The organism is Georgenia satyanarayanai (assembly GCF_009193135.1).
In the GTDB taxonomy this organism is placed as follows: Bacteria; Actinomycetota; Actinomycetes; order Actinomycetales; family Actinomycetaceae; genus Oceanitalea; species Oceanitalea satyanarayanai.
The window spans coordinates 1-56,084 of the sequence record NZ_VUKC01000009.1 but is presented as its reverse complement, the minus strand read 5'-3'; the positions used below and the strand labels follow the sequence as shown (position 1 = coordinate 56,084).

At 73.7% G+C, this 56,084-nt stretch carries 56 protein-coding genes (1 of these 56 running past the window's edge); 45 read left to right on the top strand and 11 right to left on the bottom strand.

All coding sequences use genetic code 11. From position 1 onward, the window contains the following. From ftsZ to dnaE, 10 genes are all read left to right on the top strand, one after another. Positions 1 to 1,044, top strand: the 3' portion of a protein-coding gene (ftsZ, locus tag GD632_RS10990; protein ID WP_152192187.1) for a cell division protein FtsZ. Its footprint begins 162 nt before the window's first position; 1,044 of the gene's 1,206 nt are visible here — the last part of the coding sequence; the start codon falls outside the window, past its left edge; the stop codon is at positions 1,042 to 1,044. A gap of 6 nt (positions 1,045 to 1,050) precedes the next feature. Further along, positions 1,051 to 1,803 carry a peptidoglycan editing factor PgeF gene (pgeF, locus tag GD632_RS10985; RefSeq protein ID WP_152192057.1) on the top strand — a complete coding sequence of 251 codons (753 nt, stop codon included), beginning with the start codon at positions 1,051 to 1,053 and terminating at the stop codon, positions 1,801 to 1,803. Between the two features lie 124 nt (positions 1,804 to 1,927). Continuing rightward, the gene (locus tag GD632_RS10980) at positions 1,928 to 2,401 is read left to right on the top strand and encodes a cell division protein SepF (protein WP_152192185.1); all 474 of its coding nucleotides are present in this window, start codon (positions 1,928 to 1,930) and stop codon (positions 2,399 to 2,401) included. 3 nt (positions 2,402 to 2,404) lie between these two features. Further along, on the top strand, positions 2,405 to 2,698 hold the full coding sequence (locus GD632_RS10975) for a YggT family protein (protein WP_152192055.1): 294 nt from the start codon (positions 2,405 to 2,407) through the stop codon (positions 2,696 to 2,698). Positions 2,699 to 2,805: 107 nt separating this feature from the next. Beyond that, a complete protein-coding gene (locus GD632_RS10970; RefSeq protein ID WP_152192053.1) occupies positions 2,806 to 3,507 on the top strand; it encodes a DivIVA domain-containing protein in 702 nt (233 codons plus the stop codon). Positions 3,508 to 3,571: 64 nt separating this feature from the next. Continuing rightward, entirely contained in the window at positions 3,572 to 4,438 is an 867-nt protein-coding gene (lspA, locus tag GD632_RS10965; RefSeq protein ID WP_152192051.1) for a signal peptidase II, read from the top strand. Then, positions 4,431 to 5,357 (top strand): RluA family pseudouridine synthase, encoded by a 927-nt coding sequence (locus GD632_RS10960; RefSeq protein WP_152192049.1) that lies wholly within the window; start codon positions 4,431 to 4,433, stop codon positions 5,355 to 5,357. The genes lspA and GD632_RS10960 overlap by 8 nt, the downstream gene beginning before the upstream one ends. Beyond that, positions 5,354 to 5,824 (top strand): GNAT family N-acetyltransferase, encoded by a 471-nt coding sequence (locus GD632_RS10955; protein ID WP_152192047.1) that lies wholly within the window; start codon positions 5,354 to 5,356, stop codon positions 5,822 to 5,824. Before GD632_RS10960 ends, GD632_RS10955 begins: the two co-directional genes overlap by 4 nt. A 27-nt stretch (positions 5,825 to 5,851) precedes the next feature. After that, positions 5,852 to 7,027 carry an FAD-dependent monooxygenase gene (locus GD632_RS10950; protein ID WP_152192045.1) on the top strand — a complete coding sequence of 392 codons (1,176 nt, stop codon included), beginning with the start codon at positions 5,852 to 5,854 and terminating at the stop codon, positions 7,025 to 7,027. Positions 7,028 to 7,116: 89 nt separating this feature from the next. Next, positions 7,117 to 10,683, top strand: coding sequence for a DNA polymerase III subunit alpha (gene dnaE / locus GD632_RS10945; protein WP_152192043.1), 3,567 nt, complete (start codon positions 7,117 to 7,119; stop codon positions 10,681 to 10,683). 57 nt (positions 10,684 to 10,740) lie between these two features. On the opposite strand, the gene GD632_RS10940 is transcribed toward dnaE, so the two are convergent. The 4 genes from GD632_RS10940 to GD632_RS10925 form a co-directional block, all read right to left on the bottom strand. Next, positions 10,741 to 11,601, bottom strand: coding sequence for an amino acid-binding protein (locus tag GD632_RS10940; RefSeq protein WP_152192041.1), 861 nt, complete (start codon positions 11,599 to 11,601; stop codon positions 10,741 to 10,743). Between the two features lie 36 nt (positions 11,602 to 11,637). After that, the gene (locus GD632_RS10935; protein ID WP_152192039.1) at positions 11,638 to 12,324 is read right to left on the bottom strand and encodes a hypothetical protein; all 687 of its coding nucleotides are present in this window, start codon (positions 12,322 to 12,324) and stop codon (positions 11,638 to 11,640) included. 24 nt (positions 12,325 to 12,348) lie between these two features. Continuing rightward, positions 12,349 to 12,918 (bottom strand): biotin transporter BioY, encoded by a 570-nt coding sequence (locus tag GD632_RS10930; protein WP_152192037.1) that lies wholly within the window; start codon positions 12,916 to 12,918, stop codon positions 12,349 to 12,351. A 99-nt stretch (positions 12,919 to 13,017) separates the two neighbouring features. Further along, complete coding sequence (locus tag GD632_RS10925) at positions 13,018 to 13,242, bottom strand: RNA-binding S4 domain-containing protein (RefSeq protein WP_152192034.1); 225 nt, start codon at positions 13,240 to 13,242, stop codon at positions 13,018 to 13,020. A gap of 72 nt (positions 13,243 to 13,314) precedes the next feature. Between GD632_RS10925 and hisD the strand changes: the two genes are divergently transcribed. After that, complete coding sequence (gene hisD, locus GD632_RS10920; protein WP_152192031.1) at positions 13,315 to 14,643, top strand: histidinol dehydrogenase; 1,329 nt, start codon at positions 13,315 to 13,317, stop codon at positions 14,641 to 14,643. A gap of 160 nt (positions 14,644 to 14,803) precedes the next feature. Further along, complete coding sequence (locus tag GD632_RS10915) at positions 14,804 to 15,550, top strand: SurA N-terminal domain-containing protein (protein WP_152192029.1); 747 nt, start codon at positions 14,804 to 14,806, stop codon at positions 15,548 to 15,550. A gap of 4 nt (positions 15,551 to 15,554) precedes the next feature. Here the strand turns inward: GD632_RS10915 and GD632_RS10910 are convergent, their stop codons facing one another. Beyond that, positions 15,555 to 17,024 carry a gluconokinase gene (locus GD632_RS10910; protein ID WP_152192027.1) on the bottom strand — a complete coding sequence of 490 codons (1,470 nt, stop codon included), beginning with the start codon at positions 17,022 to 17,024 and terminating at the stop codon, positions 15,555 to 15,557. 44 nt (positions 17,025 to 17,068) lie between these two features. After that, a complete protein-coding gene (locus tag GD632_RS10905; RefSeq protein WP_152192025.1) occupies positions 17,069 to 19,255 on the bottom strand; it encodes a RecQ family ATP-dependent DNA helicase in 2,187 nt (728 codons plus the stop codon). Positions 19,256 to 19,582: 327 nt separating this feature from the next. Between GD632_RS10905 and GD632_RS10900 the strand changes: the two genes are divergently transcribed. From GD632_RS10900 to GD632_RS10855, 10 genes are all read left to right on the top strand, one after another. Continuing rightward, on the top strand, positions 19,583 to 20,587 hold the full coding sequence (locus GD632_RS10900) for a siderophore ABC transporter substrate-binding protein (protein WP_152192022.1): 1,005 nt from the start codon (positions 19,583 to 19,585) through the stop codon (positions 20,585 to 20,587). Positions 20,588 to 20,611: 24 nt separating this feature from the next. Then, complete coding sequence (locus GD632_RS10895) at positions 20,612 to 21,598, top strand: ABC transporter permease (protein WP_152192020.1); 987 nt, start codon at positions 20,612 to 20,614, stop codon at positions 21,596 to 21,598. A 34-nt stretch (positions 21,599 to 21,632) separates the two neighbouring features. Beyond that, positions 21,633 to 22,658, top strand: coding sequence for an iron chelate uptake ABC transporter family permease subunit (locus GD632_RS10890; protein WP_152192183.1), 1,026 nt, complete (start codon positions 21,633 to 21,635; stop codon positions 22,656 to 22,658). Further along, positions 22,655 to 23,410, top strand: a complete 756-nt coding sequence (locus GD632_RS10885) for an iron ABC transporter ATP-binding protein (RefSeq protein WP_152192017.1) — start codon at positions 22,655 to 22,657, stop codon at positions 23,408 to 23,410. Before GD632_RS10890 ends, GD632_RS10885 begins: the two co-directional genes overlap by 4 nt. Positions 23,411 to 23,472: 62 nt before the next feature. After that, the gene (locus tag GD632_RS10880) at positions 23,473 to 24,603 is read left to right on the top strand and encodes a histidinol-phosphate transaminase (protein WP_152192015.1); all 1,131 of its coding nucleotides are present in this window, start codon (positions 23,473 to 23,475) and stop codon (positions 24,601 to 24,603) included. Next, positions 24,600 to 25,205: an imidazoleglycerol-phosphate dehydratase HisB gene (gene hisB, locus GD632_RS10875; RefSeq protein WP_152192012.1), complete on the top strand. Its 606-nt coding sequence runs from the start codon at positions 24,600 to 24,602 to the stop codon at positions 25,203 to 25,205. Before GD632_RS10880 ends, hisB begins: the two co-directional genes overlap by 4 nt. Next, a complete protein-coding gene (locus GD632_RS10870) occupies positions 25,202 to 25,738 on the top strand; it encodes a hypothetical protein (protein ID WP_152192010.1) in 537 nt (178 codons plus the stop codon). The genes hisB and GD632_RS10870 overlap by 4 nt, the downstream gene beginning before the upstream one ends. Positions 25,739 to 25,755: 17 nt before the next feature. Continuing rightward, on the top strand, positions 25,756 to 26,403 hold the full coding sequence (gene hisH, locus GD632_RS10865; RefSeq protein WP_152192008.1) for an imidazole glycerol phosphate synthase subunit HisH: 648 nt from the start codon (positions 25,756 to 25,758) through the stop codon (positions 26,401 to 26,403). A gap of 35 nt (positions 26,404 to 26,438) precedes the next feature. Then, positions 26,439 to 27,170: a bifunctional 1-(5-phosphoribosyl)-5-((5-phosphoribosylamino)methylideneamino)imidazole-4-carboxamide isomerase/phosphoribosylanthranilate isomerase PriA gene (gene priA / locus GD632_RS10860; protein WP_152192005.1), complete on the top strand. Its 732-nt coding sequence runs from the start codon at positions 26,439 to 26,441 to the stop codon at positions 27,168 to 27,170. Further along, positions 27,167 to 27,967 carry an SseB family protein gene (locus GD632_RS10855; protein ID WP_152192003.1) on the top strand — a complete coding sequence of 267 codons (801 nt, stop codon included), beginning with the start codon at positions 27,167 to 27,169 and terminating at the stop codon, positions 27,965 to 27,967. Before priA ends, GD632_RS10855 begins: the two co-directional genes overlap by 4 nt. 81 nt (positions 27,968 to 28,048) lie before the next feature. Here the strand turns inward: GD632_RS10855 and GD632_RS10850 are convergent, their stop codons facing one another. Continuing rightward, the gene (locus GD632_RS10850) at positions 28,049 to 28,786 is read right to left on the bottom strand and encodes a S1 family peptidase (RefSeq protein WP_226924806.1); all 738 of its coding nucleotides are present in this window, start codon (positions 28,784 to 28,786) and stop codon (positions 28,049 to 28,051) included. Then, positions 28,783 to 29,466 carry a hypothetical protein gene (locus GD632_RS10845; protein ID WP_152192000.1) on the bottom strand — a complete coding sequence of 228 codons (684 nt, stop codon included), beginning with the start codon at positions 29,464 to 29,466 and terminating at the stop codon, positions 28,783 to 28,785. The genes GD632_RS10850 and GD632_RS10845 overlap by 4 nt, the downstream gene beginning before the upstream one ends. A 235-nt stretch (positions 29,467 to 29,701) precedes the next feature. On the opposite strand from GD632_RS10845, the gene infC reads away from it, so the two are divergent. The 4 genes from infC (at position 29,702) to GD632_RS10825 (ending at position 31,903) form a co-directional block, all read left to right on the top strand. Beyond that, entirely contained in the window at positions 29,702 to 30,325 is a 624-nt protein-coding gene (gene infC, locus GD632_RS10840; protein ID WP_193311452.1) for a translation initiation factor IF-3, read from the top strand. 81 nt (positions 30,326 to 30,406) lie between these two features. Further along, positions 30,407 to 30,601, top strand: coding sequence for a 50S ribosomal protein L35 (gene rpmI, locus GD632_RS10835; RefSeq protein ID WP_110852242.1), 195 nt, complete (start codon positions 30,407 to 30,409; stop codon positions 30,599 to 30,601). A 24-nt stretch (positions 30,602 to 30,625) separates the two neighbouring features. Continuing rightward, on the top strand, positions 30,626 to 31,006 hold the full coding sequence (gene rplT, locus GD632_RS10830; RefSeq protein WP_110852241.1) for a 50S ribosomal protein L20: 381 nt from the start codon (positions 30,626 to 30,628) through the stop codon (positions 31,004 to 31,006). Between the two features lie 6 nt (positions 31,007 to 31,012). Continuing rightward, the gene (locus tag GD632_RS10825; RefSeq protein WP_152191996.1) at positions 31,013 to 31,903 is read left to right on the top strand and encodes a TrmH family RNA methyltransferase; all 891 of its coding nucleotides are present in this window, start codon (positions 31,013 to 31,015) and stop codon (positions 31,901 to 31,903) included. Between the two features lie 175 nt (positions 31,904 to 32,078). Here GD632_RS10825 and GD632_RS10820 read toward each other — a convergent pair whose 3' ends face one another. After that, positions 32,079 to 32,525 (bottom strand): hypothetical protein, encoded by a 447-nt coding sequence (locus GD632_RS10820; protein WP_152191994.1) that lies wholly within the window; start codon positions 32,523 to 32,525, stop codon positions 32,079 to 32,081. A gap of 175 nt (positions 32,526 to 32,700) precedes the next feature. On the opposite strand from GD632_RS10820, the gene thpR reads away from it, so the two are divergent. From thpR to GD632_RS10800, 4 genes are all read left to right on the top strand, one after another. Beyond that, positions 32,701 to 33,336 (top strand): RNA 2',3'-cyclic phosphodiesterase, encoded by a 636-nt coding sequence (thpR, locus tag GD632_RS10815; RefSeq protein WP_152191991.1) that lies wholly within the window; start codon positions 32,701 to 32,703, stop codon positions 33,334 to 33,336. A gap of 171 nt (positions 33,337 to 33,507) precedes the next feature. Further along, positions 33,508 to 34,575 carry a phenylalanine--tRNA ligase subunit alpha gene (gene pheS, locus GD632_RS10810; RefSeq protein WP_152191989.1) on the top strand — a complete coding sequence of 356 codons (1,068 nt, stop codon included), beginning with the start codon at positions 33,508 to 33,510 and terminating at the stop codon, positions 34,573 to 34,575. A 1-nt stretch (position 34,576) separates the two neighbouring features. Further along, the gene (gene pheT, locus GD632_RS10805; protein ID WP_152191987.1) at positions 34,577 to 37,162 is read left to right on the top strand and encodes a phenylalanine--tRNA ligase subunit beta; all 2,586 of its coding nucleotides are present in this window, start codon (positions 34,577 to 34,579) and stop codon (positions 37,160 to 37,162) included. Next, complete coding sequence (locus GD632_RS10800; RefSeq protein WP_152191985.1) at positions 37,155 to 37,940, top strand: SDR family NAD(P)-dependent oxidoreductase; 786 nt, start codon at positions 37,155 to 37,157, stop codon at positions 37,938 to 37,940. The genes pheT and GD632_RS10800 overlap by 8 nt, the downstream gene beginning before the upstream one ends. Before the next feature lie 56 nt (positions 37,941 to 37,996). Here the strand turns inward: GD632_RS10800 and GD632_RS10795 are convergent, their stop codons facing one another. Beyond that, positions 37,997 to 38,452 (bottom strand): hypothetical protein, encoded by a 456-nt coding sequence (locus GD632_RS10795; protein ID WP_152191982.1) that lies wholly within the window; start codon positions 38,450 to 38,452, stop codon positions 37,997 to 37,999. Between the two features lie 253 nt (positions 38,453 to 38,705). On the opposite strand from GD632_RS10795, the gene GD632_RS10790 reads away from it, so the two are divergent. The 4 genes from GD632_RS10790 to GD632_RS10775 are packed head-to-tail and all read left to right on the top strand — an operon-like array spanning position 38,706 to position 42,287. Further along, positions 38,706 to 39,968: a sensor histidine kinase gene (locus GD632_RS10790; protein ID WP_193311445.1), complete on the top strand. Its 1,263-nt coding sequence runs from the start codon at positions 38,706 to 38,708 to the stop codon at positions 39,966 to 39,968. 10 nt (positions 39,969 to 39,978) lie between these two features. Beyond that, positions 39,979 to 40,632 carry a response regulator transcription factor gene (locus GD632_RS10785; protein WP_152191977.1) on the top strand — a complete coding sequence of 218 codons (654 nt, stop codon included), beginning with the start codon at positions 39,979 to 39,981 and terminating at the stop codon, positions 40,630 to 40,632. Between the two features lie 25 nt (positions 40,633 to 40,657). Continuing rightward, entirely contained in the window at positions 40,658 to 41,734 is a 1,077-nt protein-coding gene (locus GD632_RS10780; RefSeq protein WP_152191974.1) for a winged helix DNA-binding domain-containing protein, read from the top strand. Positions 41,735 to 41,786: 52 nt separating this feature from the next. Then, positions 41,787 to 42,287 (top strand): flavodoxin domain-containing protein, encoded by a 501-nt coding sequence (locus tag GD632_RS10775; protein ID WP_152191972.1) that lies wholly within the window; start codon positions 41,787 to 41,789, stop codon positions 42,285 to 42,287. Between the two features lie 159 nt (positions 42,288 to 42,446). Here the strand turns inward: GD632_RS10775 and GD632_RS10770 are convergent, their stop codons facing one another. Further along, positions 42,447 to 43,178: a class I SAM-dependent methyltransferase gene (locus GD632_RS10770; RefSeq protein WP_152191970.1), complete on the bottom strand. Its 732-nt coding sequence runs from the start codon at positions 43,176 to 43,178 to the stop codon at positions 42,447 to 42,449. 200 nt (positions 43,179 to 43,378) lie between these two features. Between GD632_RS10770 and GD632_RS10765 the strand changes: the two genes are divergently transcribed. The 11 genes from GD632_RS10765 (at position 43,379) to tyrS (ending at position 55,323) form a co-directional block, all read left to right on the top strand. Beyond that, positions 43,379 to 44,638, top strand: coding sequence for an FUSC family protein (locus GD632_RS10765; protein WP_193311444.1), 1,260 nt, complete (start codon positions 43,379 to 43,381; stop codon positions 44,636 to 44,638). A gap of 124 nt (positions 44,639 to 44,762) precedes the next feature. Continuing rightward, positions 44,763 to 45,839, top strand: a complete 1,077-nt coding sequence (argC, locus tag GD632_RS10760) for an N-acetyl-gamma-glutamyl-phosphate reductase (RefSeq protein ID WP_193311443.1) — start codon at positions 44,763 to 44,765, stop codon at positions 45,837 to 45,839. Further along, positions 45,836 to 47,002: a bifunctional glutamate N-acetyltransferase/amino-acid acetyltransferase ArgJ gene (gene argJ, locus GD632_RS10755; protein WP_152191964.1), complete on the top strand. Its 1,167-nt coding sequence runs from the start codon at positions 45,836 to 45,838 to the stop codon at positions 47,000 to 47,002. Before argC ends, argJ begins: the two co-directional genes overlap by 4 nt. Next, a complete protein-coding gene (gene argB, locus GD632_RS10750; RefSeq protein WP_226924805.1) occupies positions 46,999 to 47,925 on the top strand; it encodes an acetylglutamate kinase in 927 nt (308 codons plus the stop codon). The genes argJ and argB overlap by 4 nt, the downstream gene beginning before the upstream one ends. Beyond that, positions 47,922 to 49,169: an acetylornithine transaminase gene (locus GD632_RS10745; protein ID WP_405002534.1), complete on the top strand. Its 1,248-nt coding sequence runs from the start codon at positions 47,922 to 47,924 to the stop codon at positions 49,167 to 49,169. The genes argB and GD632_RS10745 overlap by 4 nt, the downstream gene beginning before the upstream one ends. Further along, positions 49,166 to 50,107: an ornithine carbamoyltransferase gene (gene argF, locus GD632_RS10740; protein WP_152191959.1), complete on the top strand. Its 942-nt coding sequence runs from the start codon at positions 49,166 to 49,168 to the stop codon at positions 50,105 to 50,107. The genes GD632_RS10745 and argF overlap by 4 nt, the downstream gene beginning before the upstream one ends. 2 nt (positions 50,108 to 50,109) lie before the next feature. Next, positions 50,110 to 50,676, top strand: coding sequence for an arginine repressor (gene argR, locus GD632_RS10735; protein WP_152191957.1), 567 nt, complete (start codon positions 50,110 to 50,112; stop codon positions 50,674 to 50,676). Further along, on the top strand, positions 50,673 to 51,956 hold the full coding sequence (locus GD632_RS10730; protein ID WP_152191954.1) for an argininosuccinate synthase: 1,284 nt from the start codon (positions 50,673 to 50,675) through the stop codon (positions 51,954 to 51,956). Before argR ends, GD632_RS10730 begins: the two co-directional genes overlap by 4 nt. Next, complete coding sequence (gene argH / locus GD632_RS10725) at positions 51,949 to 53,361, top strand: argininosuccinate lyase (RefSeq protein WP_152191952.1); 1,413 nt, start codon at positions 51,949 to 51,951, stop codon at positions 53,359 to 53,361. The genes GD632_RS10730 and argH overlap by 8 nt, the downstream gene beginning before the upstream one ends. Then, entirely contained in the window at positions 53,361 to 53,990 is a 630-nt protein-coding gene (locus GD632_RS10720) for a DNA-3-methyladenine glycosylase (protein WP_152191950.1), read from the top strand. The genes argH and GD632_RS10720 overlap by 1 nt, the downstream gene beginning before the upstream one ends. A gap of 64 nt (positions 53,991 to 54,054) precedes the next feature. Continuing rightward, positions 54,055 to 55,323, top strand: coding sequence for a tyrosine--tRNA ligase (gene tyrS, locus GD632_RS10715; RefSeq protein WP_152191948.1), 1,269 nt, complete (start codon positions 54,055 to 54,057; stop codon positions 55,321 to 55,323). Positions 55,324 to 56,084 lie beyond the last annotated feature (761 nt).

Here is a 56,084-nt window from a genome sequence, read left to right as displayed (position 1 = left end):
AAGCTCGACGTCGGCCGTGAGCTCACGCGTGGGCTCGGCGCGGGCGCGGACCCCGAGGTCGGCAAGAAGGCCGCCGAGGACCACGCCGAGGAGATCGAGGAGGTGCTGCGCGGGGCGGACATGGTGTTCGTCACCGCCGGCGAGGGTGGTGGCACCGGCACCGGTGGCGCTCCCGTCGTCGCGCGGATCGCACGCTCGCTCGGCGCCCTGACCATCGGCGTCGTCACGCGTCCCTTCACCTTCGAGGGGCGTCGTCGCTCCACCCAGGCCGAGGCCGGGATCGAGGCGCTGCGCGCCGAGGTCGACACGCTCATCGTCATCCCCAACGACCGCCTGCTGTCGATCTCCGACCGCAACGTGTCGGTGCTGGACGCCTTCAAGAGCGCCGACCAGGTCCTCCTGTCCGGTGTCCAGGGCATCACCGACCTCATCACCACCCCGGGTCTCATCAACCTCGACTTCGCCGACGTGAAGTCCGTCATGCAGGGCGCCGGCAGCGCGCTCATGGGTATCGGCTCGGCGCGCGGTGAGGACCGGGCGGTCCAGGCCGCCGAGCTGGCGATCTCCTCCCCGCTCCTCGAGGCGAGCATCGACGGCGCCTACGGCGTCCTGCTCTCGATCCAGGGTGGCAGCGACCTCGGGCTCTTCGAGATCCACGAGGCCGCCCGCCTCGTCCAGGAGGCCGCCCACCCCGAGGCGAACATCATCTTCGGCAACGTCATCGACGACGCCCTCGGCGACGAGGTGCGCGTCACGGTCATCGCGGCGGGCTTCGACGACCCCGCCACGAAGGCGCCGGCCCCGGTCGCCCCGCCGCGCCGCGCCGCGGCTCCGGTCACGCTCCCGAGCGCGCCCAGCGCCCCGGAGCCGCCCGTCGCCGCGAGCCCGGAGCCGGTCCGCCAGGAGCAGCCCGCCGAGCCGGTGCCCGCCTACGCGGGCAGCGAGGGTGAGCGTCGCGGTCTGGAGGTGCCCCGGGTCTTCGACGAGGAGCCCGTGCGCGCCCGCCGCGAGGAGGACCTCGACATCCCCGACTTCCTGCGCTGACGAGCGGTGCTCGAGCCCGCCCCCGTCCCCCCCGGCGGGGGGGGGGCATCCCCCCCGCGCGCGGGTGGCGTCTCCGGGGGCCGCTCCGCGGCCGCCGACGGCAGCGGGGGTCTCAACCTCGGTCTGCACGTCCAGGACGACGAGGACCGGGTCCTGGTCAACCGCGAGCTCCTGGGCCGGCAGCTCGGCTCCCGGGTCGCGTGGATGGACCAGCGGCACACCGCCCGCGTGCAGGTCGTCACCCGGGAGCCGGGCGACGGCCGGACCGCCGAGGGGGAGTGCGACGCCCTCGTCGGGCGGCGCAGCGGCCCCCGGACCCCGGCGATCGCCGTCATGGTCGCCGACTGCGTCCCGCTGCTGCTCGCCACCCTCGACGGTGGCCTCGTCGCCGCCGTCCACGTCGGTCGCCAGGGCCTGGCCGACGGCGTCGTCCCCGCCACCCTCGCCACGCTCGCCCGCGAGGGGGCCGCGGTGCCCGACCTCTACGCCGCCCTCGGACCGAGCATCTGCGGCCGCTGCTACGAGGTGCCGGCCGACCTGCGGGCGGAGGTGGCCGCCGTCGTCCCCGCCGCGTCCGGCACGACGGCGTGGGGCACCCCGGCCCTCGACATCCCCGCCGGCGTGGTCGCCCAGCTCACCGCCGCGGGTGTGCGCCGCGTGCAGCGCACGGCCGCGTGCACCCGCGAGGACGAACGGTTCTACTCCTTCCGGCGCGACGGCGTGACCGGCCGCTTCGTCGGTGTCGTCCGCCCCGCCTGAGGACGCGGGAGAACCCGGGGACGACACGCCGCACGTCGGTGCGCGGAGTGGGCACGCGCCTGGTCTAGCGTCACGACAAGGAGCGGCACGAGGTGTGATCGCAGAACTCGAGACGGGAGCAGTCATGGCCGGAGCACTGCGCAAGACGATGGCGTACCTCGGACTGTCCGAGGACGAGAGGGACTACGTCGACGAGCTCGACGTCCCCCGCCACGAGGAGCCGGCGGCCGCCGAGGCCCGCCCCGAGCGCGAGGAGCCGCGGGCCCAGGTCACGCCGATGCGCGTGGTGCCCGCCCCGGAGCCGGTCGAGCACGACCTGCGCCGCATCAGCACGGTGCACCCCGCCACCTACAACGAGGCCCGGGTCATCGGCGAGGCGTTCCGCGACGGCACCCCCGTCATCATGAACCTCACCGGTATGAGCGAGACCGAGGCCAAGCGCATGGTCGACTTCTCCGCCGGTCTCGTCTTCGGCCTGCACGGCTCGATCGAGCGGGTCACCAACCGGGTGTTCCTGCTGTCCCCGGCCAGCGTCGAGGTGGCCACCGACTTGGGGCAGCCCGAGACCGGCCCCGGCCGCCTGTTCAACCAGAGCTGAGACGTGCAGCTCGTCTTCTCGATCGTCTACCTGCTCCTCCTGCTCTACCTCGTCGTCCTCATCGGGCGGCTGGTCCTGGACTGGGTGCAGGTGTTCTCCCGTGACTGGCGGCCGCGAGGTGTGCTCCTCGTCCTCGCCGAGCTCGTGTACACGCTCACCGACCCGCCCCTGAACTGGTTGCGCCGCTACATCCCGCCGCTCCGACTGGGACCCGTGGCGCTCGACCTGGGGTTCATCATCCTGTTCCTCGGCGTGAGCATCGCGATGCGCGTGGCCGCTTCCTGGTCACTCGCGTGACGCATGTGAACCCCGTGACGTGCTGGCTCTAGTAACGTTCCGCTAACGTGGACCCGTGAGACGCGCGACGCTCACGACCGAACGACTGACTTACTGAGGTGACGACTATGGCGCTGCTCACAGCAGACGACGTGCTGAACAAGAAGTTTCAGCCGACGAAGTTCCGGGAGGGCTACGACCAGGATGAGGTCGACGACTTTCTGGACGAGGTCGTCAACACGCTGAGCACGCTCAGCAACGAGAACGAGGAGCTCAAGGCGAAGCTCGCGGCCGCCGAGCGCCGCGTCGCCGAGCTGAGCAGCGGCGAGCAGCCCACGGCCGTCGCCGCGGCACCGGAGCCGCAGCCCGAGCCGGAGCCCGAGCCCCAGCCGGAGCCCGAGCCCGAGCCCGAGCCAGAGCCGCAGCCCTCCTTCGCGCCGCCGGCCGCGGCCGCGGCCCCGACGCCAGCCGAGAGCGTCACCGAGAACGCCGACGAGCCGACGTCGGCCACCGGCATGCTCGCCCTCGCCCAGCGCGTGCACGACGAGTACGTCAACAACGGCAAGCAGGAGGGTGAGCGCATCCTCCACGAGGCCCGCACCGAGGCGGACCGCATCGTCCGCGAGGCCGAGGACACGCACAACCGCACCCTGGCCCAGCTCGAGCAGGAGCGTTCGCTCCTCGAGCGCAAGATCGACGAGCTGCGCGTCTTCGAGCGCGACTACCGCACGCGCCTGAAGAGCTACCTCGAGTCGCTCCTGTCGGACGTCGAGGGGCGCGGCAACGTCTCCGGGCGTGGTGACTCCGGCTCGGCACAGTTCGGTCGCTGAGCGTGACACGACGGCGGCGGCCCAGCGGGCCGCCGCCGTCGTCGCATGTCAAGGAAGGGAACGCATGACCCAGCAGCAGCGGGGCAGACGCGGGATGGTCATCGTCCTCGTCGCCCTGGCCCTCGGCATCGCCGGCATCGACCAGGCGACGAAGTACCTCGCCGAGGAGCGGCTGACGCAGGGGGTGTACGTCCCGCTCGTCAGCGATCTTCTCGGCTGGCAGCTCATCTACAACCCGGGCGCCGCCTTCTCCTTCGCCACCGGCATGACGTGGATCTTCACGATCATCACGCTCGTCGTGGTCGTCGTCGTCCTCCGGGTCGCGCGGCGCCTGCGCTCGGCCGCGTGGGCGCTGGCCCTGGGGATGCTGCTCGGCGGCGCCCTCGGCAACCTCTACGACCGGCTGCTGCGGGAGCCCGGCTTCGCCCGCGGCCACGTCGTCGACTTCATCAACTACAACGGCTGGTTCGTCGGCAACGTCGCCGACATCGCCATCGTCCTCGCCGCCGGCCTCATCGCCGTCCTCGCGCTGCTCGGCATCGAGGTGGACGGCACCCGCGTCGTCACCCGCCGCGAGGACGACGACCCCGCGGCGGCCGCCGACGACGACGCCGAGCCGGTGAGCGAGGAGCCGCTGGTCGACGAGAGGGACTTCTCCCCGGAGGTGCCACGCGCCACCGACGACGACGGCGTGGACGTCGCCACCTGGGTGAGCGGCGCGGGCTCCGCGTCCGTCACCCCCACGCCGGCCGGTGAGGCACCGTCCTCCGCTCCGATCACCCCCGCGTGGACCGCGGTGCGGCCGGCCGAGGAGACGGCCGCTGGCGAAGGCGCGACGTCCGGCGAGGGCACCGAGCCCACCGAGGCGCCCCGGCGGCACCCGCGCAGCCGGCGCGAGATCCGGCTGACGACCTCCGACGACGATGCCTGAGACCCGCTCCCTGCCGGTCCCCGACGGCCTCGCCGGGGAGCGTGTCGACGCCGCCCTGGCGCGGCTCCTGGGCCTGTCCCGCACCCGCGCCGCCGAGCTGGCCGCCGAGGGCGGGGTCGTGCTCGACGGCCGCACCCTCGCCAAGTCCGACCGTCTCGTCGCCGGCGGGTGGCTCGAGGTCACCCTCCCCGACGCCCCGTCGGCGCCGCCGCCCGAGCCCGTGGCCGGCCTGGTGGTCGTCCACGAGGACGACGACGTCGTCGTCGTCGACAAGCCCGTCGGGGTGGCCGCCCACGCCAGCCCGGGCTGGCAGGGCCCCACCGTCGTCGGGAGCCTCCACGCCGCCGGCTACCGGGTGTCGACGTCCGGGGCGGCCGAGCGGCAGGGCATCGTCCACCGGCTCGACGTCGGCACCTCCGGGCTCATGGTCGTGGCCAAGTCCGAGCTCGCCTACACCGTCCTCAAGCGCGCCTTCAAGGAGCGCACGGTCGAGAAGGTCTACCACGCCCTCGTCCAGGGCCACATGGACCCCTTCGCCGGGACCATCGACGCCCCGGTGGGACGCGACCCGCGGCACGACTACCGCTTCGCCGTCGTCGCCGACGGCAAGCCCGCCGTCACGCACTACGAGACGCTCGAGGCGATGTCCGGGGCGTCCCTCCTCGAGATCCACCTCGAGACCGGCCGCACCCACCAGATCCGGGTGCACACCTCCGCCGTGCGCCACCCCTGCCTCGGGGACACGACGTACGGCGCCGACCCGGTCCTCGCCCAGCGGCTGGGGCTCACCCGGCAGTGGCTGCACGCGGTGCGCCTCGGCTTCGCCCACCCGCGCGACGGCAGGCAGCTCGTCGTGACGAGCGAGTACCCGCAGGACCTCGCCGCCGCGCTCGAGATGGTGCGGGAGGGACGCCGGTGAGCGTGGTCGTGCGCACCGTGACCACCCGTGAGGAGCTCGAGGCCGCCTGGCGGGTGCGCTTCGCCGTCTTCGTCGACGAGCAGGGCGTGCCCGCGGACATCGAGGTGGACGAGCTCGACGAGGACCCGACCACCACCCACGTGCTCGCCGTCGACGAGGCCACCGGGGAGGTGCTCGGCACCGGGCGGCTGCTGCTCGACGCGCCGGGCCACGTCCACCTCGGGCGGCTGGCCGTCCACGCGGTGGCCCGGGGCCGCGGCGTCGGAGCCCGGCTCGTCACCGCGCTGGCGGACATCGCCCTCGAGCGGCACGCCGCGGGCGAGCCGCCCGCCGTCGAGGTCGTGCTCAGCGCCCAGGAGTCGGCAATGGGCTTCTACGAGCGGCTCGGCTTCTCCGTCGTGTCCGGCGAGCGGTACCTCGACGCCGCGATCTGGCACCAGGACATGGCCCGCACCCTCACCGGTTGAGCGAGCCGAGGACCGAGAGGAGTCGTCGTGGTCGCACGCACCGGGGTCGTCGTCGGTGGCGGCATCGGCGGGCTCGCCGCAGCGATCGCGCTGCGGCGCGCGGGCTGGGACGTGACCGTGCTGGAACGCTCCGCCGAGGGCGGGGAGATCGGCGCGGGCCTCACCATCATGGCGAACGGGCAGCGGGCGCTGCGCGAGCTCGGCCTCGCCGCGGCCGTCGGCGCCTCAGCCGTGCCCCAGGGCGGTGGCGGGGTCCGTGACCGCTCAGGGCGCTGGCTCGCGCGGGTCGACGGCGCCGCCCTGGAACGGGAGCTCGGCACCTCGGTCATCGGGATCCACCGCGAGCAGCTGCACCGGGTGCTCCGCGCGGCGCTGCCCGCCGGCGCACTCGTCACGGGCGCCGAGGTCGTCGACGTCACCGCTGGACCACCCGCGTCGGTGACCGTCGTCCGTGACGGGCAGCGGCACACGGTCACCGCGGAGCTCGTCGTCGGGGCCGACGGCATCAGGTCGGCCGTGCGTCGCCGGCTCTGGCCCGCCCACCCGGGCCCGGCCCACACGGGCGTGACGGCCTGGCGCTCGGTGACCGCGGACCGGTGGCCGCTCGACCTCGTCGGTGCCGTCACGTGGGGCCCGGGCACGGAGTTCGGCACGGTGCCGCTGGTGGACGGGCGGGTCTACTGGTTCGCGGCCGTCGCCGGCGCCCCCGTCGGGCACCGGTTCGCCGACGAGGCCGGCCACCTGTGGGCGCGCTTCGCCGGCTGGCACGCCCCGATCCCCGAGCTCCTCGCCGCCACCGAGCCGGGCGCCGTGCTGCGCCACGACCTGCACCACCTCGCCGTGCCGCTGCCCGGCTACGTCACCGGCGCTGTCGCCCTGCTCGGGGACGCCGCCCACGCCATGACGCCGAACCTCGGGCAGGGCGCGGCGCAGGCACTGGAGGACGCCGTCGTGCTCGGGCGAGCGCTGGCCCGCTACGACGACGACGTCCCCACCGCGCTCCGCGTCTACGACCGCACCCGGCGGCCGCGGTCACAGGCGGTGGCCCGGGCCTCCCGCTGGAGCGGCCGGTTCGGGCACGAGCTGCGCTCCGCGCCGCTCGTCGCGGTGCGTGACCTGCTGGTGCGGGCCACCCCCGCGGCCGTTGCACTGTCGTCGCTGGCGCGGTTCGCCCACTGGGAGCCGGAGCTGGTCGAGGCCTGACCCGGACAGGCGGCGGCGACACGCCGAGCGACCTGGATCTCCCCTCGGGGTGGCCGGTCCTGTCGGTCCCGCGACCTAGACTGGCGGGCATGGCTGCTGGAGGATCCGACAACTTCACCCACCTCCACGTGCACACCGAGTACTCGATGCTCGACGGTGCCTCCAAGGTCGACGAGCTGCTGGGCGAGGCCGCCCGGATGGGTCAGCCCGCGCTGGCGATCACCGACCACGGCTACCTCTTCGGGGCCTTCGACTTCTGGTCCAGCGCCCAGAAGCACGGCGTCAAGCCGATCATCGGCCTCGAGGCCTACGTCACGCCCGGCACCTCGCGCTTCGACAAGTCGCGGGTGCGCTGGGGCGAGGAGCACCAGGCCAAGGACGACGTCTCCGCCCGCGGCTCCTACACCCACATGACGCTGCTGGCCCGCAACAACCAGGGCATGAACAACCTCTTCCGGCTCGGTTCGCGCGCCTCCATCGAGGGGCAGATGGGCAAGTGGCCGCGGATGGACCGCGAGCTCATCTCCACCCACGCCGACGGCCTCATCGCCACCACCGGCTGCCCGTCGGGTGAGGTGCAGACCCGCATCCGCCTCGGCCAGTACGACGAGGCGCTGCGCGCCGCCCGCGAGCTCCAGGACATCTTCGGCCGCGAGAACTACTACGTCGAGCTCATGGACCACGGCCTGGACATCGAGCGCCGGGTCGTCACCGACCTCCTGCGCCTGGCCAAGGACATCGGCGCGCCGCTGCTGGCCACCAACGACTCCCACTACACGCGCCCGGACGACGCCCGCACCCATGAGGTCATGCTCGCCCTCCAGTCGGGCAGCAAGCTCACCGAGCCGAGCTACGACCAGGGCGGCAGCCGCTTCGCCTTCACCGGTGACACCTACTACCTGCGCCCCGCGGCCGAGATGCGCGAGGTCTTCCGCGACCTCCCCGAGGCCTGCGACAACACCCTGCTCGTCGCCGAGCAGTGCGACGTCACCTTCCGGACCGCCGCCGACGGCGCGAACTACATGCCCCGCTTCCCCGTGCCCGCGGGGGAGGACGAGCACTCGTGGTTCGTCAAGGAGGTGGAGAAGGGCCTGAACTACCGCTACCCCGACGGCGTGCCCGACCACGTCGAGAAGCAGGCGCGGTACGAGGTCGAGGTCATCACCCAGATGGGCTTCCCCGGGTACTTCCTCGTCGTCGCCGACTTCATCAACTGGGCCAAGTCGCAGGGCATCCGCGTCGGCCCCGGCCGTGGCTCCGGTGCCGGCTCCATGGTCGCCTACGCGCTGCGCATCACCGACCTCGACCCCCTCGTCCACGGCCTCATCTTCGAGCGGTTCCTCAACCCCGACCGCGTCTCGATGCCCGACTTCGACGTCGACTTCGACGAGCGCCGGCGCGGTGAGGTCATCCGCTACGTCACCGAGAAGTACGGCGACGACCGCGTGGCCCAGGTCGTCACCTACGGCACCATCAAGGCCAAGCAGGCCCTCAAGGACTCCGCGCGCGTCCTGGACTTCCCCTTCCAGATGGGGGAGAAGCTCACCAAGGCCATGCCGCCGTCGGTCATGGGCAAGGACATCACGCTCGCGGGCATCTTCGACCCGCGTGACAAGCGCTACGCCGAGGCCGAGGAGTTCCGCCAGCTCCACGCCGCGGACCCCGACGCCCAGGCCGTCGTCGAGACCGCCCAGGGCCTGGAGGGCATCAAGCGGCAGTGGGGCGTGCACGCCTGCGCCGTCATCATGTCCAGCGAGCCGCTCCAGGACGTCATCCCCGTCATGCTGCGCCCCCAGGACGGCGCGATCATCACGCAGTTCGACTACCCGCAGTGCGAGAACCTCGGGCTGCTCAAGATGGACTTCCTCGGCCTGCGCAACCTCACCGTCATCGACGACGCCCTGGAGAACATCGAGCGGAACGGCAAGCAGGCGCCCGACCTCGAGCGCCTGCCGCTGGACGACCCCCTCACCTACGCCATGCTCGGGCGCGGGGACACCCTGGGCGTGTTCCAGCTCGACGGCGCCGGCATGCGCACCCTGCTGCGCCTCATGCGCCCGGACAACTTCGAGGACATCTCCGCCGTCGGCGCGCTGTACCGGCCCGGCCCGATGGGCGCGAACTCCCACACGAACTACGCGCTGCGCAAGACCGGCCAGCAGCAGATCGAGCCCATCCACCCCGAGCTCGAGGAGCCGCTCGCCGACATCCTCGGCACCACCTACGGCCTGATCGTCTACCAGGAGCAGGTGATGGCGATCGCGCAGAAGGTCGCCGGGTACACGCTCGGTCAGGCCGACCTGCTGCGCCGCGCCATGGGCAAGAAGAAGAAGGCCGAGCTGGACAAGCAGTTCGCCAGCTTCGAGGCCGGCATGCTCGAGCGCGGCTACTCCCCGGCCGCGGTCAAGACGCTGTGGGACATCCTCCTGCCCTTCTCCGACTACGCCTTCAACAAGGCGCACTCGGCGGCGTACGGGATCATCTCCTACTGGACCGCGTACCTGAAGGCGAACTTCCCCACGGAGTTCATGGCCGCCCTGCTCACCTCCACGCAGGTGAACAAGGACCGCCTGGGGCTGTACCTCGGCGAGGCCCGGCACATGGGCATCAGCGTGCTGTCGCCGGACGTCAACACCTCGGTGGGGTCCTTCGCGGCCGTCGGGGAGGAGATCCGCTTCGGTCTCGCCGCCGTCCGCAACGTCGGCGCGAACGTCGTCGAGGCGATCATCACCACGCGCGAGGAGAAGGGGGAGTTCACCTCCTTCCAGGACTTCCTCGACAAGGTGCCCGCGGTCGTGTGCAACAAGCGCACCATCGAGTCGCTCATCAAGGCCGGGGCCTTCGACTCCCTGGGCCAGACCCGCCGCGCCCTCCTCGCCCGCCACGAGGAGGCCATCGACATGGTCATCGACGTCAAGCGCAACGAGGCGGTCGGCCAGTTCGACCTCTTCGCCGGGCTGGGCGGCGACGGCGGCGCGGGCGGCGCCGGCTTCACCATCGACATCCCCGACCTGCCCGAGTGGGACAAGCCGGAGAAGCTTGCCTTCGAGCGCCAGATGCTCGGGCTGTACGTCTCGGACCACCCGCTGTTCGGGTTGGAGCACGTGCTGCAGCGGGCGGCGGACGTCTCGATCGCCACGCTGCTCACCGACGAGACCCGGTCCGACGGCTCCACCGTCACCATCGCCGGGCTCGTCACCTCCCTGCAGCGGAAGATGACGAAGAACGGCAACCCGTGGGCGATCGCCACCGTCGAGGACCTCGAGGGCGCGATCGAGGTGCTGTTCTTCCCGCAGACCTACTCGACGGTCTCGACCATGCTCGCCGACGACTCGATCATCACGGTCAAGGGCCGCCTCAACCGGCGCGACGACATCCCGACGATCTACGCCTCGGAGATGACCCTGCCGGACGTCTCCCAGGCCACCGACGGACCGGTCCAGCTCACGCTGGCCGCCAACCGGTGCACGGCGCCGCTCGTCGAACGTCTCAAGGGCATCCTCACCGACCACCCGGGCAGCTCGGAGGTGCGGCTGCGCCTCACCAGCCCCGGCCGGTCGACGACCATGCGCCTGGAGGACAGCTTCCGCGTCGAGCCCTCCACGGCCCTCTTCGGTGACCTCAAGACCCTCCTCGGCCCCGGCTGCCTCGTGTAGCGGTCCCCACGGCAGGGTGCCCGGGAGGCGTGGCCTCGGCCGACCTCGCCACCGGGCTCAACGGTCGGCGTGACCGGACACCCCGCCCAGGCCGGTGAGCCGGACGCCGTCGACGAGCTCGGCCAGCTCGGCGAGGCGGTGCGCCCGGGCGGACTCGGCGAGCGTGAACGGCTGCCCCGCCCGGGCGAGCACGACCGCACCGCGCCAGCCGGCGTGGACCTTCATCCGCGTGGCGTCGCCGGACAGGTGGGAGGTCGGGTCGCCGGGCCCGCCGTCGACCACCTCCGCGTCCAGGAGGTCGGCGACGGCCTCGGGGAGCTCGTGCGGCGCCTCCGCGACGCGCAGGGCCGTGCACAGCGCCCGGGTCGGGCTGTCGACGAGGGCGAGCGCCGTCGTCGGCCACACCTGCGGGTCACGGCCCCCGCCGTCCTCGACCGCCTCGACGAGGTCGCGGGCGGTGATCCACTCGGGGACGTCGACGACGAACTCGTCGACCACGCCGTCGCTGCCCGGGTGCACGTGCACGCTGAGGATGTTCCCCTCGAGCAGGCGCAGCTGGCGCGTGACCGCCTCCAGGGAGCCCGGGGTGTCCCGGACCGTGGTGCGCAGGCGCCACAGCGAGCCGGCCGAGTCGAGCCGGCGGTGCTCACGGAGGACCGGGGCGTGCAGCCAGCGTCGCAGGAGGCGCATGATCGAGGGCTCGGCGACCCAGACGGCCAGCGCCGTCGCGGTGGCCGTGAGCACGAGGACCTTGGCGAGGACGGGCAGCCCGCTCCCGACGACCGCCGCGTGCACCGCGAGCTCCACCGGGAGCAGGGCGAGGATGCTGGCCGCCGTCAGGCGTCCCTTGCGCGGCTCGGGAAGGCGTCCGCAGACCTCGCAGGTGAGGTCGGCCGTCCGGTCGTCGTGGTGTGCCATGGGCCCAGCATCGTCCTGCGCCGTTCCGGGAACGTTTCAGGCAGGCAACCGTCGTGTGAACCCTGCGGCCAGCTCGTGCACGGCGCGGGCGACGCCCGCCGGGTCGGTGAGGAGGCCGAGGTGGCCCAGGGGCAGGGTGCGGGTGGGCCAGCCCAGGGACCGCGCCTGCCGGCGCTCGTCGGCGTAGGTGTCGCCGAAGGCGAGGTAGGCGCCCCGCACGCCGTCGGTCCACCCGGCGGGCACCGCGACGGTCCCGTCGAGGTAGGACAGCGGGACCCGCGGCGTCGCGGCGTGGACGGCGGCGTGGCTGCGCGAGGTGGGGAAGAGCGCCCGCACGTCCTCCGCGGGCCACCACTCGGTCCAGCGTGGGAGCAGGCCGTCGGTCGCCTGCTCGGCGAGGGCGCCGCGGAGCGCGGCCGGCACCACGGGGTGGTGGCCGCCCGCCGGCGCGGGCAGCGCCGCGTCGACGAGGACGGCACCGCCCACGGCGCGCTGCGCCGCCAGGGCGGGGACGTACAGGCCCGCGTTGGAGTGCGCGACGACGACGTCCCAGCCCCGGCCCGCGAGCGCGGCCTCGTACGCGGCGAGGGCCCGGGCCGGGTCCGGGGCCTCGGCCACGCCGACGACGGCGGTCACCGACCCGAGGAGCTCGAGCTCGCGGGCCAGCGGCTCGAGCACGAGGGCGGGCAGGAAGACGCTCCCGAGGAGCGCGACCCGCAGCACGCGCTGCCCTCCGCCCGGGGTGGCTCAGTCCCGGCGGCCCAGCAGCCGCCAGGTGGCGGGCAGGAGACCTGCGGCGGCCGCGGCCTTGAGGACGTCGCCGAGGAGGAAGGGGAGGACGCCCAGCACGAGCGCCTCACCGAGGCCGACCCCGAGGCTCACCATGAGCCACGGCACGCCGCCGGCGTAGACGGCGAGGGTGGCCAGGGCGGCGGCACCGGCCATCGCGAGCGGGCTGCGGTCCGCGCGGCGGCGGGCCAGCGCGCCGACGATCCCGGCGGCCAGGACGTAGCCGATGACGTAGCCGAAGGACGCCGTGTGCCACCCCGAGGACTGCTCGGCGAACCACGGCACGCCGGCCACGCCCGCCACGAGGTAGAGCACCATGCTCAGTGCCCCGCGCACCGGTCCGAGCGAGGCACCCACGAGGAGGACGGCGAAGGTGCCGAGCGACAGGGGGACGGGTGTGAAGGGCAGCGGCACGACCACCTGGGACAGGACGCCGGTGACGGCGGCGCCGGCGGCGACGAGTGACGCGTCCCGGACGAGGCCGGCGGGCAGCGAGTCGGCGAGGACAGCGGGGGTGGTCGTGGTCATGACTTACCTCTCGTGGGGGAACACCGGCCACGCTAACGAGTGGCCGGTGCGGGGCGGGGTGCGGACCCGCACAGATTCGGGGCGGTGGGTCTGTAGCGGTCAGCCGACGACGGCGACGAGCACCCCGCCCGGCGTGCTCACCTCGACGCGGGCTCCCGCGGCGAGCTGTCGCCCGCGGCGTGTCTCGACGACGCCGTCGACGCTCACCTCGCCCTCGGCGATGAGCTCGCGGGCGTGCGCGCCGGACTCGGCGAGCGAGGCGAGCTTGAGGAACTGCCCGAGCCGGATCTCCCCGTCGACGGGCACGACGTTCTGCGCTTCCATGGCACCGATCATGCCCTGTCGTGGGCTGGACGGCCCCCACCGCGCCCCGCCGCGCGTCATACGATCGGACACATGCTCCGGCGAATCGACCTCCGCGCCACCGACCTGACCCCCGACGCCCTCGTCGACGTGTTGCCGCGCGCCACGCTCGACGTCGAGGCCGCCATGGCCCAGGTGCTCCCGATCATCGAGGACGTCCGCGCCCGTGGCGGCGCCGCGCTGCGCGATCTCGCCGAGCGTCTCGACGGCGTGCGGCCCGCGCACCTGCGGGTGCCGGCCGAGGCGCTGGCCGAGGCGCTCGAGGGGCTGGACCCGCAGGTGCGCGAGGCCCTGGAGCTGTCGATCGCCCACAACCGCGCCGGTCACACCGCCCAGCTCCCCACGGAGAGGGACACGGAGATCCTGCCCGGCGGCCACGTCCGCCAGCGCTGGGTGCCGGTGCGCCGGGTCGGCCTCTATGTGCCCGGCGGCCTGGCGGTCTACCCCTCGAGCGTCGTGATGAACGTCGTCGCCGCGCAGGTGGCCGGCGTGCGCTCGCTGGCGGTCGCGAGCCCGCCGCAGCGGGCCTTCGGCGGCCTGCCCCACCCGACGATCCTCGCGGCCTGCGCGCTGCTCGGCGTCGAGGAGGTCTATGCCGTCGGCGGCGCCCAGGCCGTGGGCATGCTCGCCCACGGTGCCGCGGGGGAGGCGGGCACCGCCGACGCGCCGCGGCTGTGCGCGCCGGTCGACGTCGTCACCGGCCCCGGAAACATCTTCGTCGCCGCCGCCAAGCGCGCCGTCATGGGCCGGGTGGGCATCGACGCCGAGGCCGGCACCACCGAGATCGCCGTCCTCGCCGACGGGGGCGCGGACCCGCGGTTCGTCGCGGCGGACCTCATCTCCCAGGCCGAGCACGACCCCGCCGCCGCCTCCGTCCTCGTCACCGACAGCGTGGGGCTGGCCGACGCCGTCGACGCCGAGATCGAGCGGCAGGTCGCGGCGACGACGCACGCCGAGCGGGTGCGCACCGCGCTCACCGGCCCGCAGTCGGGCACCGTGCTCGTCACGGACCTCGAGCACGGGATCGCGGTGTGTGACGCCTACGGGGCCGAGCACCTCGAGGTCCAGACCGCGGGCGCCGCAGCCGTCGCCGAGCGGATCCGTAACGCGGGCGCGATCTTCGTCGGCCCCTACAGCCCGGTGCCGCTGGGTGACTACCTCGCGGGGTCCAACCACGTCCTGCCGACCGGAGGCACGGCCCGCTTCGCCTCGGGGCTCAGCGTCATGGCCTTCCTCAAGCCGGTCCAGGTCATCGAGTACGACGACGCCGCGCTGCGGAAGGTCGCCGGGCCGCTGCGTGCGCTGGCGGTCTCCGAGGACCTCCCCGCCCACGCCGACGCCGTCGACGTCCGGCTCGGCTGACGCGTTCGCCGAGAGCGCAGCCGGGTGGGGCACCGGCGGCAACTCGGCTGTCGGCGGTGACCGGGCGGGCGGGTGGCACCGGGGCGCTCGGCGGGCGGCACTTGCGTGGGGGGCGGTGCGGCGCGCACGCTGGACCCTCGTCTCCGGAGAGGAACCCCCCATGCGAACCAAGGTTGCCGTGGCGACCGCTGCCCTCCTGCTGGCCGTGACGGCCTGCGGATCGGGCGACGACGACGCCGACCAGACCGCGGAGACGACCGCGCCCGCCGCTGAGGAGAGCGCGGCCCCGGAGTCCCCGACGCCTCCCGCGCCGGACCTCGAGGGCCTGCCGGACGTCGTCGCCGAGGTCGACGGCACCGAGGTCACCCTGGAGGAGTTCACCCAGGTGTACGAGGGCCAGCTCCAGCAGGCGTTCATGCAGTCGCAGATGACGGGCGAGGAGGTCGACCAGGAGGCCCTCAAGCAGCGCACCGCGGAGGGCCTGGTCGACACCGAGCTGCTCCTGGCCGAGGCCGAGGCCCGTGAGATCGCCCCCACGCAGGAGGAGATCGACGCCGCGGCCGAGGAGATCGCCGCCTCCAGCGGCCTCGGGTCGGCCGACGAGCTCTTCACCGCCCTCGAGGAGCAGGGGCTGGGCCGCGAGGAGGCCGTCGCCCAGATCGAGGAGCAGACGGTGCTCGAGCAGCTCTTCGCCGACGAGGCCGGGGAGTTCACCCCCTCGGAGGAGGACGCGCGCGAGCTCTACGACTCCGCCGCCGAGCAGGGCGGGGCCGAGGGCGAGCTGCCCGCGTTCGAGGAGGTGCGCCCGCAGATCGAGGCGCAGCTCGCGCAGGAGCACGAGAGCGAGGCCGTCCAGGCGCTCCTCGAGCAGCTGCGCGGTGACGCGGACATCTCCTACCACCTGTGAGCGGTCAGCCCACCACGGCGGAGTAGAGCGCGGCGAAGCGCTCGGCGCGCTCGGCGTAGTAGTCGGCGCGGGCGGCCACCGGCTCGACGGTCGCCGCCGTGGTGGGCGCCGCCCGCTCCGTCCCGGGCGCCAGCGTCTCCAGCGCGAGCAGCGCGGTCCCGTGGAGGGTCGAGCGCTTGATCGTCACCGGCGTCACCGGCACGCCGGTGGCGTCCGCGAGGAGCTGGAGCAGGTGGGGCAGCGCCTGGCTCATCCGGCCGCTCGCGAGGATCTGCTCGGGCACCGGCGCCACCCGGGTGAGCTCGGTGATGACCCTGCCGTAGCTGAGGGCCACGCCCTCGAGCATGCCGCGCGCGATCGCCGCGGGCGTCGTGGCGGCCGACAGGCCGGCGACGACGGCGCGCGCGTCGGCGGCCCACCCGGTGCTGCGTTCACCGGTGAGGAAGGGCAGCGCCAGCGGCGTCGCCGGGTCCACGTCGGCGGCGAGCACGGCGTCGAGGTCGACGTCGTCCAGCCGCAGCGTCGCCTCCAGCCAGCTCGCGCCGCGCCCGACGTCATTGAGGGCACCGCCGAGCAGGGCGTGCTCGGCGTCCACCCGGTAGGCCCACAGGCCCGAGGGCAGCTCGGGCACCTCGGCCGGGACGCGCACCCGCACGGCGCCGCTCGTCGCGAAGGACGCGACGACGGTGCGCGCGTCGGTCGCCCCCGTCCCGATGTTCGCGGCCAGGCCGTCGGTGACGACCGGGAACCACGCCGCCCCCGCCAGCGCGGGCCAGCGCGTCGTCACACCGGTGAGCGGGTGGTCGGGGTGGTGGACGGGCGACAGGGTCTCGGTGGAGATGCCCGCGACGGCGAGCATCCGCGGGTCCCACGTGCCGGTGAGGCGGTCGAGGAGCCCGGACCAGGCCGCCGCGGACGTGCCGACGGCGGTGGCCCCGGTGAGGCGCAGGACGACGAGCTCGCCGAGGGTCATCCAGCGGGCGACCTCGTCGAACAGTCGGGGCTCGGTCTCCCTCAGCCAGCGCAAGCGCGCGGGCAGGTAGCTCGAGTGCAGGCGCGTGCCCGTGCGCTGCTGCACCTCGGCCTCGTCGAGCTCGGCGCGCAGCGCCGCCACCTGGGGCCCGCAGCGGGAGTCGGCGTAGGTGTAGCACGGGGTGAGCGGCTCGCCCGCGGCGTCGACGCCGACGAGCGAGGAGGCGAAGGTGTCCAGCGCGACCCCCGCGATGCGGCCCGCGAGCTCGGGGCGGGCGAGCGCGTCGACGATCGCGGCGACCTCGTCGACCACCCGGAGGGGGTCGATGACCGAGGTGCCGTCGGTGGCCGTCGTGAAGGCGTGCGGCACCTTGTGCCGCAGCCCGGCGACCGGCAGCCCGCGGGCGTCGTAGAGCCCGCCGCGGCTCGCCGTCGAGCCGACGTCCACGGCCAGCACGAGGGGGTCGACGGCGTCGCTGAGGTCAACGGTGAACGAGCGCATGGTTCCTCCGGTCGGCTGCGCCCGATCGTACGGTGGCGCACCGCTCAGCGCTGGGCGAGGACGAAGGGGTGCACGGCCCCGGCCCCCGCCTGCCGCAGCAGCCGAGCCGCCACGGTGAGCGTCCAGCCGGAGTCGGTGACGTCGTCGACCAGGAGCACCGAGCGGCCCGGCAGGCCCGCGAGCGTGGCGTCACCGAGCTCCAGGCGCAGCCGCTGGTGGACGCCGGCCAGCCGGGTGGCGGAGTTGACGTCGTGGCGGCCGGGCGGGCGGCTCGGGTCGGGGGCGACGGCGCCGACGAGCGGCACCCGGGCGAGGTGCGCGACACCCCGGGCGAGGTGGTCGAGGAGCTGCGGCCGGGTGGCGGAGGAGACGACGACGACGCCCTCGACCTGGCGCCCGGCCTCGCCGACCGCGGCGAGCTGGTCGGTGAGCACCCGTTCGACGGCGCCACGCAGACCCGCGGGCAGCTCACCGTCGTGGCCGCCGCGCGCCTCCCGGCCGGCGGGCCGGTCCGGTGACGGCTCGAGCATCTCGCGCAGCGCGGCGGACCAGCCGAGCCCGTCCAGGCGCGCGACCGCGCGGCCGGGCTGCGCCTGCTCGTCGGCGGGGATGCGTCCCTGCAGCGGGACACCCACCGCCGCCATGCCGGTGGGCCACTGCTTGCGGGGCGCGACGTCCACCCCCGGCCGGTCGAGCACGGCCCGTGCCTGCGCGAGCCGCCCCTCGTCCACCGTGGCGTCGAGGTCGAGGCCACCGCACAGGTCACAGCGCCCGCAGCGCCAGCCCTCCGCGAGGTCCGGGTCGGACAGCTGGGCGCGCAGGAAGGCCATCCGGCACTGCCCGGCACCGAGGCCGACGTAGGCAACCATGGCCTGCTGCTCGCGCTCGCGGGCGGCGTCGACGCGGGCGTAGCGCTCGGCGTCGTACTCCCACGGCTGACCCGTGGTGCGCCACCCTCCGGCGACCCGCTCGACGGCGCCGTCGACGTCGAGGACCTTGAGCATCGTCTCCAGCCGGGTGCGGCGCAGGTCGACGAGCGGCTCGAGGCGGACGGTGGACAGCGGCTCCTCACCGAGGGAGGCGAGCACCTCACGCACCGCCCGCTCCGGCGGGAAGGCGAGGGAACCGAAGTAGGCCCAGATGTCGCGGTCCTCCGGGCCCGGCAGGAGCACGACGTCGGCGCGGTCGACGCCGCGGCCGGCGCGCCCCACCTGCTGGTAGTAGGCGATGGGGGAGGAGGGGGCACCGAGGTGGACGACGAAGGCGAGGTCGGGCTTGTCGAAGCCCATGCCGAGGGCGGAGGTCGCGACGAGGGCCCGGAGCCGGTTGGCCCGCAGGTCCTCCTCGAGCTGCTCGCGGCGCGCCGGCTCGGTCCGTCCGGTGTAGGACTCGACCTCCAGGCCCGCCGCGCGGAGCTGCTCGGCGACCTGCTCCGCCTGGGCGACGGTGAGGGTGTAGACGATGCCCGACCCCCGCCAGGTGGCCATCCGCTCGGCGAGCCAGGCCACCCGCTGCGCCTGGTCCGGGAGGCGCAGCACGCCCATCCGCAGTGACTCGCGGTCCAGGGAGCCGCGCAGGACGAGGACGTCGTCGTCGTCACCGGTGCCGAGCTGCTCGGCGACGTCGGCACTGACGCGGTCGTTGGCGGTGGCGGTGGTGGCGAGCACCGGGACGCCGGCCGGCAGGTCCTCGAGCAGGGTACGGATGCGGCGGTAGTCGGGGCGGAAGTCGTGGCCCCAGTCGGAGATGCAGTGGGCCTCGTCGACGACGACGAGACCGGCCGTGGCCGCCAGCTGCGGCAGCACCTCGCTGCGGAAGCCGGGGTTGTTGAGCCGTTCCGGGGAGCACAGGACGACGTCGACCTCGCCCGCGGAGATGGCCGCGTGGACCGACTCCCACTCGGTGACGTTCGCGGAGTTGACGGTGACGGCACGGATCCCCGCGCGGGAGGCGGCGGCGATCTGGTCGCGCATGAGCGCGAGCAGCGGGGAGACGATGACGGTGGGCCCGGCCGGCGGGCGGCCCTCGCCCCCCGCGCGGAGCAGGGCGGTGGCGACGAAGTACACCGCCGACTTGCCCCAGCCGGTGCGCTGGACCACCAGGGCACGCCGGCGGTGCACGACGAGCGCCTCGATCGCCCGCCACTGGTCCGCCCGCAGGCGGGCGTCGGGCCGTCCCACAAGAGCCTGGAGCGCGGCCTGCGCCCTCGCCTCGGTCGTCACTGTGTCCATGTCGCCTCCCGGTCCCTACGCTCCCACGGCCCACCGACAGCTGCGGCCACGCCCGAGCGCACCGAGTCCCAGGGACGCCTCAGCGCCCGGCGCGAGGAGCGCGACGGGCGGTGAGGTACCTCACAACCGGGCGGATTTCGGCAACCGTCCGACTCCGCGCCGATCGGCAGCGCGCCGCGGACTTCGCTCCTCCCTTGGCATGAATTACGCAACGACCCCGGTACGAAATAGGGCGAGGGGCTTGTAGGTAAGGCTCACCTCACCAGTAGATTGACCTCGGCCGGCCCGGCGCCACCGGCCGCCACAGACCACGAGCGAAGGACACCCATGAGCATCGTTTCCCCGCTTCGCCGCCCGGCGCGCCTCGCCGGGGCGGCAGCCGTCGCCGCCCTGGCGCTGGCTGCCTGCGGCCAGGCCGACGGCGCCCCCGAGGCCGACGCCGCCGACGAGAGCGCGACGACCGTCGAGGTCGAGGACAACAACGGCACGCAGACGATCACCACGCCGCCGCGGTCGGTCGTCGCGACCGACAACCGGACCTTCGAGACCCTCGCCGCGTGGGACGTCGAGCTGAGCGCCGCCGCCGTCGCGCTCATGCCCGACACCATCCCCTACACGCAGGACGAGTCGATCGTCGACCTCGGCAACCACCGCGAGCCCGACCTCGAGGCCGTCGTCGCCGCCGAGCCGGACCTCATCATCAACGGCCAGCGCTTCGCCGACTACCACGACGACTTCGTCTCGCTCGCCCCGGGGGCCGTCGTCCTCGAGCTCGACCCGCGCGACGGGGAGCCCTTCACCGACGAGCTCAAGCGCCAGACCACCGTGCTGGGCGAGATCTTCGGCAAGCAGGCCGAGGCCGAGCAGCTGAACGCCGACCTCGACGCCGCGATCGAGCGTGCCCGCGCCGCCTACGACCCGACCGACAGCGTGATGGCCGTCATCACCTCCGGCGGGGAGATCGGCTACTCCGCCCCCGGCAACGGCCGGACGCTGGGGCCGGTCTTCGACGTCCTGGGCCTCACCCCGGCCCTCGACGTCCCCGAGGCGAGCGAGGACCACCAGGGTGACGACATCTCCGTCGAGGCCATCGCCGACTCCAACCCCGACTGGATCCTCGTCATGGACCGTGACGCGGCCGTCGCCGCGGACGACCCGGAGTACGCGCCGGCCGCCGAGGTCCTCGAGGCCTCCCAGGCGCTGAACGGCGTCACCGCGATCCAGGAGGACCGGCTCGTCTACATGCCCGCGGACACGTACACGAACGAGGGCATCCAGACCTACACCGAGTTCTTCACCACCCTGGCCGACGCCTTCGAGGCCGCGCGCTGACACCGCCCCACCACGAGGATGACGATGACGACCACTGCCGCCGGGCCCCGCACCCGGTCCGAGGGGCGCCTGCTCGACTGGCGCCTCCTCGTCGGTGTCGCCGTCGTCGGCGCCCTCCTCGTCGCCTCCCTCTTCACCGGCGTCTACGACGTCGTCGGGGCCGACGACGGCGCCGAGATGTTCGCCATCACGCGCGTCCCGCGGACGATCGCCCTCGTCCTCGCCGGCGCCGCGATGGCGATGTCCGGCCTGGTCATGCAGCTCCTCACGCAGAACCGCTTCGTCGAGCCGACGACGACGGGCACGACCGAGTGGGCGGGCCTGGGCCTGCTCACGGTCACCATCCTCGTCCCGGGCGCGAGCATCGCCGCCCGCATGGGCGGGGCCATCGTCGCCTCGTTCGTCGGCACGATGCTCTTCTTCCTCTTCCTCAGCCGCGTCTCGCTGCGCTCCTCGCTCATCGTGCCGATCGTCGGGATCATGCTCGGCGCCGTCGTCGGCTCGGTGTCGACCTTCATCGCGCTGCAGACCGACATGCTCCAGAACCTCGGCGTCTGGTTCGCCGGGAGCTTCACCTCGGTCCTGCGCGGGCAGTACGAGCCGCTGTGGATCGTGGCCGTCGTGGTCGTCGTCGTGTTCGTCGCGGCCGACCGCTTCACCGTCGCGGGCCTGGGCAAGGAGATCGCCACCAACGTCGGTCTCGACTACACCAGGGTCATCCTCCTCGGCACCGGCCTCATCGCCGTCGCCACGGGCGTGGTGACCGTCGTCGTCGGCAACCTGCCCTTCCTCGGGCTCATCGTCCCCAACATCGTCTCGCTCGTCCGCGGGGACGACCTGCGCAGCAACCTGCCGTGGGTCTGCCTGCTCGGCATCGGCATCGTCGCCGCCTGCGACCTCGTCGGCCGGACGATCATCATGCCCTTCGAGGTGCCGGTGTCCCTCATCCTCGGTGTCCTGGGCGCCGCCGTCTTCATCGTCCTCATCCTCCGGCAGCGTCGTCGTGGTTAGCCTCCTGCCCGCGGCGACGCGGACCACGCCCCCGCTGCCCGCCGTCGCCGCGCCGCGCCGCCGCGCCTCCGGGCCGCTGCCGACCACCCGCTCCCGACGGCGGTACGTGGCCGTCGTCGTCACCCTCGCCGTCCTCGCCCTCGCGCTCGCGGCCGGGCTGGTCGCGTGGGACAACCCCATGCCGGCGGGCTCGGACGGCTTCTGGCGCATCGCCCAGCTGCGCCTGAAGAACGTCCTCGTCATGGCGATCGTCGCCTTCTGCCAGGCGATCGCCACCGTGAGCTTCCAGACGGTGACGAACAACCGGATCATCACGCCGTCGATCATGGGCTTCGAGTCCCTCTACGTCGCGGTGCAGACGGCGGCCGTCTACTTCCTGGGCGCCGCCGGCATCGTCGCGCTCACCGGGCTGCCGCAGTTCGTCCTCCAGGTCGGCCTCATGGTGGGCCTGGCCGTCGCGCTGTACGGCTGGCTGCTGTCCGGCAGGCACGGGAACCTCCACGTGATGCTCCTCATCGGGATCGTCATCGGCGGGGGCCTGGGCTCGGTGTCGACCTTCATGCAGCGGCTGCTCACCCCGAGCGAGTTCGACGTCCTCACCGCGCGCCTGTTCGGCTCGGTGACCAAGGCCGACGCCTCCTACCTGCCCGTGGCGGTCCCACTCGTCCTCGTCGCCGGTGGCCTCCTGTGGGCGCGCGCCAGGCGGCTCAACGTGCTGGCCCTGGGCAAGGACGCGACGACGTCGCTGGGCCTGAGCCACCGCGCCGAGCTCGTCAAGGTGCTCCTCCTCGTCGCCGTCCTCATGGCCGTCTCGACCGCCCTCGTCGGGCCGATGACCTTCTTCGGCTTCCTCGTGGCGACCCTCGCCTACCAGTTCGCCGACACCCACGACCACCGCCACGTCTTCCCGGTGGCCGTGCTCGTCGGGTTCGTCGTCCTGGCCGGTGCGTACTTCGTCATGAACCACGTCTTCTACGCCCAGGGCGTCGTCTCGATCATCATCGAGCTCGTCGGTGGCACCGTCTTCCTCGTCGTCATCCTGCGAAAGGGACGCCTGTGATCACCCTGAGCGACGTCCGCAAGGACTACAGCAGCGAGGTCGTCATCGGCCCCGTCGACCTCACCATCCCCGCCGGCGGCATCACCGCCCTCATCGGCCCCAACGGGGCGGGCAAGTCGACGCTCCTCACGATGATCGGGCGGCTGCTCGGGCTGGACTCCGGGACCATCGAGATCGCCGGGTACGACGTCACGAGCACCGCCTCCAAGGACCTCGCCAAGATCGTCTCGGTGCTGCGCCAGGAGAACCACTTCATCACCCGCCTCACCGTGCGCCAGCTCGTCGCCTTCGGCCGCTTCCCCTACTCCAAGGGGCGCCTCACCGCCGTCGACGAGGAGCTCGTCAGCCAGGCCATCGACTTCCTCGAGCTCGGGGACCTGGAGGACCGCTACCTCGACCAGCTCTCCGGCGGGCAGCGCCAGCGCGCCTACGTCGCGATGGTGCTGTGCCAGGACACCGAGTTCGTCCTGCTCGACGAGCCGCTCAACAACCTCGACATGCGCCACTCGGTGCAGATGATGAAGCACCTGCGCCGGGCCGCGGCCGAGCTGGGCCGCACGATCGTCGTCGTCCTCCACGACATCAACTTCGCCAGCCACTACGCGGACTACATCTGCGCGGTCAAGGACGGGAAGGTCGCCGAGTTCGGCACCTGCGAGTCGATCATGACCGAGCCGGTCCTCACCCGGGTCTTCGACACCCCGGTCCAGGTCATCGACGGACCCCACGGCGCGCTGGCCGTCTACTACTGACGGCGGCTCCCGGCCCGCGAGACCCCGGGCCTCCGCGGCGGCGGGGGTCGTAGACTGCTGCGGTGCCTTCGACCTCCCTCCCGGTGCGTCCGGACCTGGCGGGCCTGACGCCCTACGGCGCCCCGCAGCTCGACGTCCCGGTGCTCCTCAACGTCAACGAGAACCCCCACCCGCCGTCGGCGGAGGTCGTCGCCGACCTCGCCGCCGCCGTCGCGGAGGTGGGCTCCGGCCTCAACCGCTACCCGGACCGCGACTTCCCCGCGCTGCGCGCCGAGCTGGCCGACTACCTCCACGTCGAGTCCGGCGTCACCGGACTGGGTGCCGAGAACGTGTGGGCCGCGAACGGCTCCAACGAGGTCATGCTCCACCTCCTCCAGGCCTTCGGGGGCCCGGGCCGCACCGCGATCTCGTTCGCGCCCACCTACTCGATGTACCCCGAGTACGCCCGCGACACGATGACGGCGTGGGTGACCGGTCGCCGCGAGGAGGACTTCACCCTCGACCCGGACCACGCCGTCGCCCAGCTGACCGAGCACCGTCCCGCCGTCGTGCTCCTCGCCAGCCCGAACAACCCGACCGGCACCGCGCTGCCGCTCGCGACGATCGAGGCCGTCGCCGAGGCCGCCCGCACGACCGGGCCCGCCGGGCCCGACGGCGCACCGACGGCGAGCGTCGTCGTCGTCGACGAGGCCTACGCCGAGTTCCGGCGCGAGGGCACCCCGAGCGCGCTCAACCTGCTCGACCGCTTCCCGCACCTGGCCGTGAGCCGGACGATGTCCAAGGCCTTCGGGATGGCGGGGGCACGGGTGGGCTACCTCGCGGCGGCGCCCGCGCTCGTCGACGTGCTGCGCGTCGTGCGCCTGCCCTACCACCTGTCCGCCGTCACCCAGGCCGTCGCCCGCGCCGCGCTGCGCCACCGCGGCGCGCTCATGGCCCAGGTCGCCGAGCTGCGCGCCGAGCGGGACCGCACCGTGACCTGGCTGCGGGAGCGGGGCTTCACGGTCGCGGACTCGGACGCGAACTTCGTCCTCTTCGGCCACCTCGAGGACCGTGAGAGGGTGTGGCAGGGGCTGCTGGACCGCGGAGTTCTCATCCGGGTCGTCGGTCCGCCAGGATGGCTGCGGGTATCGATCGGTACCGCTGCGGAGATGGCCGCCTTCCGGGCGGCCCTACAGGAGGTGCTCGGGCTGTGACTGGGACGCGAACCGCGCGACTGGAGCGCACGACGTCGGAGTCGAGCGTCGTCGTCGAGCTGGACCTCGACGGCACCGGCCGCACCGAGATCTCGACGTCGGTGCCCTTCTACGACCACATGCTCACCGCGCTGGGCAAGCACTCCCTCATCGACCTCACCGTCCGGGCGACGGGCGACACCCACATCGACGCCCACCACACCGTCGAGGACGTCGCGATCACCCTGGGCGAGGCGCTCAGGGTGGCGCTGGGGGACAAGCGGGGCATCTCCCGCTTCGGCGACGCACTCGTGCCGCTGGACGAGGCGCTGGCCCAGGCCGTCGTCGACGTCTCCGGCCGTCCCTACCTCGTCCACAGCGGGGAGCCGGCCGGGCAGGAGTACCACCTCATCGGCGGTCACTTCACCGGCTCGCTCACGCGGCACGTCCTGGAGTCGATCGCCCACCACGCGGCGATCGCCATGCACGTGCGCGTCCTGGCCGGGCGCGACCCGCACCACATCGTCGAGGCCCAGTTCAAGGCCGTCGCGCGCGCGCTGCGCTTCGCCGTCGCCCCCGACCCGCGCGTCGAGGGGATCCCCTCCACGAAGGGTGCGCTGTGAGCGACATCCCGGCGGTCGCCGTCGTCCTCACGCCCGTCGCGTCCGCGTCGGCGCTCGCGGGCCTGTGCGCCATGCAGGACGTCGACGTCCACGTCGTGCCCTCCCGCTCCGGTGCGGTCGCGGTCGTCGAGCTCGAACCCGCCCCGGACGCGCCCCCCGCGGACGACTGGGACATCGGTGAGCTGCTCGGCGCCTCCGGTGAGGAGGTGCCCGCCGCGGCCGACGAGGTGGCCCGCACCCTGTCCCGGCTCACCAAGGCCGGGGTCGTCCTCATCACCGCCTCTCTCGCGCAGGACGCCGGTTTCGAGCAAGGCCTGTCCGGCCAGCTCACCGCACGCCGGTACGCCGGCGGGGAGCGCGGGGAGGACGTGGCCGTGGGCCTCGTCCTCGCCGGTGCCGACGACGTCGTCGAGGACCTCGTCCTGGGCCGCGTCCGAGTGACCGACGTCCCCGGCCACGCGCGCTCGGGTGACCTCCCTCGCTGGAAGGCGGCCCGGATGTTCGCCAAGGGCCTGCGCAAGCCCCGCCCCTGAGCGCGTAGACTTCTGCGGTGACCAGCCAGCCGAACGTCGTCGTCCTCGACCACGGCTCGGGCAACGTCCGCTCCGCCGTCCGGGCGATCGAGCGGGCCGGGGCCCACGTCGAGCTCACCTCGGACCCCGACGTCGTCGCCGAGGCCGACGGCCTCGTCGTCCCCGGTGTCGGGGCCTTCGCCGCCGTCATGCGCCAGCTGCGCGAGGTCGGCGGCCCCCGCATGATTGAGCGCCGGCTCGCGGGCGGGCGCCCCGTCCTGGGCATCTGCGTGGGCATGCAGGTGATGTTCGCCGCCGGCAAGGAGCACGGGGAGCACGCCTCCGGCCTGGACCAGTGGCCCGGGACCGTCGACCGGCTCGAGGCCCCGATCGTCCCGCACATGGGCTGGTCGCCCGTCCGGGCGCCCGAGGGCACCACCCTCTTCGACGGGCTGGAGGACCAGCGCTTCTACTTCGTCCACTCCTACGCCGTCCAGGAGGACCCGACCTCCGGCTTCGAGTCCGGCTCGCCGCTGGAGCGCCCCCTCGTCACGTGGGCCGAGCACGGCACCCCGTTCGTCGCCGCCGTCGAGAACGGCGCGCTGTCGGCCACCCAGTTCCACCCCGAGAAGTCCGGCGAGGCCGGCATCCAGCTGCTCCGCAACTGGCTGAGCACCCTGCGCTGACGCGCCGCGCGTCGCGCCGACCGAGGAGAATGTGCATGTCCCCCCGCCTTGAGCTGCTCCCCGCCGTCGACGTCGTCGAGGGCCAGGCCGTCCGCCTCGTCCAGGGCGAGGCCGGCTCCGAGACCTCCTACGGCGACCCCGGGGAGGCGGCCCGCACCTGGGCCGAGCAGGGCGCGGAGTGGATCCACCTCGTCGACCTCGACGCCGCCTTCGGTCGCGGCTCCAACGCCGAGCTGCTCGCCGGGCTCGTCTCCGACCTCGACGTCGCCGTCGAGCTCTCCGGCGGCATCCGTGACGACGAGAGCCTGGCCCGGGCGCTGGACACCGGCGCCCGTCGCGTCAACCTCGGCACCGCGGCGCTGGAGAACCCCGAGTGGACGAGCACGGTCATCGCCCGCCACGGGGACCGCATCGCCGTTGGCCTGGACGTCCGCGGCACGACCCTCGCCGCACGCGGCTGGACCCGTGAGGGCGGTGACCTGTGGGACGTGCTCGCGCGCCTGGACGCCGACGGCTGCGCCCGCTACGTCGTCACCGACGTCAACAAGGACGGCATGCTCAGCGGCCCCAACCTCGACCTCCTGCGCGAGGTGTGCGAGCGCACCGAGGCTCCCGTCGTCGCCTCCGGCGGGATCTCCTCCCTCGAGGACATCGCGGCGCTGCGCACGCTCGTCGACGTCGGCGTCGAGGGCGCCATCGTCGGCAAGGCCCTGTACGCCGGGGCCTTCTCCCTCCCCGAGGCGCTGGACGTCGCGGGGCGCCCGTGAGCCCGCTGCCCCCCGCGATGATGCCCGGCGGCGACGCGGACTCCGCGGGCCAGCCGTGGGCCGGTCGCACCCTCAAGGCGAACCCCTTCTCCGGTGACGACGGCACCGCGCCCGCGGAGCTCGTCGCGGCTCTCGGGCTGGCGGACGAGGCCGAGCGGCTCGTCGGTGTCGCCGACGTCCTGCGCACGGCACGCGTCATCGTGCCCGTCGTCGCCCACGCCCACCCCGGGCTCGAGGAGGACGGCTCGGTGGCCGGGCACACGAAGCACGGCTCGGGGGACCCGCAGACCGACGCGTGCGCCTCGGCCGCCATGGTCTCCGTCCGCACGCCCGACGGCCGGGCCGCGCTGCCCGTCTTCAGCTCGGTCCAGGCGATGCAGGCCTGGGACGCCACCGCTCGGCCCGTGCCGGTCGAGGGGGTGCGCGCCGCCCTCGCGGCCGTGTCCGACGCCGACTCGATGCTCGTCCTGGACGCCGCCGGCCCGGTGACGGTGCTCCTCGGCCGCCCGGCCGTCTGGTCGATCGTCCACAACGAGCCGTGGCTGCCCTCCTGGCAGGACCCCGAGCTCACCCAGGTGGCCGTCGACGCGCTGCGCGGGATCACCGAGCTCACCGCCGTCCGCCTCGAGCGGGGGGAGCGCAGCGAGCTGCGTGCCCTCCTCGCCCTGGCGCCCGGCCTGAGCCGGGAGCAGATGATGGACGCCGTCACGCGCGCCCAGGAGGCGCTGAGCGCCGACCCCGTCTTCACCGACCGGGTGGACTCCCTCGAGCTCTACCCCATGGCCGTCGCCGGCTGACCCACCCTCGCGCCGACAGCCGAGTTGTCGTCGACAGCCGAGTTGTCGTCGACAGCCGGGTTGTCGTCGTCGGGCGAGCGGTCAGTTCCCCGCGGCGTCCCGGCACGAGGTGATCGGCTCGAAGGCCTCCTCGGCGAGGAGGTCGTGGAGCGTGCTCACCGGCACCATGTAGCTGTTGCCCCACACGTCCATCGCGTACACGACCCCGACGACCTGCCCGTCGCTGCCGAGGACCGCGCTCCCGGAGGACCCGTGGTCCACCTGCGCGTTGGAGCGGCCGACCATGCCGAGGTCCGAGCCGAGGGTGTCGAGCTCGTACCCGAGCACCGAGCCGGCCGCCGTCGTGAGCTGCCCCCCGCGCGGGTAGCCGACGACGGTGATCTCGTCACCGACGGCGGCGTCGACCGGGGCGAGGCCCGGGACGGTGGTCAGGGGTTCGGCGGTCCGCAGGAGGGCGAGGTCGGCGACGTCCGTCACGCCGGCGGAGACCGCGTCGATCTCCCGGCCGTCGTAGGTGGTCACCTGGAGGCGGTCGGCGTCGTCGACGACGTGCCGGTTGGTGATGACGGTGCGCTCGTCGAGGGCGAAGCCCGAGCCGGTGGTCAGCTGCCCGCAGCCGACGTTGCGGATCCGGACCGCCATCCGCTCGGCGGCGTCGACACCGTCGGGGGACAGGGCGCCCGGGTCGGCGAGCTGGGGCGCCTCGACGTCGGGCACGAAGTCGTCGGGCAGGTCGCCGGGCATCGCGGGGACGACACCGCAGCCCGCGAGGACCGCGAGCGTGGCGACGCCCAGGGCGACGCGGCGGGCGGTGCTCACTGGTCGACCATCTCCTGCAGGCTCGTGTGGGCCTCCTCGGCGCGCGCGCACAGGCCGGACACCTGCGTACGCAGCGCGGCGACGTCCACCTCCGGCTCGGTCGGCTCGGCGTCCTCGGCGGTGTCGTCGTCGTCGGTCTCCGACGGCGAGGGCGACGGCGCGGGCCGGGCCGCCTCCTCAAGGTAGGTGATGAGGTCCTCCTGGCCGGCGATGCACTCGTCCATCGCCCCTGCCACGGCGGTGGCGTTCGCCGAGAGCTGGCGCTGGTACTCGGCCACCTGCCGCTGGACCTCGCGGTCGTCACCGGTCTGCGCGACGGCGTCGGCGAGCTCGTGGATCTGGTCCTGTGCGACCTCGAGCTGGCTCTCGACCTGGGCGAGCGTGCTGCGGGACTCCTCGAGGTCCGCGCGCACCTGCCCGAGCTCCCCGCCGAGCTCCCGGGAGGTGCTCTCCAGGGCCCCGGCCCGGTCCTCCCAGGCGCGCGCGAGAGCGAGGAGGTAGCCGGCGGCGGCGAGGGAGAGGACGAGCGCCACGGCCAGGACGACGACGACCCACCGCCGAGGGCGGTGATGTCCAGCACGGTCCCGCTCCTGCCGGTCCGCAGCGACCGGGAACTCCGCGGGTACGCTGGGGACCGGGGCGGTCTCGGGGCCCTGGTCCCTGTGCGTCCGGCTGCTCATACGTGCTAGTCTCTCAGACTGACCGACCGGGACGAGAGTTCCGGTGTGCAAGCGGAGATTCTCCCACCTTGTCTCGACAGTCTCGCAAGAGCGACAGAGTCCGGGTCACAGGTCGCTGAGGGGATGACCCTCGGCACGGGTGACACCGTGCAGCGACCCCTGTGAGGCCTCCGTGCGCACCTGTGGACGGAGGCCTTCTTCGTGCGCAGACAGCGACGAGCAGGAGGAGCAGCACATCAGCGAGCCCCGTATCAACGACCGCATCCGTGTGCCGGAGGTCCGACTTGTCGGACCCGGCGGCGAGCAGGTGGGCGTTGTCCGTGTGGAGGACGCCCTGCGTCTGGCCCAGGAGGCCGATCTCGACCTCGTGGAGGTCGCACCCGATGCGCGCCCGCCCGTGGCCAAGCTCATGGACTACGGCAAGTTCAAGTACGAGTCGGCCCAGAAGGCGCGCGACGCCCGTCGCAACCAGGTCAACACCGCGCTCAAGGAGATCCGGTTCCGCCTCAAGATCGACCCGCACGACTACGCGACCAAGAAGGGTCACGTCGTGCGGTTCCTCGAGGGCGGCGACAAGGTCAAGGTCATGATCATGTTCCGCGGCCGCGAGCAGTCCCGCCCGGAGATGGGGATGCGGCTGCTGCAGCGTCTCGCCGAGGACGTCAGCGACCTCGGCTCCATCGAGAGCTCGCCCCGACTTGACGGGCGCAACATGACGATGGTCATCGGCCCGCACAAGAAGAAGCAGGGTGGCAGGAGCGAGCAGCGCCGCGCCCGCGACAAGAAGGCAGCCGACCAGGCCGCCGAGGCCACGGCGGAGGCCCCCCAGGGCGCCGACGAGGCCCAGCAGGAGGCGTAGCAGCCGCTACGCGACGCCAGGAACCGGCGCCAGCCGGCAGACACGGTCGTGCGCCCGCGCACGACCCGAATGAGGAAGACGATGCCGAAGAACAAGACGCACTCCGGTGCCAAGAAGCGTTTCCGCACCACCGGTAGCGGCAAGCTGATGCGCGAGCAGGCGAACCGCCGGCACCTCTTCGAGGGCAAGCCGTCCAAGCGCACCCGCCGTCTGGCCATGGACAAGGCGGTCTCGCCGGCTGACGCCCCCAAGATCAAGAAGCTGCTCGGCAAGTAAGCCGCCCTACCTAAGGAGAACGACGTGGCACGCGTCAAGCGGGCGGTCAACGCCCACAAGAAGCGCCGGACTACCCTCGAGCGCGCCAGCGGCTACCGCGGCCAGCGCTCGCGTCTGTACCGCAAGGCCAAGGAGCAGGTCACCCACTCCCTGACCTACAACTACCGCGACCGGAAGGCCCGCAAGGGTGACTTCCGCCGGCTGTGGATCCAGCGCATCAACGCTGCGGTCCGCGCCGAGGGCATGACCTACAACCGCTTCATCCAGGGCCTCAAGGCCGCGGGTGTCGAGGTGGACCGTCGCATGCTCGCCGAGCTCGCGGTCAACGACGCAGCGGCCTTCGCCCAGCTCGTCGAGGTGGCCAAGGCCAACCTGCCCGAGGACGTCAACGCGCCTGCCGCCTGACGTTCGATGACCGAACGCCCGGACCTGCTGACCAACCCCCGATCCGATCGGGTGCGGATGGTCAAGCGGCTGTCCGGGCGTTCGGCGCGTCTGCGCCACGGCCAGCTCCTCGTCGAGGGCCCGCAGGGCGTGCGGGAGGCCGTCCGTCACGCCCCCGAGCGCGTGCGCGACCTGTACCTCACCGTGGACGCCGCCGAGCGGTACCCGGAGATCCTCGCCGCCGCCCGCGGGGCGGTGGCCCACATCCACCTCGCCACCGCCGAGGTGCTGAGCGCGATGAGCGGGGACGCCCAGGGCGTGCTCGCCGTCGTCCGTGCCGAGCCGGCCCGCCTACCCACCGGCGGGATGCACCTCGTGGCGGTCCTGCCGTGGGCGGCCGACCCCGGCAACCTCGGCACGATCGTGCGCGCCGCCGACGCGGCAGGTGCGGACGCCGTCGTCCTGGGGCCCGGCAGCGTGGAACCCACCAACCCCAAGGTCGTGCGCTCGACCGCGGGGTCCCTGTTCCACCTGCCGGTCGTGCCGGTCGAGGACCTCGCGGACACGGTCACGTCGCTGCGGTCCGGTGGCGTCCAGGTGCTCGCCGCCGCCGCCGACGGCGAGTGGGACCTCGACACCCTCGCCGACGAGGCCCTCCTCGCCCCCCTTCCCGCCGACAGCCGACTTCCCGCCGAGAGCCGACTTCCCGCCGACAGCCGACTTGTCGACGGACCCGACCTGCGCCGGCCGACGGCGTGGCTCTTCGGCAACGAGGCCCACGGACTGCGACCCGAGGAACGAGAGCTCGCCGACGCCGTCGTCGGGGTGCCGATCCACGGTCTGGCCGAGTCGCTCAACGTCGCCACGGCCGCGACCCTCTGCCTCTACGCCTCCGCCCGCGCGCAGCGCCGCATCTGACGCCCTGGTCCGTGCCGGAGTCGCGGTGCCCGCGCCTGCGCGATGTGGTCCGCCGGCGTCCTCCTGCCCGCGACCTCGCTGACGTGGGCGACCTGCGCCTGCCTCGGCGTCTCAGCGCCGCGGACCGACCGCTCAGCCATGCGCCGGGTGCCGCGACAGATCGTGGGCTGAGCGCTCAGTCGGGCGGCTCGACGAGCAGCCTGCGCACGGTCGCGCTGGACAGGAGCAGTCCGAGCACGAGCAGCGTCACGGGCACGAAGCCACCGAGGCTGACCGCGTCGCCGAAGACGAGGTCGATCAGCGCCAGCACGAGCAGCTTGCTGCCGGCCGCCACGACCCACAGCATGACGGCACCCGCGGCCTTGGCCCGCCGGGTGCGGGCCGAGCGGAACCGGGCGAGGACCTCGCCCTTGAGGACGAGCACGGCCTCCAGCACCACCTTGAGGAGCACCGCAGTCAGCAGCGACAGGGTGAAGGTCTCGCTGAGGACGGTGGGGAGGTACTCGACGGCCAGGTTGAGGACGACGACGTAGACGAAGATGTCGATGACGTCTGCCGGTCTCCTCCGCAACCATCGCAGCGCGGACCGGAGCCGAGGCCGACGCCCGGTGTGGTTCGGCATGGCTCGCTCCTCCCGTGTCCCGAGGACCGCGACTGCGCGACCGGTCCTCACGCTGCTCCGACGACGGCAGACGACCAGGCGCGGCGTGCGCGCGACGGCCCCAGGCCTCACCCGACTATCCATCGCGCCGGGGATCCTCGGCAAGACCCCAGGGTGGCGGTGGCAGGATCGAGTGATGCGACTGTTCACGTGTCTCCGGCCGCCGCCGGCCGTCCTCGAGCATGTGGAGCACGCTCTCGACGGCGTCGCCCCGGTCCCGGTGGGCGCCGGTCCGCCGCCGTTGCGGTGGGTCCCCTCCACGCAGCGGCACGTGACGCTTGCCTTCTACGGTGAGGTGCCCGACGGCGCGCTCGACGATCTCGTGGGCGCGCTGACCGGCGTCGGGCTCACGCACGACCCGCTCCGGCTCCAGCTCGCCGGTGCGGGTGTCTTCTCGCGTTCCACCCTGTGGATCGGTGTGCGTGCCCTCGACGACGACGGTGCGCTCGTCCGCCTCATGGCCGCGTGCGCGGCGGCTGCCGAGGGCGTGTCCCACCTCGAGCCGCGCGACCGCAACCGCGCGCACGTGACCGTCGCCCGGGTGAGTGCTCGCCAGCACCGGGAGGAGGCGGACCGCCGGCGACGGTCTCGGCGGGGTGAGAAGCTCCGGGCTCCGGCGGTGGACCTGCCGGCCCTCGCCCACGCCCTCTCCGTCTACCGGGGGCCGGAGTGGCTGGCGGAGGAGATCGAGCTCGTCCAGTCGCACCTCGGTGCCGGCCGCGGTGGTGGGCCGCAGCACGAGGTCCTGGCCACGCTGCCGCTCGGCCGGTAGCCGGTCGGGGGAGGGCGGGAGAGGTGTGGAAGGATGGGCGCCATGCGCGGCGATCATCGATTTAGTGGGCCCGTTCGGGTCCTGCGCTGACGCGCGCGCCGCCCGAGCGGGCAGCACGACTACAGTCCTGTGCTGGATGCCGACAGGCACGACGACGCTCGGAAGGTTCGCATGACCACCCCACCCCTGTCCCCGCTCGACGCCGACGGCGTCGCAGCAGCCGTCGAGGAGGCGCTGGCCGCCGTCGCGGCCGCGACGACGCTCGAGGAGCTCAAGGCCGCGCGCCTGGCCCACACCGGCGACCACGCCGCGCTCACTCTCGCCAACCGCGAGATCGGCCGCCTGGAGCCCAAGGACAAGGCCACCGCCGGCAAGCTCCTCGGGCAGGCCCGTGGCCGCCTGCAGCAGGCGATCGCCGCCCGGCAGGCCGAGCTCGAGGTCGTGGAGGAGGAGCGCCGGCTGCGCGAGGAGCGCGTCGACGTCACCCTCCCGGTCGAGCGCCGCCCCCGCGGCGCCCGCCACCCCCTGGAGACCATCCAGGAGGAGATCGGCGACTTCTTCTCGGCCATGGGCTGGGACATCGCCGAAGGCCCCGAGGTCGAGCACGAGTGGCTGAACTTCGACGCCCTCAACCACGGCCCGGACCACCCGGCGCGGCAGATGGCCGACACCTTCTACGTCCAGGGCACCGCCGAGCAGGACACCCCCGGCCTCGTGCTGCGCACCCACACCTCCCCGGTCCAGGCCCGCACGATGCTCAGCCGCGAGCTGCCCATCTACATCGCCTGCCCCGGCAAGGTGTTCCGCAACGACGCCCTCGACGCCACCCACACGCCCGTCTTCCACCAGGTCGAGGGCCTGGCCGTGGACAGGGGCCTGACGATGGCGCACCTCAAGGGCACCCTCGACCACTTCGCCCGCGCGATGTTCGGTCCCGAGGCCCGCACCCGCCTGCGCCCGAGCTTCTTCCCCTTCACCGAGCCCAGCGCCGAGATGGACCTGTGGTTCCCCCAGAAGAAGGGCGGCCCGGGCTGGATCGAGTGGGGCGGCTGCGGGATGGTCAACCCGCAGGTGCTCATCGCCGCGGGCATCGACCCGGACGTCTACACCGGCTTCGCCTTCGGTGTCGGCACCGAGCGTGCGCTCATGCTGCGCCACGGCATCGCCGACATGCACGACATCGTCGAGGGCGACATGCGCTTCTCCCTCCAGTTCGGCACCACCGGAAAGGGGCACTGACATGCCGTACGTCCCGCTGACCTGGCTCGCCGAGCACGTCGCCGTGCCCGAGGGCACCACCGCGGCCGACCTCGCCGCCGACCTCGTGCGCGTCGGCCTGGAGGAGGAGGCCGTGATCCCGCCGGCCGTCACCGGCCCGCTCGTCGTCGGTCGCGTCCTGTCCATCGAGACCGAGGAGCACAAGAACGGCAAGGCGATCAACTACTGCCGTGTCGACGTCGGTCCCGTGCACAACGACGCGCCCGGTGAGGGCAAGGAGCCCGCCGACGTCCCCTCCCGGGGCATCGTGTGCGGCGCCCACAACTTCTCCGTCGGCGACGACGTCGTCGTCGCCCTGCCCGGCACCACCCTGCCCGGCGACTTCCACATCGCCGCCCGCAAGACCTACGGGCACACCTCGGACGGCATGATCTGCTCGGCCCGCGAGCTCGGCCTCGGCGAGGACCACAGCGGCATCATCGTGCTCGCCGACTTCCTCCCCGACGTCCCGACGCCGGAGCCCGGCTCGGACGCGATCGCGCTCCTCGGCCTGGGTGCCGAGATCCTCGAGATCAACGTGACGCCGGACCGCGGGTACTGCTTCGCCATGCGCGGCGTCGCCCGCGAGTACTCCCACGCCACCGGGGCGGCCTTCACCGACCCCGGCCTGCCGGAGAACCTCCCCGCCGGCCCGCCGCCGCCGGCCACCGAGGACGGCTTCGCCGTCGAGGTCGACGACGCCGCCCCCGTCAACGGGAACGTCGGCTGCGACCGCTTCGTCACGCGCGTCGTCCGCGGGATCGACCCGGCCGCGCCGTCGCCCTCGTGGCTCACCGAGCGGCTCGTCCAGGCGGGCATGCGCCCGATCTCGCTGGCCGTCGACGTCACCAACTACGTCATGCTCGACCTCGGCCAGCCGCTGCACGCCTACGACCTGGGCACGCTGAGCGCGCCGGTCGTCGTGCGCCGCGCCGCGCCGGGGGAGGAGCTCACCACCCTCGACGACGTGCGCCGCACCCTGCACCCCGAGGACCTCCTCATCACCGACTCGCCCGACGGCGCGCGCGGCAGCCGTGTCCTCGGCCTCGCCGGCGTCATGGGCGGGGCGGAGACCGAGGTCGGTCCCGGCACCACCGACGTGCTCATCGAGGCCGCGCACTTCGACCCCGTCTCGGTCGCGCGCACCGCTCGTCGGCACAAGCTGCCCAGCGAGGCCGCCAAGCGCTTCGAGCGGGGCGTCGACCCGCAGCTGCAGGCCGTCGCCGCCCAGCGCGCCGTCGACCTCCTCGTCGCGCACGGCGGCGGCACCGCCGACCCGGCCGTCAGCGACCTCGACACGACGTCCCGCCCCGCCCCGGTGCGCATGCGCCTGGACGAGCCGCGCCGGCTCACCGGCGTCGACTACCCGGCCGAGCAGGTCGTCGAGCTCCTCACCCGGATCGGTGCGACCGTCAGCGAGGCCGACGCCGACGGCGTCGTCACCGTGACCCCGCCGAGCTGGCGCCCCGACCTCGTGGGCCCGGCCCACCTCGTCGAGGAGGTCGCGCGCCTCGCCGGCTACGACGCGATCCCCTCGCTGCTGCCCGCCGCCCCGGCCGGCCGCGGCCTCACCCCGGGCCAGCGGCACCGCCGCGACGTCGCCCGCGCCCTGGCCGACCTCGGCCTCGTCGAGGTGCTGTCCTACCCCTTCATCGGGGACACGCACGACCGCCAGCAGCTCCCGGCGGACGACGAGCGCCGCCTCGCCCTGCGCCTGGCCAACCCGATGGCCGAGGACGCGCCCGCGATGCGCACCACCCTGCTCGACACGCTCCTCGACACCGCGCGCCGCAACGTCAGCCGCGGCCTGGAGGACACCCGCGTCTTCGAGCTCGGCCTCGTCACCCGGCCCGCCGGGGTCGGCGCCGCGTCCTCCCCGGGGGTGGACCGGCGCCCCTCGGAGGAGGACATCGCCGCCCTGCACGCGGCCGTCCCGCACCAGCCGCGGCACGTCGCCGGGGTCCTCACCGGCAGGATCGTTCCCGACGGCGTGGGCGGTCCCGGCCGCAGCGCCGACTGGGCCGACGCCGTCGACGCCGTCCACGCGGTCGCGGGTGCGGTCGGGGTGGGCGTCGAGCTCGCCGCCGCCGAGCGTGCCCCCTGGCACCCCGGGCAGTGCGCCGCGGTGTCGGCCGGTGGGCGGGTGGTCGGCCACGCCGGCCAGCTGCACCCGCGGGTCGTCGCCGCCTTCGACCTGCCCGCCGGCGCCGTCGCCTTCGAGCTCGACCTCGACGCGCTCACCGCGGCCGCCGGCGAGCAGCCGGTCCAGCCGACGCCCGTGTCCACCTACCCGCCGGGCAAGGAGGACATCGCGCTCGTCGTCGACGACGCCGTGCCCGCCGCCGAGGTCCTCGCCGTCGTCCGTGAGGGCGCCGGGGAGCTGGGTGAGGAGGTGCGCCTCTTCGACGTCTACACCGGCGAGCAGCTCGGTGAGGGGAAGAAGTCACTGGCCTTCGCGCTGCGGCTGCGCGCCGCCGACCGCACGCTGACGGCGGAGGAGACCGCCGCGGTGCGCGAGCGGATCGTCGCGCTCGCCACCGAGCGGGTCGGGGCGGTGCTCCGTGGCTGAGGTCGCCGCCGCCCAGACCGCGCTCGTCACCGGCGCCTCCCGCGGGATCGGCCGCGAGCTCGCGATCGGCCTGGCCCGCGCCGGGCTGGACGTCGCCCTGGTGGCGCGGGACGAGCGGCTGCTCGAGTCGACGGCCGAGGAGGTGCGGGCGGCCGGGCGCCGCGCCGTCGTCCTCACGGCCGACGTCACCGACGCCGCCGCGGTCGGGGTGGCCGTGGCCCGCGCGCAGGACGAGCTCGGGTCCATCGACCTGCTCGTCAACAACGCCGGGGTCATCGACGCCGAGGTGCCGCTGTGGGAGACCGACCCCGAGCGATGGTGGTCGGTCGTCGAGACCAACGTGCGCGGCCCGTTCCTCCTGGCCCACGCCGTCGTGCCGGGGATGCTGGCCCGCGGCGGGGGCCGGGTGATCGACGTCAACTCCGGCTCGGGCACCCGCGACTTCGCCGAGGCGAGCGCCTACACCGTCTCCAAGACGGCGCTGTTCCGCATCGGCGGAGCTCTGCACGAGGCGGGCTTCGAGCAGGGGCTGCGCGCCTTCGAGCTCGCGCCGGGTGTCGTGCGGACCGACATGACCGACTCGATGCGCCTCCACGAGGGGCGCACCGACTGGACCGACCCGGCCGACGTCGTCGCGCTCGTCGTGACGATCGCCCGTGGCGAGCTCGACGCCCTCTCGGGCTGCTACGTGCGGGCCGGCACCGACACCCCCGAGTCGCTGCGTGAGCTCGTCGCGCGCGGGCTCTCCGGCGACGAGCGCCGGCTGCGCATCGTCTGACCCTCACGCACGAGGGGGCCGGGTCCACGACGGACCCGGCCCCCTCGGTCGTCGTGTCAGCGCGGCGTCGCGTCCCCGTCGGCGGCGTGCCGCCCGTGCGTCGGGTCCTCGTCCGGGTGCGGGCGGTCCGCGGTGTCCCGGGTGATGCCGCCGTCCCCGTGGAGGTCGGGGTCGAGGGCGTCGGCGTCGGCACGTTCCCGCTCCACCTGCTGACGCGCCTCCTCGGCGGCCTCGGTGCGCTTGCGGGCCTCCTGCTCGAGGCGGTCCGCCTCGACCCGGGCGCGCTGCGCCTCCGCCTGCTGCTGGAGGGCGGCGGCCTCCCGCTCGCGCGCGGCGATGTCCTGCTCCTCGGCGTGCGCGCGCAGGTCCCGGGCGTGCTCCCGGTTCTCCCGCTCACGGCGGGCCCGTTCCTCCTGCTGCCGCCGCTTGCGCTTCTTGGAGGCCGAGAGCACGAGGGCGATGACGATCGCCAGCACGACAACTCCGATGACGATCCAGACCCAGGGTTCCATCACACGCTCCTGTTCGTAGAGGGTCCGCCCATCGAACTGGACACCGGGCCCGCCCGCGACCGGGGCGGCTCCCGCGGCCAGGGGTAGGGCATGCCCCACCTCCAGGACGCCGGGTGGCCCCGCTGACCGCGCCGCCGCCGCCGGGAAGGCTGGAGCCATGACCACGACACCGCCCCCCGCCGCCCCGACCCGCCCCGCCCGCGCCCTAGGATCGAGCGGTGCTGCCGACCGGCCGTCCCGAGACGAGGCTGAGATGACCGCGTCCCCCCGCCCGCGCCGGCTCCTGCGGCGCACGGCCCGCGACAGCGGCTACCTCCTGCTGTCCTTCCCCCTGGCCGTCGTCGGCTTCGTCCTCCTCGTCACCACCGTGTCCGTCGGTGCGGCCTCGCTCGCCGCCTTCCTCCTCGGTCTGCTCGTCCTCGCCGCGGGACTGGCCGCCGCCCGCCGCATCGGCGACCTCGAGCGCCGCCGGCTCGCCGAGGTCGGCTTCCCGCTGCCCGCCGTCCTGCCCTCCCGCGGCGGCCAGCGGGGGACCTCCTGGGTGCGCGGGTGGCTCACCGACCGGCAGGCCTGGCTCGACCTCCTCTTCCAGGTCCTCAACTTCCCCCTCTCCATCGCCTCCTTCGTCCTGGTGATCACCTGGCTCGGCGTGGGGCTCGGCAGCCTCGCCTACCCGCTGTACTCGTGGGCGGTGCCGGAGGGCGACATCGGCCTCGCGGACCTGCTCGGCGCACCCGGCCCCGTCCTCGACAACGCCCTCACCGTCCTCACCGGACTCTTCTTCCTCGCCTCCGCCCCCTGGGTCGTCCGCGGGATGGTCCACGTCCACCACGCCTGGGCGCGGGTCACGCTCGCCGGCACCAGCCACACCGCCCTCGAGCAGCGCGTCAGCACGTTGACCGAGAGCCGCGCCGCCGTCGTCGGGGCCGAGGCGGAGACGCTGCGGCGCATCGAGCGTGACCTCCACGACGGCCCGCAGCAGCGCCTCGTGCGCCTGACGATGGACCTCGAGGCCGCCCAGCGCCGCCTCGCCGAGGGCGACAGCGAGGCGACCCGCGCCCTGCTCACCGAGAGCCTCGAGCACGTCCAGGGCAGCCTCGCCGAGCTCCGCACCCTCTCCCGGGGCATCGCCCCGCCGATCCTCGTCGACCGCGGCCTGGCCGCCGCCGTCGTCTCCGCCGCCGGGCAGAGCCCCATCCCCGTCGAGACCGACGTCGCCCTCGCCCCCGGCCAGCGGCTCGCTCCGGCCCGCGAGTCCGCCGCCTACTTCGTCGTCACCGAGGCGCTGACCAACGCGGCCAAGCACTCCTCCGCCACCCGGGTGGCCGTGCACGTCGGGATCGACGACGACGGCGTGCTCCGCGTCGTCGTGGCCGACGACGGTGTGGGTGGCGCGCACCCGGGCAAGGGCCACGGCCTGGTCGGGCTGCGGGACCGGCTCGCGGGCGTCGACGGCGAGCTGCGCGTGGACAGCGCGGACGGGCACGGCACCGTGGTGAGCGCGGCGATCCCGTAGCATCCGCCGCGTGCGTGTCGTGCTGGCCGAGGACTCGGTGCTGCTGCGCGAGGGCCTCGTCCGGCTCCTGGAGGAGGCGGGCTGCGAGGTCGTCGCGGCCGTCGGCGACGGCGAGGCGCTGGTGGCCGCCGCCCGGGAGCACCGGCCGGACGTTGCCGTCGTCGACGTCCGGATGCCGCCGTCGTTCACCGACGAGGGGCTGCGCGCGGCGCTCGCGGTCCGCGAGGAGGTGCCCGGCACGGCGGTGCTCGTCCTGTCCCAGTACGTCGAGGAGTCCTACGCCGGTGACCTGCTCGCCACGGGCGGGGGAGTGGGCTACCTCCTCAAGGACCGGGTGTCGGCGCTCGCGGAGCTGTCCCAGGCGCTGGAGCGGCTCGTCGGGGGCGGCACGGTGCTCGACCCGACCGTCGTCTCCCAGCTCTTCGCCGCCCGCCGGGCCCGGCCGCTGGACCGGCTGACGCCGCGCGAGCGGGAGGTGCTCGCGCTCATGGCCGAGGGCAGGACCAACCCGGCGATCGCCCGGGCGCTGGTCGTCACCCCGAAGGCCGTGGAGAAGCACGTCTCGGCGATCTTCGACAAGCTCGACCTGCCACCCTCGACCGACGACCACCGCCGGGTGCTCGCGGTGCTCGAGTGGCTGCGGGCCAACGAGGACGGCAGCTGACCGCATCTGGCCGTAGATTCCGGCCATGGTGACGGACCACGACATCGCCCGGTGGCGGCTGCGCACCCAGCACCTCACCGCACCCGCCCCGGACGCCGGGGCCGTCGTCCGCGGTCTCCTCGCCGTCCAGGCGGAGAACCGTCAGCAGGCGGGGTGGGCGGTGGCGTGCCGCACGGTCCGTCCCCGGGCGGCCGAGCTCGACGCGCTGCTCACGGCGGGCGAGGTCGTCCGCACCCACGTCCTGCGCCCCACGTGGCACTTCGTCACCGCCGACGACGTCGGGTGGCTCCTCGAGCTCACGGCGCCGCGGGTGCGGCCCGTCGTGCTGCGCCAGCTGACCGACCTCCACGGGTGGGGTGCGGCCGAGCTCGACCGGGCCGCCGACACGGTGTGCGGGTCCCTCGCCGCGCACCCGGACCAGGACCGCGCCCAGCTCGGCGAGGAGCTCGCCGTGCGAGGGCTCGCGACGTCCGGGCAGGTGCTCATGCTGCTCCTCGCTCTCCTCGAGCTCGACCGGCGTGTGTGCAGCGGCCGGGAGCGGGGCGGCACCCACACCTACGCCCTCCTCCCCGACCGGGTGGGCGACCGGCGGCGCCTGGAGCGCGACGAGGCGCTCGCCGAGCTCGCCCTGCGCTACGTCGCCGGCCACGGGCCGGCCACGGAGCGCGACCTCGCCTACTGGGCGACCCTCACCGTCACCGACGCCCGGCGCGGCCTCGAGCAGCATCGCGACCGGCTCGACACCTTCACCCACGACGGCCGGACGTACTGGCACACGCCCGGCTCCGCCCCGGCCGGCGCCGAGCAGCCCGCCGGGCACCTCCTCCAGCTCCTCGACGAGACCTACCGGGGCTACCAGGACAGCCGTATGGTGCTCGACGCCGCGGGCCTCGTCCCGCGCGGACGCGAGGCGGCCATCGGCATGGCGCTCGTCGACGCCCAGCTCGTCGGCAGCATGCGGCGCACGGTCGGCGCCCGTGTCCGCTTCGACGTCGTGCCCTACCGCCCGCTGGCGCCGGCCGACGTGACCGCCCTCGAGGAGGCGGCCGCCCGCTACGGCGTCTACCTCGGCCTCGAGCCCGAGCTGCGCGTGCGGGCCTAGAACCGGACGAAAGTCCCTCGCGTCCCATGCACCGGGCGGCGACAGTGGAGGCATGCGCATCCTCGTCGTCGCCGCCTCCAAGCACTCCTCGACCACCGAGGTCGCCGACCTGATCGGCACCGAGCTCGGGTCCCTCGGCCACGACGTGCGGCGTGAGCCGGTCGAGACGGCCGAGACCGGTGACGCCGAGGCGGTCGTGCTCGGCTCCGCCGTCTACATGTCGCGGTGGATGGCGCCGGCCCGGGACTTCGCCGAGCGCAACGCCGCGGTGCTCGCGGCCGTGCCGACGTGGGTGTTCTCCGTCGGCCTCGTCGGTGCCGAGGCGGACGACCCGCTACGGATCGAGGAGAAGGTCCTCGACAAGGTCAGCCCCGTCGGAGCCGCCGCCTTCACCGGTCGCCTCGACTCCGCCATCCTCTCCCTGCGCGAGCGGTCGGTCACCCGCCTCACCCAGGCGCCCGAGGGTGACCAGCGCGACTGGCACGCCGTGCGTGCCTGGGCCCGCAGCATCGACGCCGAGCTCCGCGAGCACCTCGCCGCGGGGACCGGCTGAACCGCTCCGCACGATGCGCCCCGGTGGTTCCTCTCCTGGCCGACCGCTTGGGGAGGCCACGGCAGCGGATCCCGGCGGTGCAACGGGAGCAGGCCTGGCTCACCTGCGGCCGTGCCGTGCCCGCGATGAGTCACCGGTTGCGGACGGTCGTTCCGCCTCCTACGCGATCGGGGTCTGGGTAGACGTCGTCGGCTTCTCTGCCACGAGGAAGAGGAAGCACAGGAAGGCGCTGCGTTCACCGCTGGCGATCCGGGGTGGCATCACCTCGGCCGGGGTCTCGGAGGAGGGCGGGGGCTCGTCCAGCACGCGCAGGCGGAGGTCGGCGTCGAGGACGGCGCGGACCACCTCGCGCAGGGGGCGGTGCCAGAAGGTCAGGGTGGTGGTGCGGCCGTTGAGGTCGACCTCCTCCTCGTACTCACGGGTGGCGAAGTAGTCCTCGTGCAGGGCGTTGATCTGCCGGACGAACGGGTGATTGACGCTCGCCACCAGTCGCCCACCTGGCTTGAGGACGCGTCGGATCTCCGCGAGTGGTGCGTCCCAGTCCTGCACGTAGTGCAGAACGAGAGACGCGGCGACGTCGTCGAAGGTGTCGTCGGCGAAGGGCAGGGGGTGGCTGAGGTCGTGGACGGTCAGCGGCACCGTCCGGCCGAGGCGGCGGCGCGCCAGCTCGATCATGGCGGGGCTGTTGTCGAAGCCGGTGACGTCCGCGCCCCTGGTGACGAGCTCGGCTGCGAGCGGCCCGGAGCCACATCCCGCATCGAGGATCTGCCGACCGCTCACGTCCCCGAGCAGGTGGAGCATGGCCGGCCGCTCGTAGTGCGCGTTCAGCAGGCTGTTGGCGTTCTCCTCGTCGTACTCGACCGCGAAGCTGTCGTAGACACCGGCGCTCATCCCATCTCCTTCTCTGGCTGATGGTTCCGAACATAGGTGCTCCCAGACCCCGGCGTGCTGGTGGCAGGCGGTCCCTGCGAGATCTGCACACAGCGTCCACGTCCGGCAGGTGCAGCTGCGGCTGGCGCGGCGCCCGCCCCCTATCGGCCAGTCGGCCGTCGGCTTGTAGGCTCGCTATCTCCGACCGACGGGGAGTCGCCGTGCCCGAGTCAGCCCGTGCCCGGGGAGCGCTGCGCCGGTGGCGCAGGTGGGGGCAGGTGGCGCCGGCCTGGTTGCTGCCGCAACCGGTGCTGTCGCTCCTGGCGTGGGTGGCCAGGCTGACGACCGCCTCCGTCGTGGCCTACCTGCTGACGGTGTGGCTGGTCGACGGCCCCATCGATCTCACGGGCGCGCTCACCGCCCTCCTGGTGGTCCAGGCGTCGGCGACGGCAAGCTTCCAGATGGGCGTCGTCCGAGTGGGCGCCGTGCTGACCGGGGTGCTGGTGGCGGTCACGCTGTCGACGTGGGTGGGGCTGACCTGGTGGAGCCTGGGAGGAGCGATCGCGCTCGCCCTCCTGCTCGCCGCGGTCCTACGCCTCGGTGACCAGCGGCTGGAGACGGCGATCAGCGCCATGCTCATCCTGGGCACGGCGGGCTCGGAGGTCGCGGCGGAGACTCGCGTGCTGACCACGCTCATCGGTGCCGGCGTCGGGATGGCGTTCAACCTGCTGCTGCCGCCGCCCGTTCCCTTCCGGGCCGCGGTGACCGACGTGCGCAACGTCGCCAACGGCCAGGCCGCGTGCCTGCGGGCAGCCGCCTCGTCGATGGCCCAGCACCCGATCACCAAGGGCGCGGTCGGCAGCTGGCTGGACGAGGCACGCGCCATCGCCCTGGCCATGGAGCGCACGGAGGCGGCGATCAGCACGGTCACGGACATGCGGCGTTTCAACCCCCGCGCGATCGGCACCCCCGAGGTCGAACCGGTCCTCCGGGCCGGACTGGCGTCCCTCGATCGCTCGTTGCTCGGGATCCGTGCCCTTCTCGCCACCATGTTCGCGGAGGCGCCCGAGCACGAGACGCCCGACGACGGCTACGGCGAGCAGGTCCGCCCCGCGTTCGCCGTCCTGCTCGATCATGTCGCGGACTGTCTGGAGGCCTTCGGCGCGCTCGTCGAGGCCGAGGCCCACAGCTCCGAGGTCGAGGTCGAACGGAACCTGGCAGAGAGCCTGAACCTCGCCGGTGAAGCGCGTGCCATCCTCACCGAGCTGCTCCTGGTCGACCCGCGGGAGGAGACCGGGCTGTGGCTGCTCCGCGGCTCGATCCTCGCCGCCGTCGACCACGTGCTGGACCCGCTGAAGCTCGAGGACCGCGCTCGGCTCCGGGAGAAGCAGCGGTCGCGCAAGCCGCGCGCGAGGATCCCGGACCCCGGGTTCGCCCGCGACGTGCTCGCTCGCGGACGGCGGCGGCGTCGGCAGGAGTAGGGCACCCGGTCTCACGGCCGGCCCGCTGACTGGACCGCCAACCCGTGGGATGGGCGTCGCCGGGAGGGTCCTCCGGCGTGGCGGCTCGACCTTGTGAGCCTTTCATTCACTGCTGTGTATAGTTATGCGGGTGACTGTTTCTGTGGCCGTGGCCGGAGCGAGCGGGTACGCGGGTGGAGAGGTCCTGCGGCTGCTCCTCGCGCACCCCGAGGTCGAGATCGGCGCGCTCACCGCGAACGCCAGTGCCGGCGACCTCCTCGGTCAGCACCAGCCCCACCTCCTGCCGCTCGCCGACCGGCTCCTCGAGCCCACCGACCCCACGCGGCTGGCGGGGCACGACGTCGTCGTCCTCGCCCTCCCGCACGGCGCGTCGGGCGAGCTGACCGACGCCCTCGCCGCGCTCGACGGTCCCACACCGCTGCTCCTCGACTGCGGTGCCGACCACCGCCTCGAGCACGTCGCCGACTGGGACGACTTCTACGGCGGCACCTTCGCCGGTGCCTGGCCCTACGGCATGCCCGAGCTGCGGCACGCGGGGGAGAGCGGCACCGCCGCCGCCCAGCGGGCCGTCCTCCGGGAGGCGCGCACTGTCGCCGTCCCGGGGTGCAACGTCACGGCCGTCACACTCGCCCTCCAGCCCGGTGTCAGCGCCGGCGTCGTCGACCCGACCGACGTCGTCGCCGTCCTCGCCAACGGCTACTCCGGCGCGGGCAAGTCCCTCAAGCCGCACCTGCTCGCCGCCGAGGGCCTGGGCACCGCCACCCCCTACGCCGTCGGCGGCACCCACCGGCACGTGCCGGAGATCGAGCAGAACCTGCGCCGCGCCGGCGCGGGGGACGTGCGCCTGTCCTTCACCCCCACGCTCGTGCCGATGGCCCGCGGCATCCTCGCCACCGTCACCGCCCCCCTCGTCGCGGGGACGACGACGGCGCGGGTCCGGTCCGCCTGGGAGGACGCCTACGGGGGGGAGACCTTCGTCCGGCTCCTGCCCGAGGGGCGGTGGCCCACGACCGCGGCCACCCTCGGCGCCAACACCGCCCACGTCCAGGTGACCGTCGACGAGCGCGCGCGCCGCGTCGTCGCCGTCTGCGCGATCGACAACCTCGTCAAGGGCACCGCCGGTGCCGCCGTCCAGTCCATGAACCTCGCGCTCGGGCTGCCCGAGCAGCTCGGCCTCAGCACCGTGGGAGTCGCCCCGTGACCGTCACCGCAGCACGCGGCTTCCGGGCCGCCGGCGTCCCCGCCGGGCTCAAGAGCTCCGGCGGCAGGGACGTCGCGCTCGTCGTCAACGACGGCCCCTCCGCCGTCGCGGCGGCCGTCTTCACGACCAACCGCGTCGTCGCGGCCCCCGTCGTGTGGTCGCGCACCGCCGTCGGGGACGGGATCGCCCGCGCCGTCGTCCTCAACTCCGGCGGCGCGAACGCGTGCACCGGCCCGGAGGGCTTCGCCGACACCCACGCCACCGCCGAGCACGTCGCCGAACGGCTCGGCGTCTCCAGCGGGGACGTCCTCGTCTGCTCCACCGGCCTCATCGGCGAGCGGCTCGACATGCCTGCCCTCACCGCCGGTATCGACACGGCGGCCGCTGCCCTGTCCGCGGACGGCGGCCGGGACGCCGCCGAGGCGATCATGACGACCGACACCGTCGCCAAGACCGTCCACGTCGAGGGCGGGGGCTGGTCGGTGGGTGGGATGGTCAAGGGCGCCGGCATGCTCGCCCCCGCGCTCGCCACGATGCTCTGCGTCCTCACCACGGACGCCGAGCTCGACGCCGCCCAGGCCGACGCCGCGCTCCGCGAGGCCACCCGCCTGAGCTTCGACCGCGTCGACTCCGACGGGGCGATGTCGACCAACGACACGGTCATCCTCCTCGCCTCCGGCGCGAGCGGTGTGCGCCCGGAGCCGGCCGCCTTCCAGGAGGCCCTGACCAGTGCCGCCCAGCAGCTGGCCCGCCAGCTCATCGCCGACGCCGAGGGGGCCAGCCACGACGTCGCCGTCACCGTGACCGGCGGCACCGACGAGACCGCCGCGCTCGCCGTCGCCCGCGCCGTCACCCGCTCCAACCTGTTCAAGGCCGCGATGTTCGGCAACGACCCCAACTGGGGGCGGATCATCGCCGCCGCCGGCACCGTCCCCGAGGACGTCGCCCCCTACGACCCGCTGCTCCTCGACGTCACCATCAACGGCGTCCAGGTGTGCCGGGCCGGGGGCGTGGGGGAGGACCGCTCGCTCGTCGACCTCGCCGCGGACCGCGAGATCCACGTCGAGATCGCCCTCCACGCCGGGGACGCCCCGCCCGTCACCGTGTGGACCAACGACCTCACCCACGACTACGTCCACGAGAACAGCGCCTACTCGACATGACCGAGCTCCCCGACAGCCTGCGCCCGGACCAGAAGGCCGAGGTCCTCCTCCAGGCCCTGCCCTGGCTGCGCCGCTTCGCCGGCACCCGCGTCGTCATCAAGTACGGCGGCAACGCGATGGTCGACGAGCAGCTCCAGCGCGCCTTCGCCGCGGACGTCCTGTTCCTCCACCAGGTCGGTATGCAGCCGGTCGTCGTCCACGGCGGCGGGCCGCAGATCTCCGCCATGCTCGACCGCCTCCAGATCGCCTCGGAGTTCCGTGGCGGCCTGCGGGTCACCACCCCCGAGGCGATGGCGGTCGTGCGGATGGTCCTCACCGGCCAGGTGCAGCGCGACCTCGTCTCCCTCCTCAACGTGGACACCGCCCACGCCGTCGGTATCTCCGGGGAGGACGGCGGGCTGCTGCGCGCCGAGCGCCGCACCGCCGTCGTCGACGGCGAGCCGGTCGACGTCGGTCTCGTCGGCGACGTCGTCGAGGTGCACCCCTCCGCCGTCGAGGACCTCCTCGCCGCGGGCCGCATCCCGGTGATCTCGACGATCGCGCCTGACGTCACCGACCCCTCCCAGGTCCTCAACGTCAACGCCGACACCGCTGCCGCGGCGCTCGCCGTCGCGCTCGGTGCCCGCAAGCTCGTCGTCCTCACCGACGTCGAGGGCCTGTACCGCGCCTGGCCCGACCGCTCCTCGATCGTGCGTCGCATCGCCGCGAGCGAGCTCGCCCTCATGCTCCCGGACCTCCAGTCCGGGATGGTCCCGAAGATGGAGGCCTGCCTGCGCGCCGTGCAGGGCGGCGTGCCGCAGGCGCACATCATCGACGGCCGCCAGCCGCACTCGGTGCTGCTGGAGATCTTCACCGACGCGGGCGTGGGCACCCTCGTCCTGCCCAACTGGGCTTCCCAGTCCACCCACCCGGAGGCACCGTGAGCGAGATCGTCCCCGAGACCCAGCAGCCCGCGGCGGTGTGGGCCGAGCGCTACACCGGCGCCCTGATGAACACCTTCGGCCCGCCCCAGCGTGTCCTCGTGCGCGGGGAGGGGGCGTGGGTGTGGGACGCCGACGGCGGCCGCTACCTCGACCTTCTCGCCGGCATCGCGGTCAACTCCCTCGGCCACGCCCACCCCACCCTCGTCTCCGCGGTCTCCGCGCAGCTGGGGACCCTGGGCCACGTGTCGAACTTCTTCGCCACCCCCACCCAGGTGCACCTCGCCGAGCGGCTCCTCGAGGTCGTCTCGCCCGGCGGCGCGCCCGCCGGCTCGCGCGTCTTCCTCGCCAACTCCGGCACCGAGGCGATGGAGGCCGCCTTCAAGCTGGCCCGCCGCCACGGCGAGGGCACCCGCCCGCGGGTGCTCGCCCTCGAGGGCGCCTTCCACGGCCGGACGATGGGCGCCCTCGCGCTCACCCACAAGGCCGCCTACCGCGACCCCTTCGCCCCCCTGCCCGGCGGTGTCGAGCACCTGCCCTTCGGCGACGTCGACGCCCTCGCCGCCGCCATGGACGACGACGTCGCCGCCCTCGTCCTCGAGCCGCTCCAGGGCGAGGCGGGCGTGCGTCCGCTGCCTCCCGGCTACCTCGCCGCCGCCCGGGAGCTCACCTCCCGCCACGGCGCGCTCCTCGTCCTCGACGAGGTGCAGACCGGGATGGGCCGCACGGGACGGTGGATGGCCCACCACCACGACCATGTCGGTGGCGGGGTCGTGCCCGACCTCGTCGTCCTCGCCAAGGGGCTCGCCGGCGGGCTGCCGATCGGCGCCGTCGTCGCCCTCGGCGAGCACGCCGCCACCCTGCTCGGCCCCGGCCAGCACGGCAGCACCTTCGGCGGGAACCCCGTGGCCTCCGCCGCCGCGCTGGCGACCATGCACGTCATCGAGCGCGACGGGCTGCTCACCGCCGTCACCGAGCGCGGCCGCCAGCTGAGCGGGGGCGTCACCGCGACCGGCCACCCGCTCGTCGCGGGCGTCCGCGGCGAGGGCCTGCTCCTGGCGATCATGCTCACCGACCCCGTCGCGCCCCAGGTGGCGCAGGCGGCCCTCGCGGCCGGCTACATCGTCAACCCGGTCGCGCCGGACGCCGTCCGCCTCGCGCCCCCGTTCATCCTCAGCCACGAGCAGGCCGCCGGCTTCCTCGCCGACCTGCCCGCCGTCCTCGACGCCGTCGGAGGTGCCGCATGACCGCCCATTTCCTGCGTGACGACGACCTGTCCGTCGACGCCCAGCGCTCGGTCCTCCAGCTCGCCCTCGAGCTCAAGGCCGGCACGGTCGCACCGCGGCCGTTCGAGGGCCGCTCGGTGGCCGTCCTCTTCGACAAGGCCTCCACCCGCACCCGCGTCTCCTTCTCCGTCGGCATCACCGAGCTCGGCGGCTTCCCGCTCGTCCTCGACTCCGCCGCCACGCAGGTGGGTCGCGGGGAGTCGGTGGAGGACACCGTGCGGGTGCTCGACCGGCAGGTCGCCGCCATCGTCTGGCGCACCTTCGCCCAGTCCGGGCTCGACCGGGCCGCGGCCGTGAGCGCCGTGCCCGTCGTCAACGCGCTCACCGACGAGTTCCACCCCTGCCAGATCCTCGCCGACCTCCAGACGGTCGCCGAGCACCGCGGCGGCGTGGCAGCGGACGGCCCCGCCCTTGCCGGGCGCTCCCTCGCCTACCTCGGCGACGGCGCCAACAACATGGCCCACTCCTACCTGCTCGGTGGTGTCACCGCCGGCATGGACGTGCGGATCGGCGCACCGGCCGACTACGCCCCCGACCCCGCCGTCGTCGAGCGCGCCCGCGCCGTCGCGGCGGAGACCGGCGGCAGCGTACTCGTCACGACCGACCCCGACGAGGCCGTCGACGGCGTCACCGCCGTCGCCACCGACACGTGGGTGTCGATGGGCCAGGAGGGCGAGGCGGGGGAGCGCGAGTCGCCCTTCGTCCCCTACCGGGTCGACGAGCGCCTCATGGCGCGCGGCGAGGACGCCGTCTTCCTCCACTGCCTGCCGGTCTACCGGGGGATGGAGGCGACGGCGGAGGTCGTCGACGGGCCCCGCTCGGTCATCTGGGACGAGGCGGAGAACCGCCGCCACGCGCAGAAGGCCGTCCTCGTCCACCTCCTCGGGGCCACGCCGTGAGCATGCCCGTCACCCGGCCGGCGCGCCACGCCCTCATCTCCCGGCTGCTCACCAACGAGCGCATCTCCTCCCAGAGCGAGCTGAGCGCCCAGCTGGCCTCCCACGGCGTCCAGGTGACCCAGGCGACGCTCTCGCGCGACCTCGTCGAGCTGCGCGCCGGGAAGATCACCCTGCCCGACGGCCGCCAGGTCTACGCCCTCCCGCAGGAGGGCGCGGCCGGCGCGATGGCCCCGCCCGTCGCGCCCGAGCAGGGCCACGGCGCGGCCCGTCTGGCGCGCTGGTGCGGCGAGCTCCTCGTCTCGGCGGACCGGTCCGGCGCGCTCGTCGTGCTCCGCACCCCCGCCGGCGCCGCGCAGCTGCTCGCTTCCGCCGTCGACACCGCGGTCCTGCCCGGCGTCATCGGCACCATCGCCGGGGACGACACCGTCCTCGTCATCGCCCGCGACGAGGAGGCCGGCGCCGAGCTCGCCGCCCGCCTCCTCGCCCTCGCGGCCCCGACCACCCCCGCACCGGCCCGCACCGGGGCCGACCGCACTCCCGCACCATCCATGGAAAGAGACCACGCATGACTGACAGCACCATCCCCGCGACCGCCCCGACCTCCGGCAAGGAGCGGGTGGTGCTCGCCTACTCCGGCGGGCTGGACACCTCGGTGGCCATCGGCTGGATCGGCGAGCAGACCGGCGCCGAGGTCATCGCCGTCGCCGTCGACGTCGGCCAGGGCGGGGAGGACCTCGACGTCATCCGCCAGCGAGCCCTCGACTGTGGTGCCGTCGAGGCCTACGTCGCCGACGCCCGGGACGAGTTCGCCGACGAGTACTGCATGCCGGCGCTCAAGGCCAACGCCCTCTACCAGGACCGCTACCCGGTGGTCTCGGCGCTCTCCCGCCCGGTGATCGTCAAGCACCTCGCGCGTGCCGCCCGCCAGTTCGGGGCCACCACGGTCGCGCACGGCTGCACCGGCAAGGGCAACGACCAGGTCCGCTTCGAGGTCGGCATCACCTCCCTCGCGCCCGACCTCAAGTGCCTGGCCCCCGTCCGCGACCTCGCCCTCACCCGCGACGTCGCCATCGACTACGCCCAGCGCCACCAGCTGCCGATCGAGACGACGAAGAACAACCCGTTCTCCATCGACCAGAACGTGTGGGGACGGGCCATCGAGACCGGCTTCCTCGAGGACATCTGGAACGCGCCCACCAAGGACGTCTACAGCTACACCGACGACCCGGCCTTCCCGCCGGTCCCCGACGAGGTCGTCATCACCTTCAAGGAAGGCATCCCGGTCGCCATCGACGGGGTCCCGGTCACCCCGCTGCAGGCCATCCAGGAGCTCAACCGCCGCGCCGGCGCCCAGGGCGTGGGCCGCATCGACATCGTCGAGGACCGCCTCGTCGGCATCAAGTCCCGCGAGGTCTACGAGGCGCCCGGCGCGATCGCGCTCATCACCGCGCACCAGGAGCTGGAGAACGTCACGGTCGAGCGCGAGCAGGCCCGCTTCAAGAAGGGTGTGGACCAGCGCTGGACCGAGCTCGTCTACGACGGCCAGTGGTTCTCCCCGCTCAAGCGTTCCCTCGACACCTTCATCGACGACACGCAGCGCTACGTCACCGGCGAGGTCCGTCTGCTCCTCCACGGCGGCCGCGCCGTCGTCACCGGCCGCCGCAGCGACACGAGCCTGTACGACTTCAACCTCGCCACCTACGACTCGGGCGACACCTTCGACCAGTCCAACGCCAAGGGCTTCATCGAGATCTACGGCCTCACCGCCAAGCTCGCCGCCGCTCGCGACGCCGCCTTCGGCAACGCGGTGGACCTCGGCACCGGGTCGCTGGAGGCCAGCCATGGCTGACGCGCCGCTGAGCCTGTGGGGTGGGCGCTTCGCCGGCGGCCCGGCCGACGCGCTCACCGAGCTCTCCCGCTCGACGCACTTCGACTGGCGCCTGGCCCGTCACGACATCGCCGGCTCCCGGGCCCACGCCCGGGCGCTGGCGGTGGCCGGTCTGCTCGACGACGCCGAGCTCACCGGGATGCTCGAGGCACTGGACCGGCTCGAGGCCGACGTCGTCTCCGGGGCCTTCGGGCCCCAGCCCGACGACGAGGACGTCCACACCGCCCTCGAGCGCGGCCTCATCGAGCGCGCCGGACCCGCGCTGGGCGGCAAGCTCCGCGCCGGGCGCTCGCGCAACGACCAGATCGCCACGCTCGTGCGCTCCTACCTCCGTGAGCAGGCGCGCCTGCTCGCGGGCGGGGTGCTCGACGTCGTCGGTGCGCTCGTCGACCAGGCCGCCACCCACCCGGGCGCCGTCATGCCCGGCCGCACCCACCTCCAGCACGCCCAGCCGGTGCTGCTGGCCCACCACCTCCTCGCGCACGCGTGGCCGCTCCTGCGCGACGTCCAGCGCTTCGTGGACTGGGACCGGCGGGCGGCCATCTCGCCCTACGGCTCCGGTGCGCTCGCCGGCTCCTCCCTCGGGCTCGACCCGCGGGCCGTGGCGGCCGACCTCGGCTTCACCGACTCGGTGGAGAACTCCATCGACGGCACCGCCTCGCGCGACGTCGTCGCCGAGTTCGCCTTCGTCGTCGCGATGGTGGGCGTGGACCTCTCGCGGATCAGCGAGGACGTCATCGTCTGGGCCACCAAGGAGTTCGGGTTCGTCCGCCTCGACGACGCCTTCTCCACCGGCTCCTCGATCATGCCCCAGAAGAAGAACCCCGACGTCGCCGAGCTCGCGCGCGGCAAGGCGGGGCGCCTCATCGGCGACCTCACCGGCCTGCTCGCCACCCTCAAGGGGTTGCCGCTCGCCTACAACCGGGACCTCCAGGAGGACAAGGAGCCCGTCTTCGACGGCGTCGACACCCTCTCGGTGCTCCTCCCGGCGGTCTCGGGCATGGTCGGCACGCTCACCTTCGACACCGCCCGGATGGCCGAGCTCGCCCCGCAGGGCTTCTCGCTGGCCACCGACATCGCCGAGTGGCTGGTGCGCCAGGGCGTCGCGTTCCGCGACGCGCACGAGATCGCCGGCGCCTGCGTGCAGGCCTGCGAGACCGCGGGCACCGAGCTGTGGGACCTCACCGACGCCGAGCTCGCCGCGATCTCCCCGCACCTCACCCCCGATGTGCGTGCGGTGCTCAGCGTCGAGGGCTCCGTGGCCTCCCGGAACGGGCGCGGTGGCACCGCGCCGGACCGGGTGGCCGAGCAGCTCGAGGCGGCGCGGACGGCACTCACCCAGCTGCGGGAGTGGACGAGCGCCTGATGCTCGACCTCAGCCGGCGGTCGCTGGACGTGGCGCCGCTCCTGCTCGGCGCGCACCTCACGGTGCGCGACGACGCGGGAGCGGTGACCGTCCGGCTCACCGAGGTCGAGGCCTACGACGGCGGCAACGACCCGGGCTCCCACGCCTACCGGGGGCTCACCCCGCGCACCGAGGTGATGTTCGGGCCGCCCGGGCGGCTGTACGTGTACTTCACCTACGGCATGCACTGGTGCGCGAACGTCGTGTGCGGGGACGACGGCCGTGCCAGCGCGGTCCTGCTGCGGGCCGGAGAGGTCGTCGACGGCGTCGAGCTGGCGCGCTCGCGCCGCCCGGCCGCCAGGAAGGACGTCGATCTCGCCCGCGGCCCGGCGCGCATGGCCCAGGCTCTGGGCCTGGCCGGCCCGGACAACGGTGTGGTCCTCGAGGCCGGAGGGCGGGCCGAGCTCGTCGCGCCCGCCACGCCGGCGGCCGAGGTGGCGGCCGGACCGCGTGTCGGTGTCTCCGGCCCGGGCGGTGACGGCGAGACCTTCCCGTGGCGCTTCTGGCTGCCCGGCGAGCCCACCGTCTCCGCCTACCGGCCCGGGGTGCGCCGCCGTCGTCGGCCGACGGACGGCGGACCCGGCCGCTGAGCGGACGGGGCACACTAGTCCCCGGGGCCGGACCGGTCCCGACCGACCAGGAAGGTACGCAGACGTGAGTGACATCCTCGAGGAGCTGGAGTGGCGCGGGCTCATCGCCCAGGCCACCGACCGCGACGCCATCGGCGCCGCCCTCGCCGCGGGACCGGTCACCTACTACTGCGGCTTCGACCCGACGGCGCCCAGCCTCCACCACGGGCACCTCGTCCAGCTCATCCTCCTGCGCCACCTCCAGCGCGCCGGTCACCGGCCGATCGCGCTCGTCGGCGGGGCCACCGGGCTCATCGGCGACCCGCGCATGTCGGGGGAGCGCACGCTCAACGACCGCGAGGTCGTCGGTGAGTGGACCGAGCGCCTGCGCAGGCAGATCGAGCCGTTCCTCGACTTCGCGGGCGAGAACGCCGCGCGGATGGTCAACAACCTCGACTGGACGAGCGACCTGGGCGCGATCGACTTCCTCCGGGAGATCGGCAAGCACTACCGGCTGGGCACGATGCTCGCCAAGGACACCGTCGCGCGGCGCCTCGCCAGCGACGAGGGCATCTCCTTCACCGAGTTCAGCTACCAGATCCTCCAGGGCATGGACTTCCGCGAGCTCCACCGCCGCTACGGCTGCACCCTGCAGACCGGCGGCAACGACCAGTGGGGCAACCTGCTGTCGGGGGTCGAGCTCATCCGCAAGGCCGACGGCACGGGCGTCCAGGCGATGACGACCCCGCTCATCACCAAGGCCGACGGCACGAAGTTCGGCAAGAGCGAGGGCGGGGCGGTGTGGCTCGCCCCGGACATGATGAGCCCGTACGCCTTCTACCAGTTCTGGCTCAACACCGACGACGGCGACGTCGAGCGTTTCCTCAAGATCTTCACCTTCCGCAGCCGGGAGGAGATCGCCGAGCTCGTCACCGCGGTGGCCGAGCGACCCAAGGCCCGGGAGGGGCAGCGGGTCCTCGCCCAGGACGTCACCACCCTGGTCCACGGTGCGGAGGCGACCGAGCGGGTGGAACGGGCCTCGCAGGCGCTCTTCGGGCGCGGCGAGCTGCAGGGCCTCGACGCCGAGACGCTCGGGCACGCGGTGGCCGAGCTGCCGCGCGGCGAGGCGGTGGTGGGGGAGTCGAACCTTGTCGACCTTCTCGTCGCAACGGGTCTGGCGGCGGGGCGGTCAGCCGCGCGCCGGACCATCGCCGAGGGCGGTGCCTACCTCAACAACGTCAAGCTCACCGACGAGGACCACGTGCTCGCGCCCGAGGACCTGCTTGCGGGACGGTTCGTCCTGCTGCGCCGCGGGCGCCGCAACCTCGCTGTCGCCGAGGTGGCCGGGGCCTGACCTCGGCCCCACACGACGCCCGTCGGCCACTCGGCCGGCGGGCGTTCGGCGTCTGCGGGCGCGCGCGTATAGCCGAGCCGGCAGTCACCGCCGGGCGACGCGCCGTGTGAACGACCGCACAGGCGTGATATCCGCAGCCGGAGTCGGGCGAGGGCCGTTCGAGCGAGGCAAACGCGCAGGTCACCGGCACATTCCCGGGTGGTGCACGGGGTGGGTGGGGCGCAGTTGACGGTGGGTTGCGGGCCGCGTAATGTTTCACCTCGTTGCCCCCCAGGGAGGCACGGACGCTAGGCCGGGAGGCTGGGCGGCCGGTCCCGGGGTTGGCGAGTCCACACCGAAGCGAGTGACTGTGTCACGCCCGCGGGTTGTGGTGGTCGAGAGAGTGGCCCTGGAGAAGTGAGTTGACGGGGCTGGTTCGATCGGGTAAGTTGAAGAGGTTGCCCCGGTCCGGGGTTCGGGTCTGATGGTCCGGGTCCTGGCGGTGTGTGTCTGTTTCTTGAGAACTCAACAGTGTGCCAAGTTTTTTGATGCCAAATATGGTCCTGGTGTCTGGCTTGTTCGTCTGCCGTTGTGGTGGGCGTGGGTCGGGTGTCGGGGTTGTTAGTTTGTTTGGTTGATGCTTGCCCGTGGTTCCTTCTGCGGGTGGGTGTTTGCCTGGATCGCTCGCTGCTCTTTTGGGTGGTGGGTGTTTCTTCGTATGGTTGTTACCCCCTTTGTGGGGTGGCGATAGACATTTACGGAGAGTTTGATCCTGGCTCAGG

Bases quoted from the DNA above. Each gene is read 5' to 3' on its own strand.
- GD632_RS10980 (WP_152192185.1), top strand. From the start codon at position 1,928: ATGGCCGGAGCACTGCGCAAGACGATGGCGTACCTCGGACTGTCCGAG.
- GD632_RS10775 (WP_152191972.1), top strand. From the start codon at position 41,787: ATGCGCATCCTCGTCGTCGCCGCCTCCAAGCACTCCTCGACCACCGAG.
- GD632_RS10825 (WP_152191996.1), top strand. From the start codon at position 31,013: ATGACCGAACGCCCGGACCTGCTGACCAACCCCCGATCCGATCGGGTG.
- priA (WP_152192005.1), top strand. From the start codon at position 26,439: ATGTCCCCCCGCCTTGAGCTGCTCCCCGCCGTCGACGTCGTCGAGGGC.
- GD632_RS10730 (WP_152191954.1), top strand. From the start codon at position 50,673: ATGACTGACAGCACCATCCCCGCGACCGCCCCGACCTCCGGCAAGGAG.
- GD632_RS10960 (WP_152192049.1), top strand. From the start codon at position 4,431: ATGCCTGAGACCCGCTCCCTGCCGGTCCCCGACGGCCTCGCCGGGGAG.
- hisD (WP_152192031.1), top strand. From the start codon at position 13,315: ATGCTCCGGCGAATCGACCTCCGCGCCACCGACCTGACCCCCGACGCC.
- GD632_RS10770 (WP_152191970.1), bottom strand. From the start codon at position 43,178: ATGAGCGCCGGTGTCTACGACAGCTTCGCGGTCGAGTACGACGAGGAG.
- GD632_RS10915 (WP_152192029.1), top strand. From the start codon at position 14,804: ATGCGAACCAAGGTTGCCGTGGCGACCGCTGCCCTCCTGCTGGCCGTG.
- rpmI (WP_110852242.1), top strand. From the start codon at position 30,407: ATGCCGAAGAACAAGACGCACTCCGGTGCCAAGAAGCGTTTCCGCACC.
- GD632_RS10970 (WP_152192053.1), top strand. From the start codon at position 2,806: ATGGCGCTGCTCACAGCAGACGACGTGCTGAACAAGAAGTTTCAGCCG.
- GD632_RS10910 (WP_152192027.1), bottom strand. From the start codon at position 17,024: ATGCGCTCGTTCACCGTTGACCTCAGCGACGCCGTCGACCCCCTCGTG.
- argR (WP_152191957.1), top strand. From the start codon at position 50,110: ATGCCCGTCACCCGGCCGGCGCGCCACGCCCTCATCTCCCGGCTGCTC.
- GD632_RS10900 (WP_152192022.1), top strand. From the start codon at position 19,583: ATGAGCATCGTTTCCCCGCTTCGCCGCCCGGCGCGCCTCGCCGGGGCG.
- argC (WP_193311443.1), top strand. From the start codon at position 44,763: ATGCGGGTGACTGTTTCTGTGGCCGTGGCCGGAGCGAGCGGGTACGCG.
- pheT (WP_152191987.1), top strand. From the start codon at position 34,577: ATGCCGTACGTCCCGCTGACCTGGCTCGCCGAGCACGTCGCCGTGCCC.
- GD632_RS10820 (WP_152191994.1), bottom strand. From the start codon at position 32,525: ATGCCGAACCACACCGGGCGTCGGCCTCGGCTCCGGTCCGCGCTGCGA.
- lspA (WP_152192051.1), top strand. From the start codon at position 3,572: ATGACCCAGCAGCAGCGGGGCAGACGCGGGATGGTCATCGTCCTCGTC.
- GD632_RS10905 (WP_152192025.1), bottom strand. From the start codon at position 19,255: ATGGACACAGTGACGACCGAGGCGAGGGCGCAGGCCGCGCTCCAGGCT.
- GD632_RS10930 (WP_152192037.1), bottom strand. From the start codon at position 12,918: ATGACCACGACCACCCCCGCTGTCCTCGCCGACTCGCTGCCCGCCGGC.
- dnaE (WP_152192043.1), top strand. From the start codon at position 7,117: ATGGCTGCTGGAGGATCCGACAACTTCACCCACCTCCACGTGCACACC.
- GD632_RS10895 (WP_152192020.1), top strand. From the start codon at position 20,612: ATGACGACCACTGCCGCCGGGCCCCGCACCCGGTCCGAGGGGCGCCTG.
- GD632_RS10720 (WP_152191950.1), top strand. From the start codon at position 53,361: ATGCTCGACCTCAGCCGGCGGTCGCTGGACGTGGCGCCGCTCCTGCTC.
- GD632_RS10790 (WP_193311445.1), top strand. From the start codon at position 38,706: ATGACCGCGTCCCCCCGCCCGCGCCGGCTCCTGCGGCGCACGGCCCGC.
- thpR (WP_152191991.1), top strand. From the start codon at position 32,701: ATGCGACTGTTCACGTGTCTCCGGCCGCCGCCGGCCGTCCTCGAGCAT.
- GD632_RS10845 (WP_152192000.1), bottom strand. From the start codon at position 29,466: ATGAGCAGCCGGACGCACAGGGACCAGGGCCCCGAGACCGCCCCGGTC.
- argF (WP_152191959.1), top strand. From the start codon at position 49,166: ATGACCGCCCATTTCCTGCGTGACGACGACCTGTCCGTCGACGCCCAG.
- GD632_RS10780 (WP_152191974.1), top strand. From the start codon at position 40,658: ATGGTGACGGACCACGACATCGCCCGGTGGCGGCTGCGCACCCAGCAC.
- argH (WP_152191952.1), top strand. From the start codon at position 51,949: ATGGCTGACGCGCCGCTGAGCCTGTGGGGTGGGCGCTTCGCCGGCGGC.
- GD632_RS10795 (WP_152191982.1), bottom strand. From the start codon at position 38,452: ATGGAACCCTGGGTCTGGATCGTCATCGGAGTTGTCGTGCTGGCGATC.
- GD632_RS10940 (WP_152192041.1), bottom strand. From the start codon at position 11,601: ATGGCACACCACGACGACCGGACGGCCGACCTCACCTGCGAGGTCTGC.
- GD632_RS10925 (WP_152192034.1), bottom strand. From the start codon at position 13,242: ATGGAAGCGCAGAACGTCGTGCCCGTCGACGGGGAGATCCGGCTCGGG.
- pheS (WP_152191989.1), top strand. From the start codon at position 33,508: ATGACCACCCCACCCCTGTCCCCGCTCGACGCCGACGGCGTCGCAGCA.
- argB (WP_226924805.1), top strand. From the start codon at position 46,999: ATGACCGAGCTCCCCGACAGCCTGCGCCCGGACCAGAAGGCCGAGGTC.